Origin of the sequence: Psychrobacillus sp. NPDC096389 (genome assembly GCF_044762855.1) — a bacterium.
Classification (GTDB): Bacteria; Bacillota; Bacilli; order Bacillales_A; family Planococcaceae; genus Psychrobacillus.
In genome coordinates this window covers 57,672-115,342 of sequence record NZ_JBIWFB010000002.1, presented here as the reverse complement: position 1 = coordinate 115,342, position 57,671 = coordinate 57,672, and the positions used below count along the sequence as shown (strand labels likewise).

Genomic DNA, 57,671 nt, shown 5'->3' with positions numbered 1-57,671 from the left:
TCTTGATGGAAGACTAGATGAAGTTACTGCAATGATAGGAACTCCAGGTCTAAATTTAGCGATCATTTTAGCCGTATGCCCACTCTCAGTTGGAGCTATCACCGCTTTTACTTTTAAGTTAATTGCGGTATGTGCAACAGCTTGTCCAATAGCGTCGGTTAAATTTACTTCACGAGCTTTACTTAATTTGGATACATGTGCACGATAATCAATTGCATTTTCTGTTCTCTTTGCAATTTTATCCATCGTTTGAACGGCTTCTACCGGATAAGAACCGGCTGCTGTTTCACCTGATAGCATAATAGCATCTGTTCCATCTAAAATGGCATTTGCAACATCACTTGCTTCTGCACGAGTTGGTCTTGGGTTACGTTGCATAGAATCTAGCATTTGGGTAGCTGTAATAACAGGTTTTCCTGCTTCATTACATTTTTGAATAAGGCTTTTTTGTACTAAAGGAACTTCCTCAGCCGGAATTTCAACACCAAGATCTCCCCTAGCAACCATTAAACCATCTGAAACTTGAATAATTTCATCAATATTATCCACGCCTTCTTGGTTTTCAATTTTTGGGATGATTTGAATATGGGAACCATTATTCTTTTCAAGCAACTCTCTAATTTCTAGTACATCTTTTGATCTTCTCACAAAAGAAGCCGCAATAAAATCTACATCTTGGTCAATTCCAAATAGAATATCATTTGCATCCTTCTCTGTAATTCCTGGCAATTGTACAGAAACTCCAGGCACATTTACACCTTTATTATTTTTTAGCGTACCTGCATTTTGTACATATGTGGAAATTATGCCATCTGTTGTATTAATATTTGTTACGATTAACTCGATCAAACCGTCATCAAGTAAAATAATAGAACCTTCTTGGACATCTTCTATTAATTTTTCATACGAAATAGAAAAGCGTTTGTTGTTACCTAAAACTTCTGTCATGGAAATATCAATTGTTTGACCAGTCTCCAGCTCAATCGCGTCATTTTCCATTTTGTGTGTGCGAATTTCAGGTCCTTTTGTATCTAATAAAATACCTACTATTTTCCCTACTTTTTTGGATACTTCTCTAATTGTTTTAATCCTAGCAGCATGTTCCTCATGGCTTCCGTGTGAAAAGTTTAATCTAGCTACGTTCATCCCAGCATCGATTAACTTTATTAACATTTCCTCTGATTCACTTGCAGGTCCAATTGTACAAACTATTTTCGTTTTTCTCATTGTCCAAGTCCTTTCTATGTAAAAGAATGATTTGTTTGTCTTAAATAGATAATTCTTTCGATAATTGATACATCTTTTGATCGAATTGTTCGCTCTTCTCAAATGCTTCATTCATATCATAGTCTACCACTTGATGATTCCGTATGCCAACTGCTCGTCCTCCAGAGCCAGCTATTAATACCTCTACAGCTCTTGCACCGAACATACTTGCAAGTACTCTGTCACGGCCTGTTGGAGATCCACCACGCTGAATATGACCTAAAACCGATACGCGCGTTTCAATATTTGCGTGTTCCATAAGTTTTGCAGCAAATTCAGAGCCACTCATGACTCCTTCCGCAACGATAATAATACTATGTTTTTTGCCTCGAGAAGTACCGCTTTTTAAACGCTCCACAACATCTTCCATATTCATTTGTATTTCTGGAATAATAATTGTCTCTGCTCCACCTGCTAAACCAGCCCACAAAGCTAGATCGCCTGCATCTCTCCCCATTACTTCCACTATAAAGGTTCGGTCATGGGAAGTTGCAGTATCTCTAATTTTATCGATGCTGTCGATTACCGTATTAAGTGCTGTATCAAATCCAAGCGTATAATCGGTTCCTGGAATATCATTATCAATCGTTCCTGGGATTCCTACGCATGGAAAGCCGCGTTTTGTTAAGGTCATCGAACCACGGTAAGAACCATCACCACCGATAATAACAAGACCCTCGATCCCGTGTGCTTTTAATTGCTCTATTGCTTTTAGTTGACCTTCTTCTGTTCGAAACTCAGGGCATCTCGCAGAAAAAAGCTTCGTTCCACCTCTTTGAATAATATCTCCAACGGAACCTAAATCTAAAACCTCCATGTTCCCATCGATTAAGCCTTGATAGCCATGAAAGATTCCTACTACTTCGAGTCCCTCGTAAATTGCTTTTCTTACTACAGCACGTATTGCAGCATTCATCCCCGGAGCGTCACCGCCACTTGTTAATACACCTATACGCTTCACAATGGTTCCTCCAAACTTTTAAATTTAATCACTTTTGTTAATTATTATGTAGTTCTTCTGACTAATGTTTGCCTTAAAATGAAAGTGCGATCAGCCGTTTTCTTTTTTTATCGGTCTTACTATAGGGATAATGCGTCGCAGAGAGTTGTATTAGGTAACCGCTGTGATTTTCGCTGCAGGGCGGACGCTTTCCGTGGGGTGAGTGATGAGCCTTCACCGCCGCTTAGGCGTACGTTGTGAAGTCTCATCTTACTCACTTGATCCCTTCGGAGTCGCCGCCCTGCAGCGAAAATCAATGGTAAATACTAACTTATTAAGGTATAACATTAACAATAAATGGTTGAATGAGACAATATCCGATGTGAACGCGACAATCTGGTTTAGCGGATATAACAAGCAAATTCAGCTGATACCTTACGACGCGTTATCCCTATACACCGAATAACAACATAAAACAATCAGACGTAATCTTGTTTCCCTGTTCTAAGGCAGTTAATCAACAAAAGTGATATTTAATAATTTCATCTTATCATGAATAGGCTCAAAAAAAATGCGTCACTATAGACGCATTTTTTTATTCGTTGAATTCACCAATATGTTTAAACTTATTATAACGGTTATCTATTAACTCTTCAGCAGAAAGCTTGGAAAGCTCACGAAGAGAGTTGAGAAGAACATCTTTCATATACGATGCCTGTGCCTCTGAATCTCTATGGGCACCGCCGTATACTTCGCGAATCACACCATCAATAATATTCATCTTTTTCAAATCTGGTGCAGTTATTTTCATCGCTTCTGCTGCTTGCTTGGCAAGTGATGCGTCTTTCCATAAAATAGATGCTGCTCCTTCTGGAGAAATAACGGAGTATGTAGAGTTTTCCAGCATATGAATATGATTGGCAACTCCAAGTGCAAGTGCACCCCCACTTCCTCCTTCTCCAATGACAACACTAATAACCGGCACTTTTAAACCGGCCATTTCTACTAAATTTCTCGCGATTGCTTCACTTTGACCTCGTTCTTCGGCCGCTTTACCCGGATAAGCACCTTTTGTATCGATAAAACAAATGATCGGACGATTGAATTTTTCCGCTTGCTTCATTAAACGTAATGCTTTTCGATACCCTTCTGGATGTGGCATCCCGAAATTACGTTTAATATTTTCCTTCGTATCCACTCCACGCTGATGACCGATAATTGTAAGAGGTTTACCATCAAACAATGCAATTCCACCTATAATTGCTGCGTCGTCGCCATACAGACGATCTCCATGCAGCTCGATGAAATCTGTAAATAATAATTGAATATAATCTCTTGTCGTAGGTCGATTTGGATGACGAGCAACTTGTACTCGATCCCATGGTTCCATATTTTCATAAATCTCTTGTTCTAATCTTTGTAATCTTTTTTCTAAATTTTTAATTTCTACAGTCATATCCACTTCTGCATTTACTGTATACTCTTTTAACTCTTCAATTTTTGCTTTTAACTGAACAACTGGTTCTTCAAACGGCATTGTTTTTACCATGTAGAAACCTCCTTACTCATATGCATATGGACAAGTGTCGCTACTTTATCACGCATATCTTTTCGATGAATAACTGCATCTAGTTGACCATGATCCATTAAAAACTCCGCAGTTTGGAAATTCTCCGGAAGTTTTTCGCGAACTGTTTGTTCAATTACTCGTCGACCTGCAAATCCGATCAATGCTTTAGGCTCTGCAATATTAATGTCTCCAACAGATGCAAAACTAGCAGATACGCCTCCTGTAGTCGGATGCGTTAAAATAGAAATATATAAATTGCCTTGATCGCTATGTCTTCTTAAAGCTACAGAAGTTTTCGCCATTTGCATTAACGATAAAACACCTTCTTGCATTCTCGCGCCACCACTAGCAGTGAAAATAATAAAGGGAACTTTAAGTTGCGTTGCTTTTTCAATAGCTCTCGTAATTTTCTCTCCAACAACAGAGCCCATAGACCCCATTCTAAAATGCGAATCCATAATGGCTACTACTACTTTTTGGCCATCTAATTGACCAACGCCAGTAAGTACTGCTTCGTTTATTCCAGTTTTCTTTGCATCCGATTTAATTTTTTCTGTATAGCTAGGAAAATTTAATGGATTTACAGTTTCTAAATGGTCATCGATCGATTCAAATGTGTTTTCGTCTAAAAAGATTTCTACTCGTTCATGCGCAGTCATCTTCATATGATGATCACAAGTTGGGCAGACTTTTAAATTTTTCATTAAATCTTTTGTGAAAACATTTTTTCTGCATTCCGGACATTTCATCATAATTCCTTCTGGCACATCATTTTTCGCTTTTTCAGTTGGAATTGTCGCATATTTCTTTTTTTGATTTTTTCTAAATATATCTCGAATCATTTTATTTCTCCCCTATTCATTAACAATTTCCATTCATTATAATAGGATATTGCTTGTTGCTCATTCCCAACTTTTAAATTTTTCAAAAGTAGTTTCCATACTTCTTTCTCTTTTACATTCATCAAACTGCGATAAGGTTCTCCTGCAAACTGTTTCAATAAAAACCAGATTTTCAAAGCAAGTCTATTATTAGATATAATAATTATTTCTCGGATAATGTCTTCCCGAAGCATTTCTTCTTGCAATTTATCTAAGAAAGCGTCCCAAATCGATTGTTTTTGGAATTGTTCGGTCACGCATATTGTCCGAACAGCCTCTTTTTCTAAAGCATGCATAGTAGTATGCACGTCTTTTTTGGATCTCGCATCCTGTAATATAAAAGTAGATAATAATTCCACTAACTGGTGTTTACGAAAATCAGAAAGAAAAGTTCCTTCTCCCCGTCTAGTTTCTATTATTCCAAGCAATTCTAAACTTCTAAGTGCTTCTCTTACAGTTGAACGACCAACTTGCAAACGCTCAGCAAGTTCTCTTTCGGACGGTAATTTCCCACCAACTGGAATGTTTTCATCATGAATGAGTTGTCTCAGTTGCTTCACTATTTCTAAAAACATTTTTCTCGAGTTATTATTTGGATTCATCCAATCCTCACTCTTCCATTAATTACAAAGTGGTCTGACCACTCATAGTTAATAGCATACAAAAAAATGAGTAAAACGTAAAGAAAAAACTGTACTACATACGTACAGTTTATAGTGAAACTAGTTTTCCTATTATTTGAGTTCGACCATTTCTTCGCTCCGATTTACCTTCTACTACAATAATGGCAAGTTCTTCTAATAGGGAATTATACTTTGCGTAATCGTCTGGAAAAAGCGTCACAGAGATACTTCCTGTTTCATCTTGAATGGTCACAAAGGCCATCGATTCTCCCTTTTTCGTTCGTATCTTTTTGATGTCTTGTATTAATCCGACTACTGTTACTTTTCCATCTCTTGCTACTTGTAATACATCCCAAATATTATTTACTTGCTGTTGCATAGTCTTTTTCTTAGAAACTGTCGGGTGTTCTGAAAAGTATTGACCTAGCACTTCTTTTTCAAATTGCAGTTTTATCATTAATGGCAACTCTTCAGTTCTGATATATTTTGATTTCCCAAAATGAGTCGCATTACCTTCAAATAGGTCGGTATCTTCTGTAGGACTAACAAGTTCCGCATATTTCACCGCTGCATCCAATGTTGCAAGCAGAGTAGATCGCTCTTCTTGAAAATCATCCAATGCCCCTGCTTTGATAAGCGGCTCTATATTTTTCCTAGTAAAATAAACAGCGGATAAATCAGCAGCTAGATCAAAAAGGTCATCCCACTTTCTTGTTCCATTTCTTCTTAGTTGCAATAACTTCTGAGTAAATGCATGCGAAACGCCTTTAATGGCTTGCAAACCGAATCTCACACCATTATCCTCCACTGCAAAAAGGGAATGGCTATTAAAAATAGAAGGCGGCAATATCGGAATGCCTTTTTGCTTCATCTCCATCACGAGTTGATTGATCTTATCTTGATTGCCAATTGCTGTGCTAAGCAAAGCACAATAAAAAGCTACAGGAAAATGAGCTTTTAAAAAAGCCATTTGATAAGAAATGACACTGTATGCTACGGCATGGCTTTTTGGAAAACCATAATCCGCAAAGCGAACGATCAGATCATATACAGAAGAAGCAGCTTGTTCGGAATGACCTAATTGTATTGCCTTTTGTACAAAATGGGTCCTTTCCTTTTGCAATATATCCCGATTTTTCTTACTTACTGCCCTACGAAGTAAATCTGCTTCTCCAAAAGTAAAGCCTGCCATTTGTGAGGCAATTTGCATGATTTGTTCTTGATAGACGATTATGCCATACGTTTCTTGTAGTATCGGTTGTAATACAGGATGTTCGAATGCTACCGGTAATTGACCTAACTTTCGCTTGGCATAGAGTGGGATACTATCCATTGGACCAGGTCTGTATAGCGCATTTACTGCTACAATATCCTCGAATTTAGTCGGTTGAATTTGTTTTAGCGCCTGTCGCATACCTGCAGATTCTAGCTGAAAGACACCCGTTGTATCTCCATGCTGTAAAAGCTGAAAAGTAAGCTTATCATCCATAGGAATCGTATCGAGTGAAAAGGAACGCGATTTATTTTTATGAATAATCTTTAAAATACGTTCAATGATTGTTAAGTTTCTAAGTCCTAGAAAATCCATTTTTAACAAGCCAACCTGCTCTACTTCTTTCATCGGCCACTGCGTTAAAAACAAATCATCATGCCCCATTTGAATTGGCACTACATCTACTAAAGGAATAGGAGATAAGACAACGCCAGCAGCATGCGTAGAAGCATTTCGAGGCAATCCTTCTAAGGCAAGTGCGACCTCAAACCATTTTTTTCTTATTTCTTCCGTTTGTATAAACTCACGTAACTTTTGAGATTGTTCATACGCCTCTTTCAACGTAATGCCGTTTTTGTTCGGGATAAAAGAAGAAATAGCTTCTAACGTAGAAGATTCAAAACCAAAGATTCTAGCAACTTCCCTCGCTGCTGCTTTTGCGGATAATGTACCAAATGTAATTATTTGTGAAACATAGTTTTTTCCGTATTTTTCGGCAACATAACGGATAACTTCCATTCTTCTAGAATCAGCAAAGTCAATGTCAATATCCGGCATCGTAATACGTTCTGGATTTAAAAATCGCTCGAATAAAAGACCGTACTGTAAAGGGTCCACATCTGTAATAAATAGAGAATAGGCAACAAGTGAACTTGCAGATGATCCTCGTCCTGGACCAGTTAAAATACCCGCCCTTTTAGCAAATTTCATAAAATCTTGCACGATCAGAAAATAGTCTTCGTAATTCATTTCATTAATAATTTGAAGTTCATAATAAAGACGTTCTTTATATTGTTGCGTCACTTCGGCCAAACGACCATGTAAACCTTCTTCACAAAGCGCTCGCAAATAATCTTTGGCATTTTGCTGCTCAGGCAGAGGAAACTTCGGCATAATATGCGCCTGTTTGTCGAATTGGACCTGACATCTTTCTAACATTTTCTTCGTGTTTTCCAGCCATTGCGGAACGTCTGAAAACCAGTCATCCCACTCTTTTTCTGCTAACACATGATACGAATCGTCCGTAGGTTTTAAACGATTACGATCCGTCATTTTTAATGATTGATCCATTGCGTTCAAAACTTCATATGCAAAAGCATCTTCTTTTTGGACATAGCGACTCTGATGAAAAACAGTGATTGGTATAGAGAATTGCTTCGATGTTTCTATTATTTCTTCTTCTGTATTTTGCTTTACGCCATTTGTTCGTTCTATCCCAATAGACAAATCAGTATTTCGGAATAGGTCATAAAGCTCCATAAATGCTGCTCGTGTAAACTCTTTATCTCCTTTATACACAGCAATAATGCCTTCTTTATATGCGTGAAGCCATTTTTTAGGAAGTTCGGTAAGTTCTCTCGTTTCTAAGCTACTCGAAATTTTCAACAGATTTTCGTAGCCTTTATCATTTTCTGCATAAAGAACAAGTGGAACACATTTTTCATCTAATTGGACATGTATCGTCAGTCCGATTACCGGATGAATATGATGTTTTTTCATTTCATGCCAAAAAGGCATTATGCCATACAAAGTACTATTTGTAATGGCAACTGCCTTTGCATGATTGCTTTTTAGCTTTTCAATAAGTGGCTCCAATTGAATTGTACTTTTCAGCATATCCGCTGATGTCACAATTTGTGGATATACTGTTTCCATATAACACACCTCAATTTACAGCTTTTTTAAATCTTCAATTACTAAGTCAGCTTCTTCCCAAGTTTGTACAGAAGCACCTGATGCAAGCGGATGACCACCGCCACCATATTTTTTCGCTAGCGTGTTAATAACCGGGCCTTTCGAGCGCAAGCGAACCCGAATCGTATCCGTATCTTCTATGAAAAATACCCAGCATTTCATCCCTTTCACATCTGCTAGCACACTAACTAACAAAGAAGCTTCCGAATCAGATACATTGTATTGCTTTAACAATTCCCGTGTTAGTTTCATAGATCCCACGCCATTGTCATCCATTTCAAAATTTGCATAGATATATCCTTTTAACTGGAGCAGGTTGCTTTCTACTTCATACATGCCATTAAATAATTCTGTACGATCGAAATCATAAGAAATTAATTGACCAGCAAATTTCATCGTTTGCTCGGTCGTACTCTGGAACATGAATCGACCAGTATCTCCTACTATACCTGCATAAAGTAGTCTTGCAACAGTCGCATTCATTTTCCAGTTTTTATAGTCTTTTCCTTCTACAAATAATTCACAGATCAATTCACTTACAGAACTAGCATTTGTATCGACCCAAAGTAAATCACCATATGCATCGTCATTTGGATGATGATCAATTTTTATTAGAAAGCTTCCTAGTTTATAGCGTTCATCATCAATTCTTTCCGTATTCGCAGTATCTGTAACAATGATTAATGCATCCGTAAAATCCTCATCTGTCACTATGTCTGGGCGAGCAAGAAAATCTAATGTCAGTTCATGTGTTCCTGTTGCCAGTACTTTTTTGTTTGGATAATTTAGAACGATTAACTCTTTCAGTCCAATTTGAGATCCGTATGCATCTGGATCTGGCCGTACATGTCGGTGAATAATTATTTTGTCAAAGCGTTCGATTGTGTCGATGATTTGTCTTTTCATTTTATTTCTCCTTAGATAGTCAAGTTTACCATTCGCATTTTTTGAAATTTACTATTACAATGATAGAAGGTTATGATGGAAGTTTCACTTTATTGGAGGTTCATAATGATTCTTAATGGTATATTAATATGTGCAATTGTTGTCTCATTTGTTTGGTATTTCTATTTTAAAACGAAGCAGTTACGGACACATTTACCAATCCGTAAAAAATGGTTTGCCGCAAAAGCATCTGTATGCCTCGGTGCATTCGTGTTATTCTTTGGTGCTAACTTTTTATATATCTACCAATCCTCTGTGACTTACGCTGTTTCTGGATTGTTTATCTTACTTGGTGGTTATTTTATGTATCATAATTATAAAGCGAGCAAACATTACGGGCAGTTCGTACAAGAAGAACTAACGTTAAATCAATAAGTATTAGAATGATGCAGCCAAAAAAGCTGCATCATTTTTTATCCCGCATTAACGGGCAGTAAGACTCCCACTTCAAGATTTAAGAAAAGCGAAAAGATAAGTGTGAGATCAACTGCCCGTAAAAGCCCGATGAAATGGATCGCAGACTAAGTACGCAACATCGTGTTGCAACGTCTGCGTGACCTACATCGTGTAGGCCTCAACTAACAATCAGTGGGGGATGAAGCGGACTAAAAGCGCGACGTCCATGTCGCAACGTCAGCACTAACACGTCCTGTGCGTCGAACCCCCCCACTGATTGAAGTTTCACTTTATCTCTCAAGCAGTTGATATGTGAGCATTGCTTTTCCAACTAATTGTTTTTCATTAAAAACTTCTATATCTATTTTTGCCACTTTTCTACTCATTTCTAAAACTCGAGCATGGACACGGAGAATACTTTCCAATTGGATTGGCTTCGTATAATAAATGGTCATGTTTTCCACAACACTTTCTCCCCGTTTACGAATCTTCAATGTTTGAGACCCTGTTTCTGTTACTAATATGGTAAAAGCACCATAAGACATCGCACCAAAATGATCAGTCATTTGAGGGGTTACTTCAAATTCAAAAATAAACTCCTCGGAAGAGATTGCTTTTATTTGCTGTTTCACGATATCATCAATTGTTTCACCATTCTGTGGCTGCCTAGACGCTGCTTGCAAAGCTTTTAATACGTCCTGTCTGCTAATAACCCCTTCCAGATTATTATTATCACCTACAACTGGTAACAAATCGATTCCTTCCCAAATCATCCGATGACTGGCCGATGCTACACTTGTTTTCATCGTAATCGATATCGGTGTTTTCGTCATCACTTTTTCGATAAGTTCATGATTCTCTTTCCCAATAACATCTCTAGCAGTAACGATTCCAACTAATTTATTCGATTTATCTACTACCGGGAAACCGCCATGTGTGGTAACATCATTCAATTCCCGGTAGTTCTTCACAAGATCGGTCGTACGAAGATACGCTGTCTTCTCCAAAGAAATATAAATATCCTCAATAAGAAGCACATCTTTCTTGATTAATTGGTCATCAATTGCACGGTTGATCATCGTGGCAACAGTAAATGAATCATAGCTTGTGGAGATAACAGGCATTTCCAGCTCATCTGCAAGTTTTTTAGTAGGTTCTGGGACATCAAAGCCTCCCGTCACAAGTATAGCTGCTCCTGCTTGTAATGCAGTCTCATGAACTTTTAAACGATTTCCAACGATAAGTAAATTGCCAGGTTCCACATAACGCATCATATCTTCTAATTGCATGGCGCCAATTACAAATTTATTCAACGTTTTATATAGACCAATTTTCCCACCTAACACTTGTCCATCTACAATATTTACAACTTCTGCAAATGTTAGCCGTTCAAAATGTTCTTTTTTCTTCAGTTCGATTCGTATCGTTCCAACTCGTTCAATCGTGCTAACTAACCTTCTTGTTTCTGCTTCTTTTATGGCACGATAGGCAGTTCCTTCACTTACTGTTAAATCTTTTGCAATTTGCCTAACCGATATTTTATCTCCAACTGGTAGTTTTTCTATATAAGCTAAAATTTGTTCGTGTTTTGTTGTCATGTAGTCACATCCAAACGATTGTTATACGTTTATTGTACCACATTTCCCTTTTTTTCTAATCACGTGGAAGTTGTACACTTTCCCCTGCATGCAATACTTGTACTTCTGCTGTCGTTACAAGTTCTTTAAAGTTGTTTGGATCTTGTTTGATCGGTGGGAATGTATCGTAATGAATCGGTACGACAATTTTCGGTTTTATTAACTCCGTAGCGTAGGCAGCATCCTCTGGACCCATCGTAAAATTATCTCCGATAGGTAAAAATGCAACATCGATATTATTTCTTTCTCCGATTAGCTTCATATCACCGAACAATGCAGTATCCCCTGCATGATATATCGTTTTACCTTCTGCTGTGAATAATATTCCAGCAGGCATTCCAGTGTATACCCATTGACCAGCTTCGGTAGTATAAGAAGAACTATGGAAGGCTTGCGTAAATTTCACTGTTCCAAATTCAAATTCTCTTGCTCCCCCTAACCCCATTGCATGCACTTTCACACCTTGAGTTTCTATATATTCGGCAAGTTCAAATGGGGCGATTACTAAAGCATCGCTTCTTTTGGCAATCTCTACTGTGTCTCCTACATGATCATTATGTCCATGTGTCAATAAAATGACATCGGCTGATACTTCCGAAGCAATTAAATCTGTTTGTCCATTTCCATTTATAAAAGGGTCTATTAATATCGTATGTGAATTTGTTTGGATTTTTACTACGGAATGTCCGTGATAGCTTATTTGCATCTGGTCATCTCTCCTTCAAATTTAATATTATCCTCCTATTATTCATTCTACGAAAGATGCGCTAATTCCTTTATTCTGCTATTCTTAAATTATTAATTTAAAAGAGGTGTCTGTATGAATCAAGTCCAAAAAATTCAAAACTTTTTACAAACGAACAACCTGGAAGCAGCATTTATCACTACTCCAGACAATGTATTTTACTTTACCGGTTTTAGAAGCAATCCGCATGAACGCTTACTCGGTGTCGTTATTTTTAAAGAAGCGGAGCCTTTTATCATTTGCCCACAAATGGAAATTCCAGATGCAAAAGCTGCTGGCTGGAAAGGCCAAATTGTAGGTCATCAAGATACACAAAATGCATGGGATATTGTCGTACAAACGATAAAAGAAAAAGTTGGCGATATAACAACGCTAGCAGTAGAAAAAGCCCACTTAACCGTAGAGAGACTAGAAGCTCTAGAGGAAAGAATTCCATCCCTACAAGTTTCCAGAATCGATGAAAAAATTAACGATCTTCGCGTTATTAAATCCGAAGAAGAATTAGTAAATATGCGTAAAGCAGCTGAACTTGCAGATTATGCGATTGAAGTTGGATGTAAAGAGATTGCGGAAGGAAAAACGGAGCTCGAAATTTTAAACGCAATCGAACTAGCGGTAAAAGAAAAAGGCGCATCTCAAATGTCGTTCGATACAATGGTGCTAAGTGGACCAAAAACTGCTTCTCCACATGGAACTCCTGGAGAACGTAAAATCCAAAAAGGTGATTTTATCTTATTCGATCTAGGTGTCGTTTATAATGGCTATTGTTCTGATATTACACGCACAGTGGCTTTTGGTGAACCATCACCTGATAAACGAGAAATTTATGAAACAGTTCGACGTGCAGAAGAAGCTGCTGTAGAAGCCGTAAAACCTGGGATTACTGCAATGGAACTAGATAAAATAGCACGTGATGTCATTACGGATGCAGGATACGGAGAGTACTTTACGCATCGATTAGGTCATGGACTAGGAATTTCTGTACATGAGTTCCCATCTATTACAGGTGTCAATGAGATGAAATTGGAAACTGGCATGGTATTCACGATTGAGCCAGGTATTTATCACCCTGAAATAACGGGTGTTCGCATTGAAGATGATGTGGTGGTGACAGCGGACGGCGTCGAAGTTTTGACAAAATTCCCGAAAGAACTACAAATACTTTAATCAATAGAAAGCACTCTGCAAAGGGTGCTTTTTATTTACCCCAAAAATAACCTAGAAATGCAAGACTTAATCCTCCTGCGTATGTAATCACAAAATACATTACCCATTTACGTGGATATTTTTGAAGTATGAATAGTTCTTTGTGGAGGGTAGAAAAAGTTGTAAAAGCTCCAAGAAACCCAGTACCTATAAGTAATACATAAATATCCTTTAAGGCAATGCTTAAAATGAATCCAAGAAGAAATGCTCCAACTAGATTAGCTGTAAGCGTTCCAAGAGGCAAACGATCTGCTACAGTTTTGTTCCATTTTTGAGAAAGATAATATCTTGCGATCGCCCCAAAAAATCCGCCAACTCCTACTACTAGAATATAATAGATATTCATTCGCTCACCTCTTTTTTCCAACCTAAATTACTCATCAAAATTCCACCAACAATACTTACAACTATATACAACAAAGCCATCGATATTTTTCCATGCTCAAATAATTTAACAGTTTCTACACTTAAAGCCGAAAAAGTAGTAAAAGCCCCTAAAAAACCTGTCCCAATTACCGTCTTTAACTGACTAGACAAAAAGAAAACTCTAGAAGTTAAATAAGCTAAAGCATAACAACCAACTAAGTTAATGAGTAATGTGGCAAATGGAAAAATGGAATCTGAAAGAAAGACAGTCCCTACTAAATAACGCGAAATAGCACCTAGAAATCCCGCTAAACCAATATAAAAATAAATCAATTACATCACTCCAACATGTTCCAAAATTAGAAATCACCCAAATCATATAGAGTTGGGTGATAACTTGTCCTACTATTAATTCAAAAGTGTAGCAGCGTCTACGTAAGGTAAGCCTTGTGCTTCTGCAACTGCTTTAAATGTTACATGACCTGCTAATGTATTTAGCCCTTTTTGTAATGCTAAATTATCTAAGCAAGCTTGTTTATATCCTTTATTAGCAATTTGAAGTGCATAAGGAACAGTCGCATTGATAAGTGCCATTGTAGACGTTCTAGGAACTGCTCCAGGCATATTTGCAACAGCATAATGCACAACACCATGCTTTTCATAAGTTGGATTATCATGTGTCGTAATACGGTCAGAAGTTTCGAAAATTCCACCTTGGTCAATAGCAATATCGATCACTACAGAGCCTGGAGACATGGATTTAATCATTTCTTCTGACACAAGTTTTGGTGCTTTTGCTCCCGGTATAAGAACAGCTCCAATAACTAAATCTGCTTCTTTTACCGCTTCTCCGATATTATAAGGATTAGATATTAAAGTTTGTACTTGGCTACCAAATAAATCTTCTAGTTGACGTAGACGATCCGGATTTAGATCAATAATCGTCACTTGCGCTCCCATACCTAAGGCAACTCTAGCAGCGTTCGTACCAGCAATACCACCGCCTACTACTGCTACCTTCGCCCGAGGAACACCTGGCACCCCACCAAGTAGAATCCCTTTACCACCATTAATTTGTTCTAAATATTGGGCACCAATCTGGGTTGCCATACGTCCAGCTACTTCACTCATCGGTGATAATAGTGGAAGTGTATTATTAGGAAGCTGAACAGTTTCATATGCAATAGCAGTTACTTTCTTTTCTAGAAGTACTCTTGTCAAATCATCTTCTGGTGCTAAATGTAAATAAGTGAAAAGAATAGATTCTTCTCGTATTAGATCAAATTCTGCATGTGTTGGTTCTTTAACCTTCATCACCATTTCCTGATTCCATGCTTCTTTTGCCGTTTGAACGATTGTTGCTCCAGCATCAATATAGTCTTGGTCAGTGAAGCTAGAACCTAACCCTGCTCCAGTTTCAATGTATACCTCATGATTAAAATGGGTTAAACTCACTACTCCAGCAGGTGTCATTGCGACACGGTTTTCATTATTTTTCGTTTCTTTCGGAATTCCAATACGCATTTCTATATCCCCCTATGTAATATGAAATTGTTGGATGAATGATTCGTCTAGCTACGTAAATCACTTTCGAACAATTCCATTTTAGCACTTCTCTATGTATAATGCTTCAATATTTTAAATAATATAAGCGCTCTGTGCAAATTCTGAAATTAAAACTTTCAAAAGACAAAAAATAAGTACAAATGCTTTGGATAAGAAAAGCAGATATACTTACTATTAAAAGAGCTCGCGAAAATGCAATTTCCCTTGCACATACTCTACCTTATTATGAGCTACTTATTTATTTTTTGTATAAATACACCTTTGCATCTGTGATACTAAATAAGCGAGTGACACTTTATAAAATAGTAAACAGTAAACAAGTAGAGAGGCGATTAGCAGCCAAAATTGCATCTTTGGCTGCTTTTAAATGAATAAAAAAGTTGCTATTGCTCTCGTTCTCAAAAGCTTTAGCACTATAATTACCCATACCTTTAGAGTACGACGAACGATTTCCACACGATTACTTAAAAAATGTGTGGGGATGCGACTTTGTCGCATCACTACGCATCAAGAAGGTCTCGGTAATGGCGTAGAAACTCGTTCAGTTCAAAGCACTCGAAAAGAACCAATACATAGAGCGACTAGTGTAATATTACAATTTAGTGAACACTATCAGTTAATCATCACATGTATAAAAATAATTAATGTAGATAAGCAGGAATATGTCAATAAATAGCGAAATATATATATATTAAGATAAAGGAGGTATTTATCATGACATTAAAATATAAACAAATTCTAGTGGCAGTAGATGGATCGAAAGAGGCGGAATACGCTTTTAAAAAGTCCGCATCCATCGCTGCAAGAAACAATGCAACATTAAATTTGGTTAATATCATTGATACAAGATCATTTGCTGCTATTGAAGCATATGACCGCTCCATCGCTGAAAGAGCTCAATCATTTGCAGAGGAATTACTAGAAGGTTATAAAACTGAGGCGCAAGCGGCCGGTGTCCAACATGTAAATATCATTGTCGATTATGGATCGCCTAAAACAATGATTTCTAAAGACCTTGCTAAAAAAGTCCACGCAGATTTGATTATTTGTGGCGCAACTGGTCTTAATGCAATGGAAAGATTTTTAATCGGAAGTGTTTCGGAATATATCGTACGCTCCGCATCTTGCGACGTATTAGTTGTCCGCACAGAAGATATTCCTGACTGAAAAAAGGATAACCAAACAATTCCATTATTCATAAATAGGTAGAGGGTAGCCCTATATTAGGGCTACCCTCTTATTTTGAATTTTCTTCTTGCCATATATCTACTTTTTGGAAAAATAACTCCATTGCTTCTTTATTGGTCATGTTTGGAACTTTCGCAAGCAACACTTCACGAGGTGCCTTTAACTCATCGCTTCTCTTTTGTAAAACTAGCAGACTCTTCTCTTGCCCTTTTGTTTTAAAAATAGAAACTGGGAATTGGATGACCGCTTGAATCCATCCGTTTTCTTTAATAAATTTATGCAGCTGCGGCGCTTGTTTAGATTCAAAAATAGTATTCGGCACTAAAAAATATAAATATCCGCCTGGTTTTACATGCTTCATTGATTGTTCGATGAATAAATGATGCGCATAAGACATTTCCTCTTTACTATGCAAAAAATAGTCTTGTGCTGTATCTTCATCTGGATAATAGCCAACCGGTAAATCACTTACTACGATATCCACAGGGTCGATTAATAATGGTTTTAAGGCGTCTTGTCGAAACAGTTGTATATCATGTGTAAGCAATTCTCCAGTTTGAGCTGCTAATTGGATTAATAACTCATCTATTTCCACACCGTAAGCATGGTTTTCAAAAGGTAATGCATTCATTACTGTATAAAGTAAATTTCCCGTTCCAAATGCAGGATCCAAGACGGACAATTCTTTTTTGTCTTTTGCCATAACTTGTACAAAATAACTCACTAGAAGTCCAATGGCATCTGGTGTCATTTGGTGATTCACTTGAGAACTTGCTTTCATTCCTTTTAAAATTGCCAATTGAATAGCTTTTCGTATTTGTTCTTTCGTTGGGTTAGTTATAGTAGGTACTTTTTTCTCTTCTAACCATAATTCTAATGCGTACACTACCCCTTCTAAATAGGTAGCTGATTGTTGTTCTTCTATAAATGTGCTTTCTTGATCAATAAACGTAAATATTTGTTCTACATTCGTGTGCATATATACATCCCTCAAATGAAAACCCACTAAACTAGAATTAGCTGAGTGGGTTTTCTTATTATTTATTAGTTTGTTGCTTCTTTTACTGCTTCTAATGCTTTGTCGTAGTCTGGATGATCCGTTCCTTCGCTAACATATTCAGCATAAGTAACTACATCATTTTTGTCCACTACGAATACAGAACGAGCTAGTAAACGTAATTCCTTTATACCAACACCGAATGCTTCTGCGAACGAAAAATCACGGTGATCGGAAAGCGTTTGAATAGCATCTGCAGCGTTTGCCCCGCACCAACGTGCTTGAGCGAATGGTAAGTCAGCAGAAATTGTTAAGATGACAACGTCTTCTCCTAAACTAGCAGCAGCTTGATTGAATTTGTTTGTTTGAGTTGAACAAACACCAGTATCTAGTGATGGGACTACACTGATCAAACGTACTTTACCAGCAGAATCTTGTAGCGTTACTGGGGATAAATCATTTGCTAACACCGTAAAGTTAGGTGCTTTTTCTCCTACTACTACTTCTTGACCAACTAAAGTGACCGGATTGTTTTTAAATGTTACTTGTGCCATAAATATGTAGCCTCCTTTTTCATTACATTCATCTTACTAGAATATGTTCTGTTCTTGCAACTCTTTTGCAACTGCAGAATGTTTATATGCATGTTTTTCATTTTTATCATAAATTGATTCATGAACTACTAACGTATCTGCGATAAAATCGTGAATTGCTTGTTTTTTTGGTGTAAACGCGACTGCTATATATGGAAGATTTAAAGGAATAATAGAGATAAGTCTTCCGATCCATTCTCTAAAAAGAACTGTCCCCCATGTTAGTTTAGTTCCATTTTTTGATATAACACGAATACCGAATATCATTTTCCCAACTGTTTGACTACAAAATTTAGTCATTAAAACAAAATAGACATAGAAAAGAAGCGCAGTAATAAGGCTAAATGGTGCATACCAAACTGGATTATTTAGCTCCCATGAGAAAAGCCGGAACACAGGTTTGATGATCAACATACCGATGGAAGCTAATATAAGGATATCCGCCGTGTAAGCCCAAAATCGAATCCAAAAACCAGCAGCTTTATACTCATATTCCACCGTACGATGAACGACTGCTTGCTCAGTTACTAGTGCTTTTTCTTGCCCATTTTGTTCATCTGGCTGTATAATCTCACTCATCTAAATCCCTCCTTAATTATTTCCAAATAGATACATCATTTTAGGTGCATTATTATCAGCGATTAACTTTCCGATTAGTTTTGTTTCCATATCAACGCCTAATAAAGATTGTGCTTTCATTGCGAATAATGAACCAAAGCTTTGAGAATGACCATATTCAAACACTTCCGCATTTTCTAGGTCATAATCAGTTTTAATCGCCGCAATGACATCTTCTAAAAATCCAAAGTCATCGGCAAGTCCTGCTTCGATCGCTTGTCGGCCATTGACGATTCGACCATCTGCTACTTTTTTCACTTCTGCTTCCGTCATATTTCGACCTTGTTCAATAATATCGACAAATTCTTCATACGAATCATTTAGCATTTCTTGCATCATATTTCTTTCTACATCTGTCATTTCTCTCGTTGGACTCATAATGTCTTTATAAGGTCCTGATTTAATCGTTACAAACTCGACCCCGTATTTTTCAGCTAGTTTTCCATAATTAATACTTTGCATAATGACACCAATAGAACCTGTCATCGTCTCTTTATTGACAAAGATTTTATCCGCTGGTGCTGAAATATAATATCCACCTGATGCTGCCATACTGCCCATTGATACATAAATTGGTTTTTCTGTTTCTTCTTGTATTTCTCTAATCTCTCGGTAAATTTCTGCAGATTCTACAACTCCACCACCAGGAGAATTAACTTGAAGGACAATTGCTTTTACTGAGTCATCCATTTTTACTTGTTCTAATTGCTGTAAAAAGAATTGGTGATTATATCCTTCTGCTGCAAAAAGAGAAGTAGCACTCCCAGTATCTTGTATTACTCCATCAACCGTTAATAATGCGATACGTTCATTCATACTGCCATCTTCTAATACCGTTTCATAAAAATCAGCACTAGAAACAGCCGCAAACTCATCTAACATAGTAGTCCAGTCTTTTGAAAATATACTAGACATCGTATTGACGCCTAAAGAAATAACTAATAATATAGATGCTCCTAAAATAGCAAACCATCGTTTCGTATTCATATACTATTTTCCTCCTTTGGGTATTCTCTTTACTTACGAAAAGAATAGCAAAATGTTTCACAAATCGTTAAAATAAATTCTATTTGCGCTTCCGCACTTCTATAATTTTCGAGGCAGTAAACAATATAAGTGCACACCAAATAAATGAAAAGGACAAAAATTCGATTTTACTAAACTGCTCTTTATAGATAATGACACCGATCAAAAGCATGAGTGTTGGTGCTATGTATTGTATAAACCCAGACATGTACAATGGAATACTTTTTGTTCCTTTAGCAAATAAGATAAGTGGAACTGCAGTTGCAACACCTGTCAATACAAGTAATATTACCGTCAGTACATCCGTTGAAAAAAATACAGCTTTCCCGGTCGCAACTATGTATGCAAAATATATAAGTGCTACTGGTAGGACAAAGAGAGTTTCAATCGTTAACCCTCTAAGTGCATCCACTTTTAACGTCTTTTTTATTAAGCCATAAAAAGCAAATGAAATCGCCAATGAAAACGAAATCCATGGTACTTGACCATAAGAAATAGATAAAATCAGTACGCCGACAGCTGCAATTATTACTGCTAATACTTGTGCTCTAGATAACTTCTCTTTTAAGAAAATTATTCCGAGTACTACGGAAAGTAATGGATTAATGTAATAACCTAAACTCGTTTGAACTATGTATCCTGCATTTACAGCGAAAATGAATATAAACCAATTACCAGATATTAAATAAGAAGCAATCACTAGACTCCAGAACGCTTTCTGATTTTTCCATAATTCTTTTATATCCATCACGAGCTGTTTATAATTACGACTTATCACTACAAGTAACAAAGTAAATACGAATGACCAAATAATACGACCTGCTAATATTTCATCACTTGAAACATGACCAAGCAGCTTCCAAAAAATTGGCATAAATCCCCACAAAACATAGGCAGCAGCGACTATTATTATTCCTTGTTTTTCTTCTTTTTGCACTTCCCCATCTCCTTATTTTTTCCACACGAAAATAATAGATTCATTATATTGCTTTAACCAGTTAAAGTAAACAAGAAAAACACGGAGAACATTTATCCCCGCGTTTTCATCTATTATCTTATTTGTTTTTGTTGTTCTTTTTGTCTTAACTCGATTCTTCTAATTTTTCCAGAAGTTGTTTTCGGTAATTCTTTTACAAACTCTATTTCTCTAGGATACTTATATGGAGCAGTGATCGTTTTCACATGATTTTGCAGTTCCTTTACCAATTCAGGGGAACCTTCGTTAGAGGAATCTAGCAATACTACGAAAGCTTTTACAATCGTCCCACGAACTTCATCTGGACTACCAACGACAGCACATTCCTGAACTGCTGGATGTTTAGTTAAAGCATCTTCTACTTCAAAAGGTCCAATAGTATAACCGGAACTAATAATAATGTCATCACTTCTACCCTCAAACCAAAAATAACCATCCTCGTCTTTTTTCGCTTGGTCTCCCGTTATATAGTAATTTCCTCTAAATTGCATCGCCGTACGCTCAGGGTCTTTTAAATATTCTTTGAAAAGTGCTGGAGTTTCTATATGCACTGCTATATCCCCAACTTCACCAGGAGCACAAATTTCTCCAAGATCATTGACAATCTCTACTGTATTCCCTGGAGTTGGTTTCCCCATAGAACCAGGTCTTGCTTCCATTCCTTTCATCGTTCCAACGAGCAACGTATTTTCAGTTTGGCCATAACCATCTCGAACTTCCAAGTTAAAGTTTTTCTCAAAAATCTCAATAACTTCTCTATTTAGTGGTTCTCCTGCAGATACTGCACTATTAAGCGAAGAAAGATCATAATTTGTTAAGCCCTCTACTTTTGCCATAATTCTATACTCAGTTGGCGTACAGCAAAGCACATTTACTTTTTTCTCTTGAATATTTTTCAAATACGTATTCGGCTCAAATTTCCCATTATATACATACCCAACTGCACCACTTCCAAGTACCGCTAGAAACGGGCTCCAAATCCATTTTTGCCAGCCAGGGCTTGCTGTTGCCCACACGATATCGCCTTCTTGAATACTCAGCCAGTTTGGACCAGATGTACGTAAATGTGCGAATGCCCATGCATGAGTATGAACTACTCCTTTTGGATTTCCAGTTGTTCCACTTGTATACGATAAGAATGCCATATCGTCTTTTAATGTATCTACAAGTTGGAATACATCACTTTCTTCAGACATTTCTTCAGTTAAGGACTTCCAACTATCTTTGCCTTTTCCGATCACAAATAATAGTTGGTCGTCTAAGTTTGATACTTCATTAAATTGGTCCAGAAATGGTTCATATGCAATAATCGCTTTTGCACCGCTATGAACCAGTCGATACTCAATATCTTTTGCCCGTAACATTTCAGAACTTGGAATAACAACTAATCCTGCTTTTAGTGCTGCTACATATACTTCATACGCTTCTATTAATCGAGGTACCATTATAAGAACAATGTCCCCTTTTTTAAGACCGTTGCGTGTGAATGCATTAGCAATTTGGTTGGATCGCTGCATTAATTGTTTATATGTACTCTTTTTAGTTTCTCCATTTTCAGATTCCCAAATGAGCGCTAATTTTTCTTCGTCTCTACTATATTTTTCAAACTCACTTACTAAGTTATAATGAGCTGGTGCTATTAAATCTTGTTTATTCAATACGATTCCTCCTCTACACTATTACTTAATTATAAAGGAATTTTTTAGATTGTTAAATATAAAATTAATTTTCTGAATACTGATGTGTGAAGACTCATCGCTCACTTGGCAGAAAGCCTCCATCCTGTAACGAAAATCATAGTGATAATTCCCGACGCATATCCCCTATATTTTACATTTCGCACAACAATAAACCGGTAGCCTGGGCTACCGGTTTATCTGTTTTATTATTTACTAAAACCGTTCATTTGTGATTGAGCTTGTTGCACTAATCGCTTTGTAATTTCTCCGCCTACGGATCCGTTGGCACGCGATGATGCGTCTGCTCCTAATTGTACTCCAAACTCTTGAGCAATTTCATATTTCATTTGATCAATTGCTTGTCTTACACCAGGAACTAAAAGTTGATTTGAGTTGTTACTGTTGTTGTTTGTCATGTCTCTCACCTCCTTGTGAAATTAGAATGGTCGTTTTTTCGAATTTCATGCACGAAGGATGAGAGGTATATTTTGTTAATTTTTAAAGCAGGTTTTCAAAGTCGTTTTTCTTTGCAGTTGGGAACGAGAGAACTTCTCTATTTTCCACTGCTTCTTTTATTAATTCATCATAATCCTTAAAGCTTTCGTAGTATTCCACTTTCTCCAGCTTAGGTTTGGTTTTAGGACAAGAAGGAGTGAATATCGTACAGCAATCTTCATAAGGTAAAATGGACGTCTCATAAGTTCCTATTTCCCGGGCAATATCTATAATATCTAATTTGTCCATGGAGATGAGTGGTCTGAAAACTGGTGTGGATGTCACTGCATTAATGGCAGTCAAGCTTTCGAGCGTTTGGCTAGCAACTTGCCCCAAACTTTCACCAGTTACAATACCTAATGCTCCAATTTCTTCTCGAACTAAATCTGCAATTTTCAGCATCATTCTTCTTGTTGTTGTCATAGATACATTTTCTGGAATTTGCGCAGCAATACTTTGCTGGATTTCAGTGAATGGAATGACATGGAGTCTTACAGTTGCTCCAAAATGACTTAATTGGTTTGCAAGATCCATTACTTTTTCTTTCGAACGCTCACTTGTAAACGGCGGGCTATGAAAATGAATAGCATCTAATCGAACTCCACGTTTCAAAAGCATATAACCTGCAACTGGGCTATCGATCCCACCAGACAGCATTAAAAGTGAACGACCATTTGAACCTAGTGGCATACCGCCAGCGCCAGGGATTACTTGGGCCATCATATAAACAGCGTCCGCCAGTACTTCAATACGTAAGTCTATTTCTGGTTTTTTTAATTGTACTTTTAAGGATGGATATTGTCTTAATACATGACTTGCTACGGTAGTCTGCAATTCATATGTATCAAGTGGGAATCTTTTATCTGAACGCTTCACTGTTACACGGAATGTTTTATTTTCACTATCTAAACTTTCCATTATTTGAAGCGCAGTTGCTTGAATATCTTCTACTTGCTGTGAACAAGAAGCGACAGGGCTAAATGACTGGATACCAAATATTTTTGGTAGACGCTTTATTAAAGCCTCGATTTCCGAGTCATCTGATGAAGTTAAAAACATTCGATCTCTTTCTGCATGCACTTTTATATTTGGCAGATCAACAAAAGAAAACTTTATGTTGTTTCGAAGATGTGATATAAACTGTTTTCTATTTCTTCCTTTTGTTGATAGTTCACCGTATCTTACTAATATTTTTTCCCATTTCATAAAAACTAATCTCCTTTAATGACTTTCATTACATTTGTAAATATTTTTTTGAACTGATTTATTTCTTCTTGAGTATTTATTGCGCTAAAACTAAGTCGAATAACTCCTTTAATATAGTCATCCTGTATATGCATAGCTTTTAATACATGGCTTGTTGTAGTTTGTCTGGATGAGCAAGCACTACTTGTAGAAACTATAACATTTTTTTGCTGTAAAGCATTAATAAGAACTTCTCCTTTTATTTTTCGGACAGAAAAAGAGACGATATGTGATGCCCTATTTGTAGGTGAAATCAGTTTAATCGACGGAAAAGATGTTAAAAAAGGAATAAGATTTTCTGTTATCTCTTTCATTGTTTTTGCATTTTCTTGCAAATTATCATGTGCCAATCTAACAGCTTTTGCAGTAGAAACTGCCAAAGGAACTGGTGTTGTCCCACTTCGAATACCTGATTCTTGACCGCCACCAAATAGCATTGGTTCTACTTCCATAAATTGTTTTAACGCTAAAAGACCTGAACCTTTTAAGCCATGAATTTTATGAGAAGAAATGGTTATTGCATCCACATCCAATGCACCAAAATGTACTGGTAACTTTCCAAAACTTTGCACTGCATCCATGTGTATTACTGCACGGCTATTCTGTCTTACATAGGCGGAAATTTCTTGGATTGGTTGAATTGCTCCTGTTTCGTTGTTAACATGCATGACACTTACCAAAATTGTATCGGTACGTAAAAGTTTTTTTACAGCGTCTATTACAATTATGCCATCTGAATTTACTGGAATCCATTCTACCTCAAATCCATTTTTCATTAGTTGCTTTGCTGCTTCCAATATGGAAGGATGTTCAATTTCTGAAACAAGTACATGTCTCCCACGAGTCTTATATTTATTTGCTAATCCAAAAATAGCTAAATTATTGGATTCTGTGCCACCGGATGTAAAATATATTTTATTAGGTGAAGTATGCAAAATTTCTGCTACTTGTTTTCTAGCTGATTGTAATAGTTCGTTTGTTTGATGACCAAATTCATGAATGGAAGCTGGATTTGCCCAAAATTTTTCGTTCACCGCTACAAAGGTTTTCATCACTTCTGGATGTACTTTCGTTGTAGCACTGTTATCAAAATAAATCACTTGATATTCCTCTCCTTTTCGGAAAAAAACCACCGTCACTTTTATAGTGAGGTGGTTCACGTTTTTATACAAAAACCTTTTGTCGTTTTGGACTGAATTTGTCCGACTTCCTAATTATGTACGCCAGGCCTCTTCTTTGACTAATACTTCGATTTTCTTCAATGCGCCTGGTTCTACTTCCTCTACAGCTGTTGCAGCATCTTCTAGCGCTTTTGCATATCTAAGTTGTCTGAAGGCTTCTTCTGCTTCTAACAAACGCGCATGTATATTAGGGTGGCTTGTACGATAACGATTTCCATATTGAATAATCTTTTCTGTAAGCAATACATTTTCTAACATTTCTTTTGCCCGTTTATGCACTTCTTCCATGCACGCTTCTGCCTTTTCTAAATAATTATCTACTAACGTCATATTTAGGGGCACTTCTTGAAGACTTTGCATCGCTACATAAATATGTTCTTCTGCTTCTTCCAACCGGACATCCATATCTTCCGGAATACCTGGTATATTCGCTTTTTGTAGCATACGATCGGTGTCATGTAAAATATGTTTTAATTCATCTAGTTTTTCGCGAGCTTTATTTTCATCAATTCGGAGATTTTTTAATCGGTTCGCAAAACGATCTTGTTCTTCATACAAACGATCCAATTCTTCCGCGATTTCGTTTAGCTCTTCCTGTAAGCTAGAGTATGCAGATCGTTCTTCTTCTACACGGGCAGAAAGAAGATCGAATTTCTTAGCTAATTCTTCCAATTCCTTTAAACAGCTTTGTGGTATTTCGGCCTCTTTTTCTGGTAAACGGTAGCTTTGTTGGACATAAGCCGCTTCTTCGCTTACTGCGCGAGTAACAGTTGTTACTTCTCTTAGACGGCTAGCTGTATGGTCTTTATGTTTGTCCACGTATTTTTTAGCAAGTACTTCTTTTTCTAATAAATCATAGAACGTTTCCAATTCATCTTTTATTTCATCTACTCTTACGATTGATTTCTCCACTTCAAGGTCTACAACCGCTACCTTTAAATCGATTAACTCTGCTTCTATTTCTGTTAATTTATTTGACATTTCAAGATGCTGTAAGTAATAAGAACTTTCTTCCATTTCTTTCTGACCATTTCGTAATTCATGGATTGTAGCAGGTATTTTATTTTGTATTTCTGTAAGAACGGTAGGAATATCATGCAATTTAGGAAAGAACTTTTTTCCTTTATCCTGCAAAGTAATAACAATTTCCCGAGCACTTAAATAATTTCCTGTCTCGGTTAACTCGTCAAATTCCTCAAAGTCTGGGATAAATGATTCTAGTTCGGCTTCTAATGCTGGGACTGTTTCTCCGAACGAATATTGATGAGCTAGCAACGTCTTCCTAGCGGCACGATGCTGTTCTTTTAGTTGTTCCATTTCTATTCTGTTTTTCTCTTCACTGCCGATTAACTCTTCTAGTTCTTTTAATATTCCAGACATTTTTTCGTCACAACTAGAAATTAATGTTTGAATCTCTTTTTCAATTTTAGAAGCTTTAGGAAAAATAAATTTGTCTATACTTTCTTCTGCATCAAATAAAAGAACATCGATTTTCGGCATTAGAACATCCATTACTTCCGTCCATGTATTTCGCCATCTTTCAAACATCTCTTCTGTTTGACCGTTCATGTTCAGTTGTTTTACTTTTGTCATTTCCTCTAAAATTGGTTTATTTTGAATTTGATGTTTTTCATGCTCTAAACGTTCAATCTCCGAATTATGTTTTCTTCTTATTATAAACGCAAAAACTGCAATTACTAAAAGTATAATGACTGCTGGGATGATATACTTCATCGTAAGCCCCCTGTTCCAAAATCAAAAAATTCTAATTCAAATGTTACTATATATATTACCATGCTTTTTATGTTATTGTTTCATAAAACAGTATAAAAGCAATGAATTATTTAAAATAAAGTTATTTCAACGATAAGGAGGCAGATTTTATTGAAAAAGGATGGTCATATTCATACACCTTATTGCCCACACGGAACGCCTGATTCCTTCCATTTATATATTGAAAAAGCAATTCAAAATGGATTTCATGAAATTACATTTACCGAACATGCTCCATTACCTACCAATTTTAATGATCCAACACCTGACAAAGACAGTGGGATGAACTTCAAACAACTCGAAGCTTACCTCTCCGATTTAAAGCAGTTGAAAAAGCAATATGAAAAAGATATTGTTATATCAACGGGATTGGAAATAGACTTTATCTCGGGGTTTGAACGAGAGACCGCTACCTTTTTAAATACATACGGTATGTACTTGGATGATTCCATTTTATCGGTACATTTTTTGTCTTTTCAAAACACCTACACATGTATCGACTATTCTAAATCTACTTATTTAAAATTTATAGAACTTGTAGGTAGTCCAATGGCTGTGTATAAATTGTATTATAAAACATTGATGGATTCAATAACGAGTCATTTAGGAATTTATAAACCGAAACGGATTGGTCATATTACCCTTGTACATAAATTTCAACACGCCTTCCCGGAAATCGTTGATGACCATGATGAAATAGTAGCAATTTTAATAGAAATTAAAAATCAACAGCTTCAATTAGATGTAAATAGTGCCGGTCTTGCAAAACCCTATTGTTTAGAAAGCTACCCAGCACCTTCTTATATACAATTAGCAAAACAATTAGACATACCTTTAGTATTTGGATCTGATGCGCACCAAGCAAAAGATTTGCATCAATATTATGATGACTTACAAGTATATTTGTAGAATGGAGACAAAAATATGTTCACAAAATCAACTTATTCAGAAGATTTATCAGCAAATTATTCAATGCTATCAAAACAATTAGATGCACTTTTAACAGGGGAAAGTAATGCAATCGCCAATTATAGCAATGCTTCTGCTTTATTAAATCAGTTTTTTGATCAAATTAACTGGGTTGGATTTTATTTGATGGAAGATGGTGAATTGGTTTTAGGACCGTTTCAAGGATTACCAGCTTGTGTAAGAATTCCCGTTGGTAAAGGGGTTTGTGGCACTGCAGCTCAGAACTTAGAAACAGTTATCGTTCCTGATGTACATGCTTTTCCAGGGCATATAGCATGTGACGCAGCTTCCCAATCGGAAATCGTGGTTCCTATCGTGAAAGAAGGAGTATTAGTTGGAGTTCTCGATATCGATAGCCCGATAAAAGAACGTTTTTCAGAACAAGATGCAATTGGCTTAGAACAATTTGTTCAAGTGCTTACTAAACATATTTAAGCAAAACAGAGGGAGCATCGACTCCCTCTGTTTTATAGTTTGGCAAATGCTTGCTTTAAATCTTCTATTAGATCCGTAGAATTTTCAAGGCCAACAGAAAGTCGGAGCAATCCGTCTGTTATCCCCATTTCCAGTCTTTCTTTTTCCGGTACAACCGAATGTGTCATCGTTGCTGGATGCTGGATTAACGTTTCTGCATCCCCTAAACTAACTGCAATTTTGATGAGCTTTAATTCATTCATAAACTTTTGAGCTTGCTTCAGTCCACCTGTCACGGTAAATGAGATAAGCCCGCCCCCACCTGTCATTTGCTTCTTTGCAATCTCATATTGAGGATTGTTCATATCAAAGGGATAGTAAATATTTTCTACTGGAGCAACTGTTTTTAAATAAGTCACAAGTTCCTCTGCATTTTTTGTATGCCGTTCCATCCGTACATGCATCGTTTTTATTCCTCTTATTAATAACCATGCATCAAACGGTGAAATAATGCCTCCGAAATCTTTTTGAACGGACAGTCGAATACTTTCTATTTCTTCTTTATTCCTTCCAACTAAGATTCCCGCAATAACATCTCCATGTCCATTAATATACTTTGTCGCGCTATGCAATACAAAATCGACTCCTAGTTTTAATGGGTTTTGTAGATAAGGAGATGAAAAGGTATTATCCACTACTACACGAATACGATGTTTCTTTGCAATCCTCGTGATTAATTCAATATCAACAATCTCCATTGTTGGATTAATAGGAGTTTCAATGTAAATACAAACAGTATTCGGTTTTATGGCGGCCTCAATTGCCTCCTCCGTATTCATTATGTCTAAATCATGCGCAACATTATATTTTTCTTTTAATATATTAAGGAGGCCGAATGTACAACCATATATCCCCCGGGTACAGAGGATATGATCACCTGACTTAGTTAAATGGACTAATATCGCACTAACAGCAGCCATCCCAGAACCGAATGCTAATGCACCTTCTCCATATTCTATTGCGGCCATTCGCTCTTCCAATACGCGAACAGTCGGATTCCCTAAACGAGAGTAAACCCCGCCAGTCTCTTCCCCGGCAAATCTTCTTGCTCCCTGCTCTGCCGTTTCAAATGCAAATGTAGAGGTTTGATATAAAGGTACTGCTAGGCTATCCTGATGAGTTGCTGTGTGATAGCCTGTATGAATATATGCTGTTTCCTTTTGTAATTTTTCATCATTCATCTATTTAACACCCCTTTTGTAAACGCTTACATTTAGTTTACACTGAATTGACAAAAATGAAAAGGCATCTCTTTACGAAAGATGAGATACCTCCATAACACTTAATTGATTTTTTCCTTTGTTTTTTGCCTCGTACAAAGCAATATCCGCTAGATGAAAAAGATGTTGAAAATCGATGTTATCATGTTGTTGCCAACTAGAAACGCCGATCGAAACTGTCACACTTGGACTCGTTTGCAATTGGATAGATTGCAATAATTGTTTGCATATTTCTATACCTTCTTCGAGTGTTTTTTGAGCATAATATACTGCTAGCTCTTCCCCACCCCATCTTGCTCCAATTCCTTTTTCTCCAACTTTGTTCTGGATAATGGAAGCAATTTGTTTTAATATCTCATCTCCAACTTGATGTCCATACGTATCGTTCACTTTTTTAAAATCATCAATGTCGATTAACACGAATACCCCGCGATTATTTATTGCCATAGAATTTTCCACATATTTATCTAAATATTTTCGCGCAAATAAATTTGTTAAATGATCACGATTCACCATTTCTTGCAATTTATTTCGCAGTGTAGAGTTACTTATAGCAAGTGATGAATGTTGTATAAGTGATTGCATTAATTTAAAGCTATCAAACGAAAAAAAATAAGGTTCTTTATGAAGCACTATACTAAAACCTGTAATCGTATTTTGCTCTTTTAATGGGACTGCAACGAGAGAGCGATACGCATATTGTAATGCTGTTTTTCGGTTAAAGTCGGCAACAAACAAAGAGTCTTTCACTTTGTTAAAATGCTTAGCAACAAATTGAATATACAATTGCCCTTCATCTGTATGAAAGTACTCATTACTCGCTGAGGAAATTTTGTATTCATCTTCTTCCATAAACACAAAACCTACTTGCTTTGGATGGAAAGATTTCATTAATTGATCTTTTAAGAAGATTAACATCTCTTCCATTGAAATATTCGTATTTAACTTATGGGATGTCTCGTTTATCAACTGTAAATCGGAAACTAATCTATGCGACTGAATATACAGCTTTGCGTTTTCTAGTGCATTTCCAGTTGTTTCGGCTAGTGAAGTAGCAAATTCTTTTTGTCGACTAGAGAAATGATAATCATCTGGGGCAGAAAGTTGCAATATACCATAAATTCCTTGTTTCCCTTTAATCGGTACATTTATTAATTGTACACTTAAATCTTGTATAAGCTCTGTTGTAATTTCGCCCGAAACATATGCATCTACTGTGGTCGGTCTTTCTGAAGTATAATCAAATAACTTATAAGGAATAGAAGTTTTTCTATCTTGGTCATTGGATAGTATTAATGTAGGTACTAATTGTGGAAATGCATTATTTATCGCAAACAATGTTCCATTTAATATCTCTCCTGAATCCAGTGTGGAATTAAATGTTCTTGTTACTCTAAACAAATTACGATATTGGTTTTCCTGTTGTATTAAAACAATCGATTGTTTTATTGTTTTCACTAGATTATTGATCGTACAAATAAATTCGTCTATACATCCACTTTCAGAGAACTCTTGCCATTTCATCGTTGAATCCATCACAAGTAATCCAATTGGTTGATTCTCACAATCCTTAAGTAAAATTTTAACCAATTTGTTCATGTTCATTTCCGTATCCCAAAAAGGAGTTTCGGTGAAATCTTTTTCATCAAAATAGGCTTTTATATCCACCCATTTAATCATATGTAATTTTTCCGTGTTCATATGATTTTCTCTTAATGGTCTAAGTGTATCTATGTCAAAAACCAAATAATGAGCCATTTTAACGCTGAAAAATTCTGACAATATAGATTTTAAGTCATTAAACCATTTCATAGTTGTTGTTCCATTTACAAGTAAGTTTTCATTATATACATCTAAAATGCGGCTTTTTACAAGTGCCATTATTACATCATTTTTCATGCGTACACCTCTCAGTTTTCTAAGAGCTAATTTGATACTTTTCTCACACTTTCATTATAATTCAATTTGACTATATTCCTTTAGATTTGTCAATTGTTTCTTGTGATTTATATCTATCCGTCTCTCCAAAAATGAATTTTATTGACTTTGTTTGTATAAAAGGATACAATCTAATTTGTGTAAAATAAATGCAGCAGTTGTATGGCCTAGATTGCTCATTTTGTTCCTCTATAAAAAGATGGTGTATCCCGTAACCCTCGGCTGCTAGGGCGATGGTACATGAAAACAAAATGTCTGCTAGTCTGAATACATCTGGTCTTATTTTACAACAAAATAAAACCAATATAAAGGAGGAGACATATATGTCTCGTTATACAGGTCCATCATGGAAACTATCACGTCGTCTTGGTATTTCACTAAGCGGTACTGGTAAAGAATTAGAAAAACGCCCTTACGCACCAGGACAACACGGTCCTAACCAACGTAAAAAATTAACAGAATACGGTATGCAATTACAAGAAAAACAAAAACTTCGTCACACTTACGGTGTTAACGAACGTCAATTCCGTACTCTTTTTGACAAAGCTGGTAAAATGCAAGGTAAACATGGTGAAAACTTCATGATCCTTCTTGAAACTCGCCTTGATAACGTTGTATACCGTCTAGGTCTTGCTCGTACACGTCGTGGAGCTCGTCAATTAGTTAACCACGGTCACGTTTTAGTTGATGGTAAACGTGTAGATATTCCATCATTCAGCGTAAAACCAGGTCAAGAAATTTCTCTTCGTGAAAAATCTCAAAACCTAGACGTTGTAAACGAATCAATCGAAGTAAACAACTTCGTTCCAGAATACTTAACATTTGACGCTGATAACAAGGTTGGTACTTTCGTTCGCCTACCAGAGCGTAGCGAATTATCTGCTGAAATTAACGAAGCTCTAATCGTTGAGTTCTACTCTCGTTAATCTAGAGTCAGTATTAAAAGCCCTCAAAATCTTGATAACACAAGGTTTTGGGGCTTTTTTTATTCTATTGGTTACTCGTATTAAAGTCTAAGCATAAATCATCTTATAAGACAATGCATTTTAAGGAATCTACTGTGATCTTCCTTGCATGTTGGAAAAATCAATGGAAATAGCTAACTTATCAGGGTTTACTATCAATAAAAGATGGTTGAACGAGACAATATCCACTATGAACGTGAAAATCTCTCCTCTCCTAACACCCCAAAATACCTCTCAAAAGGGTCAACCCAGACTAGCAGATGCTAGTCTGGTGAGTTCGGCGAGCTTTAATACATATTATTCCTATAATATACCGACATCATAGTCGTCTTACTCCAAGTAAAGAATTATTTTAAGAATTAGTTGCTTTTATCATCAATTTAGATGCTCTCATGTTAATTTAGTTGCTTTCGGTCTGAAACTAGTTGCTCTCAATAGCTGTTTGATTGTCCTTAGCCATTCTTTGGAATTTTGCACGACATTGTGAGATACTGCAGGAACATTAGCGACGTAATGGCTCGTCGCTCACCCGGTGGAAATGAAGCTTCTAGAGATATGTTGCTTTAACTAATTTTCTTAGGCTTCTAAATTTCTGCAAACAAAAAAGCGCCAGTCTAATTGAATAGAAAAACGCTTTCTTTAGGTCTATTCTTTTTTCATTCCTTCGATTAAATCCAATAACCGTTGTTTCGTCTCGTTTGTTTCTTCTTTTAGTATTTTAAAATCATATCCTGATTTATCCTCATTCTTATGAACTTCTACTAAATCTCCTATTTTTGCCTCTATCGTAAACTTCTCTTTCAAAATAACTAACTTGTTAGCTTTGTTATTCTTTTCAAATAGAATGACAAAAAAATCGTCGAAACGATCTAATATGTATTTTTTTGTAGCCATTACTCCCAGCCCCTCGATCCAAATAATTAACATAATAAAGTGAAATAAAAAAAACTAAAATGATTGAAAATTTCTCTTCTATTATCATTCTATACTATTTAACGCTCATTTTTCATCCTATTTCATATAAAATTTAAAATTTCTTAGTAAATTCATGATTATTTCACCATTCGACGTAAATACTAAGAACTGAAATGATGAAAAATCGGAGGATACACATATGAAAAATAATAATACCCATACGTCAACAAATAAAAAAATGAAAAATACACATGTTAGTACAAACTTCAATGAACCCGAGAAATTAACCAACCATGAAAAGAAAAAACTGCAAGTAAAAGATGGACAGAACAATCATCATGTAGATGAACGAGGTGGATTTTAAGTCTTGTCCCTTCTGTTAAAAAGCTACTTCCCTATATTTATTGGGAAGTAGCTTTCATTTTATCCCCCATTAGCGGCAATTCAAGACTACTACTTCAAGATTTAAGAAAAGTGAAATGATAAGCGGGAGATTCACTGCTGGCATGCGCCAGATGAAATAATCGCAGACTAAGTACGCAACATCGTGTGGGCCACAACTAACAATCAGTGGGGATGAAGCTCCCCACTGATTGATGTTTCATTTTATACAAATTTAATCATTTTATAATTTTTCTTACCTCTACGTACAATCATAAACTCATCTTCTAGTCGGTCTGCACTTCCTACTACATATGCAACATCCGTTACTTTTTCACCATTTATAGAAATTGCACCGTTTGTTACATCTTCACGAGCCTGCCTTTTCGAAGGAGATACGCTTGCTTCTACGATAAAGTCTACAATAGCTTTTTCTTCTTTGGACATTTCTACCGATGGCACATCTTTAAAAGCATCTTTCATCTCATCAGCAGTTAGCTCTTTCAGGTTTCCACTGAACAACGCGCGAGATATACGAACTGCTTGCTCTAAAGCTTCTTCTCCGTGAATCAGGCGAGTCATTTCTTCCGCTAATGTTGTCTGTGCTTTACGTAAATGCGGTTCATTTTCAACTGACTCAGCTAATGCTTCAATTTCACTGCGATCTAAGAACGTAAATATTTTCATGTATTTAATAACATCTGCATCTGCAGTGTTGATCCAAAATTGGTAAAACTCATATGGAGAAGTCTTTTTCGCATCTAACCATACGGCACCTGATGCTGATTTACCGAATTTTGTTCCATCAGCTTTTGTTACTAATGGAATTGTAATCCCGAAAGCTTTTGTTTCTTCTTCATGCGTCTTGCGAATCACTTCTAGACCAGTTGTTATATTCCCCCATTGATCCGATCCGCCGACTTGCACTTTACAGTTATACGTATTGAATAAATGATTGAAGTCGATACCTTGAATTAATGTGTACGCAAATTCTGTAAAAGAAAGACCAGAATCTAAACGAGAAGCAATGGAATCTTTCCCTAACATGTAGTTAATGTTGATAAGCTTACCGAAATCACGTAAAAACTCGATAACGGACATTGGTCCAATCCAGTCGTGATTATTAACCATTTGGGCACCATTGTCGGTATTAAAATCGAAAATCCGCTCCATTTGAGTTTTAATCCCTTTTACATTTTTATCAATTTGCTCAGTTGTTTGTAGTACCCGTTCCTCAGAACGACCAGATGGATCTCCAACCATTCCTGTTGCCCCACCTACTAGTAAAATCGGACGGTGGCCATGTAATTGAAAACGTCTTAAAGTTAGTAATGGAACGATATGTCCAATATGCATACTATCTGCAGTTGGGTCCACCCCACAGTATAAAGAAATCTTTTCTTTATTCAATAAATCCTTTAATCCTTCTGCATCTGTTTGCTGATAAATGAGTCCTCTCCAAGATAAATCTTCTAGTAATGCATTTGTCATTTCAATCTCCTCCTTAAAATAAAAAAGTCCCCACATGAAATAAATCATGCAGGGACGCTTGAGTCTACTAGCGCGGTACCACCCAGCTTGAAGGTATTTAACCTTCCGCTTCAATCACAGTATCGTCGTGAAAACGTCTAACTCCAAGCCTGTAATTCATCCATTGTACACTGACTAGCTTTCACCAACCGCTAGCTCTCTATACAGTATGCACAACAACTACTCCGGACTTTTCTTCGTTAAAAATCAAATTCGCCTTGGCGTATTTGCGTCTAGATTTTGTATTGAGCAAGCTCAATTAACTCCTTTCAAAATCTATGACATCCGCCGGAGGCTTTTCACTTTATTTAGTTGGGGCTTAGACCCCAGCTAAATAAAGTGAAAATATATACCTATTTTACCTAATCTAAAACGTATGTCAATAACTATCGTATACAGATAGTTGGTTATGGTATAATAATTCTTGATTTGGGGGTCGAATAATCAATGAAAAAATGGATGGAGAAAATCCAATTCTATACAGAGAGAATGAATAAGTGGCAGTCTACTAAATGGGCAAAAGGTTTACGAATTTCTTCTGGTGTTATATGGAACTTATGCTTATTATTCCTCGTAATATTTCTTGCGCTTGGAGTATTTGCTGCTTCTGTTGGTGCCGGTTATTTCGCATCACTTGTAAAAGAAGAGCCACTTCGAGCTAAAGAAGAGATGAGAGCGAACGTTTTTAATTATGAAGAAACGTCTGAAATCTATTTTGCAGAAAATGTGTATTTAGGAAAACTAAGAACCGATTTGGAACGTACGGAAACAAAACTGGCTTCCGTTTCCCCATATGTCATTGACGCGGTACTTGCGACAGAAGATGAATATTTTGAAGTACATAATGGGATCGTACCGAAAGCAATATTTCGCGGTCTACTTCAAGACTTTACAAATTCCGACACACAAACTGGTGGATCCACTTTAACGCAACAATTAATAAAAAATCAGATTTTAACAAATGAAGTATCATATGAACGAAAAGCAAAAGAAATTCTCTTAGCAATGCGCTTAGAACATTTCATGACAAAAGAGGAAGTATTAGAAGCCTACTTAAATATTATCCCTTACGGACGAAATGCAAACGGCAGAAATATTGCAGGAATTGAAACAGCTGCAAACGGTATTTTTAATGTAAAAGCAAAAGATCTTACATTGCCACAAGCTGCTTATATCGCTGGGATACCACAAGCACCATTTGCCTACACTCCATTTAGACAAGGTGGAGAAAAAAAGGAAGGTGAGGCATTAAAACCTGGTATTGAGCGTATGAAGACAGTATTATATCGTATGAAAGAAACTGGTTATATTTCAAAAGAAGAATATGATTCTGCTGTAAATTATGATATAACACAAGACTTTAGAGAGCCTGAAGTTGTAGCTGAAGATAAATATCCTTGGTTAACTCATGAAGTAGAAAACCGTGTAAAGGAAATTTTAAGAGGACAACTTGCTAGTGCAGATGGAATTGATCCTGAAAGACTAGCAGTAGAACCGAAGTTATTTGAGAAATATGATATTGTAGCTGAACGCTCTATTCGAACAGGTGGATATCGAATTCATACTACGATTAATAAAGAAATGTTCGAGGCAATGTTAAAAGTAAAAGATGAATTCGAGTATTATGGACATACGTACACAAAAGAAGTGAAAGATCCAAATACCGGGGAAATCATTACAAAAGATTTCCCCGTTCAAGTTGGAAGTATGCTGATCGAAAATGGTACTGGAAAAATATTAACCTTCCTTGGTGGACGAGATTATAATTTAGAACAATACAATCATGCAACACAGGCTGTTCGTCCAATTGGTTCAACGATGAAGCCCCTACTAGTATATGCACCTGCAATCGAATATGGGGTCATCGGTGCTGGAAGTCCAGTAGTGGATATTAAGCTGGATAATTTAAAAGGAACAACTTGGGCTAAATCACCAGCTAACTATACAATTGCACAAGAAAAAGGGATTATTTCCGCACGAAGTTCACTAATGACTTCTCAAAACCTATCAACCATTCGATTATATGATTTGATCATGGATCGAAAACCGACGGACTTTTTAATGAAAATGGGATTTAAACATATTGAAGAGAATGAGTATGCAAACCATGCACTTTCTATCGGTGGGATGACGAATGGTGCTACCGTGGAAGAAAATACAAATGCATTTGCTACCTTTGCAAACAACGGTCAATTTATCGATGCTTATATGGTCGAAAAGATTGAAGATGTGGAAGGTAATATTATTTATGAACACGAAACCGAACCGGTACAAGTTTTCAGTCCTGCAACTGCTTATATCATTACTGATATGATGCGTGATGTATTATCTGGTGGTACTGCAAAATTAGCGAACTCACGACTAAAATTCCAATCTGATTTCGCAGCTAAAACTGGGACAACTCAAAATCATAATGACTCTTGGCTCGTTGGATACAATCCAAATGTCTCATTAGGAGTGTGGCTTGGTTACGATGATAATACAAAATCGTTATTTTATATGAATAACCGTTATAATCATCCAAGTGTGCGAGTGAATATGCTATGGTCCAATATGATGAATGCTATGTATGACGTATCGCCAGAACTAGTCGATGCACCGAATGCTTTCCCAGTTCCCGAAGGTGTCGTTACGAGATCTTTCTGTGGTATTTCTGGACTAGCTCCTTCCGATGCATGTGCAAAAGCTGGATTAGTCAAATCTGATTTATTTAACGCTGCTGCCATGTTACCAACTGGAGCGGATGATAGTTTAATCTCCTCTTCTTATGTGGTGATAAATGGTAATAGATACCGTGCCTTAGATTCTACGCCTAGTGAATTTGTCGTTCAAGGTGGCTATGGAGTAAACGAAGACTTCATTACACGAATGCTCGGTAGATTTGGTGGAAATGCAAGCAAGCTTTTCCCAGAGGATTCTAGTTTCGGTGGCAATGTAGTGTCCGAAGAAGTATTTAAAGCAGATGGTAGTCCTCCTTCTGCAGTAAATGCCACGATTTCTGGAAAAACAATAACATGGGCAAAATCAGCATCGTCTGATGTCGTTGGTTACCGTGTATTCCAAGTTGTCGATGGTCAACGAGTACTTGTCGCAACTAAAGCTGAGGCGGAGTCACCTAGCTATACGATAAGCGGTCCCGGACAATATATTATTGTATCTGTAGACATCACTGGTTTACAATCAGGTGCTTCCAATATTGTGTCGCTAGAAGCCGAGCAAACAGAAACGCCAGTTGAACCTGTCACGCCGCCAACTGCTCCAGAAAATGGTGAGGATGACATAATAGATGATGAAATTGTAACTCCTCCTTCAGGTGAAGAACCTTCAGAAGAAGAAGATACAACATCAGCAAGAAGATAAAAGCAAAAGCCAGAGCATCCTTATTCAAGATGCTCTGGCTTTTTAATTAGTCTTCCATTGTAGATAAGTCGCCAGTTGGTAATTTTAACTCCCAAGCTTTTAAAACACGGCGCATAATTTTACCGCTTCTCGTTTTTGGTAACTTATCTTTGAATTCAATCTCTCTTGGAGCTGCATGGGCAGCTAACCCTTTTTTCACGAATTGCTGAATATCTGCAATTAGTTCTTCCGAAGGTTCGTACCCTTCATTCAACGCGACAAACGCTTTTATAATTTCCCCTCGCACCGGATCTGGCTTGCCGATTACTCCCGCTTCTAAAATAGCAGGATGTTCGATCAGCTTACTCTCCACTTCAAATGGGCCTACTCGTTCACCAGAAGTCATGATTACATCATCTACACGTCCTTGGAACCAGAAATACCCTTCATCATCCATATAGGCAGAATCCCCAGAAAAATACCATTCATCATTCATAAAGCTAGACTCATATTTTTCTTTATTATTCCAAATTTGACGCATCATTGATGGCCAACCTTTTTTAATCGCTAAATTCCCCATCGTGTATGGTGGAACGACATTTCCTTGGTTATCAATAATAGCTGCTTCTAATCCAGGAAGTGGTTTTCCCATAGATCCTGGTTTAATCGGTAGACAACCAAAGTTACAAATCATTTGTGCCCCTGTTTCGGTCATCCACCAAGTATCATGAATGCGTAAATGGAACACCTGCATCCCCCATTTTACAACTTCAGGGTTTAAAGGTTCTCCAACAGATAAAATATGTCGAAGAGAAGATAAATCATGTTTCTCCACGATAGCATCTCCAGCTCCCATCAGCATTCGGAAAGCAGTTGGTGCACTATACCATACCGTTACATTGTATGCTTCAATGGCATTATACCAAGCATCTGGTGAAAAACGTCCACCAAGTACAAGGGACGTCGCTCCAGCTAGCCAAGGCCCGAATATCCCGTAAGAAGTACCCGTTACCCAGCCCGGGTCAGCTGTACACCAATATACATCTTCATCACGAATGTCCATAACCCATTTCATCGATTGATATTGTTGTACCATTGCATAATGTACATGCAAAATTCCTTTCGGTTTCCCTGTGGAACCTGAAGTATAATGTAAAATAAGTCCATCTTCTTTATCTACCCACTCAATATCAAAAGCTTCCGAAGCATTATGTAATGCTTTATTGAAGTCGATAAACTTTTCTGTTTGCTCTATGTTATCTCCAACTAAAAATACTGTCTCTAAATTTGGTAATTTATCTAATGGAACTCTTCCTAATAATTCTGGGGTTGTCACAATTGCTTTTGCTTCGCTATCCAACAATCGATCGTATACTGCACCTTCCATGAATGCCTCAAAAAGCGGTCCAACAATAACACCCATTTTCACAGCACCTAAAAGAGAGAAATATAATTCTGGAGATCTAGGCATAAAAATGAATAGACGATCCCCTTTTGTTAAGTTAGAATGCTCTTTGTATACGTTAGCAGCTTTGTTTGTCCAATGCTTCATATCAGCAAACGTATAAGATTCTTTTCTGTCTGCATCTTGATAATGAAGTGCTACTTTGTTTTGCTTATCGGATTCCGCGTGTCTATCAATTGCTTCAAATGCCATATTAACTTTTCCAGTTTCATGCCACGAAAAATTTTTCTCGGCATCTTCCCACTTAAATGTTCTTGCCATTTCTTCATAATCTTTTAACTGATAATCCCCTTGTACTACTGGTAACATCTCTACCACTTTCATTCTTTTCACCCTTTCTATAACTATACAAAAACTCTACACTTCTATTCTACAATACCCGTTCACATTTTTGCCAATCTTTTTATTTTTAAGAATCTTTTGTTTTACGCTTTAAACAACCATCTTCTTTTAAGTGAAATCATGTATAATAGTTTTAGATGCGGTTATTTTTATAGGTGGTGAACTTGTGATACACGAAAAAACGTATAATTCGTTGGAAATAGAAACAAAACACGGTGTAGTTATTGTAGAAGGACCAATTGCTTCAGAGGAAATAGCAAATTTAGCGTTTCATGAAGACTTAGTAGCTTTTCGGACACCTGCTCAGCAGCATAAAGCCATTATTGAAATCGCTAAATTGCCAGAAGGAAGAATTATTATAGTACGGGATCAACAGAACATTGTTGGCTATTGTACTTTTCTCTATCCAGATCCTTTAGAAAGATGGTCGCAAGGGAAGATGGAAAACTTAATAGAATTAGGGGCAATTGAAGTTATTCCAAAATTTCGTGGAACTGGTGTTGGCAAAACACTTTTACGTGTCTCGATGATGGATGATGCGATGGAAGATTATATAACGATTACAACAGAATATTATTGGCATTGGGATTTAAAAGGTACCGGTTTAAATGTTTGGGAGTACCGCAAAGTGATGGAAAAAATGATGCAAGCTGGCGGACTTGAATATTTTGCAACGGATGATCCCGAGATTAGTTCACATCCTGCCAACTGTTTAATGGCCAAAATTGGAAGTCGGATAAACAATGAATCTATTCAACAATTCGATCAGTTACGATTTATGAACCGGTTTATGTACTAGATAGAAAATCTATATTTTTCTTAAGGGGTGTATGTTAATGCTTGTAGAGGAAATTATGAATACTTCAGTACCGGCTTTAACACCAACGCATACGATAAATGATGCGTTACTGATATTAAAAGAAAAACGAATTCGCCATATTCCAATCATTAATGCGGACAAAGAAGTATTAGGTGTTGTTACGGATCGCGATTTAAAAGAAGCAACTCCATCCGCTTTATTGAACAGTAAAAATCCCGAAATATATGAGTTACCATTAGAAAAGATTATGACTAAAAATCCAATCGTAGGTCATCCATTAGATTTTTTAGAAGAAACCGCTACAATTTTTTATGATAATCGAATAGGATGCTTACCTATCGTGTCTCAAGGAAAACTAGTCGGGATGATTACAGAATCTGACTTATTGTATAAATTTATAGAGCTTACTGGCTCTCATCAACCAGGCTCCCAAATTGAAGTTCGCGTCCCAAATAAAACAGGTATATTATTTGAAGTTTCTAAAGTCTTTTATGAACAAAAAGTAAATGTATTGAGCGTACTCGTATATCCTGATAAAACGAATGCCGACTATAAAATCTTAGTTCTTCGTGTAAAAACAATGAATCCACTTAAATTAATCGAAGCAATACGAGCGGAAGGTTTCGAAGTACTATGGCCAAATCACCCGGGAATGATGTTATGAATAATAATGCCGTGTTTGTTTTTTCAGAAGATCAGTTAGACTATAAATTTTCAGATACGCACCCGTTCAACCAAAAGCGCCTAACTTTAACGGTCGATTTATTAAAAGAAATGAATGCCTTATCACCATCGGATATCGTCATACCTCGTGTTGCAACAGATGAAGAATTAAGTTTAGTACATGATCCCCAGTATATTGAAATTGTCAAAAAAGCGAGCTTGGAAACAACTGAAACATCCAAATATGAAAGCTATGGAATCGGTACGGAAGATACCCCCATTTTCCCTCATATGCACGAAGCGAGCGCGAGTCTTGTTGGAGCTACGTTAACGGCCGTAGATTATGTGATGGAAGGGAAATCATTACATGCACTTAACTTAGGTGGAGGTCTCCACCATGGTTTTAAAGGACGAGCCTCAGGATTTTGTATATATAATGATAGTTCCGTAGCTATTAAATATATGCAGCAAAAATATAATGCACGTGTTCTCTATATCGATACAGATGCACATCATGGGGATGGCGTACAATGGAGCTTTTACGATGAGCCAAATGTATGTACGGTCTCGATACATGAAACCGGCAGATATTTATTTCCTGGAACCGGTAATATTACAGAACGAGGAACTGGAGAAGGTTATGGTACTTCTTTTAACTTCCCAATTGACGCTTTTACCGAAGACGAATCTTTTTTAGAAATTTATCGCACAGCGCTTCGGGAAATTGTAGAATCTTTCAAACCTGATGTTATTTTAAGCCAAAATGGTGCGGATGCCCATTATTTTGATCCATTAACCCATTTATACGGAACGATGAATATTTACCGAGAAATCCCTAAACTAGCGCATGAACTTGCACATCAGTATTGTGGTGGAAAATGGATTGCTGTTGGTGGAGGAGGCTACGACATTTGGCGGGTGGTACCACGAGCATGGTCACTGCTTTGGATGGAAATGAATGATGTGAAAACACCAGCAGGTAACTTACCAAAAGCATGGCTCGAGCGCTGGTCCAAAGAATCGCCAGTTCCCTTCATTCCAACATGGATGGATCCAAGTCCATTATACGAACCAATTCCTCGCAAAGCGGAAATAACGGAGAAAAATAAACAAATGCTTGATAAAGCACTTTATGCCCTTCGTAAGCAACAATCATACAAAAATCACCAGTAACCCATTGGCTACTGGTGATTTTTTATTTGACGGAGTCTCTTTCCTCAATTCGATAAGGTAAAACGACAATTTGTTCGTCAATTTTTTCTTTGTTCATAAATTTTGTTAATAAACGCATTGAAACAGCTCCGATATCGTATAAAGGTAAAACGACACTTGTTAGCTGCGGACGTACCATTCTTGCTAATTTAGAGTTTTCAAAGCTAATGACTTCAATATCATTTGGGACATTCAATCCGCTATCTTGAACTCCGTGAATCAATCCGATAGCAATCTCGTCATTGCCTACAAAAAATGCCGTAGGTGGATTTGAAAGTTTGCATAACTCTTCCCATGCAGCATGTCCGTCATCATATGTGTTATCCACACCAACAATCAAATCATCATCGATTTCAATGTTTGCCTCTTTTAATGCTTTTTCATAACCAGATCGCTTATATATCCGGTCAATGGTCGATTCCATATTTCCCGAAACAAAAGCAATACGTGTATGTCCATTTCGGATTAACCGATTTACAGCGTCTACTGCAGCTTCATGATATTCGATATTAACAGAAGGAAACGATTCGGTTGTTTCTACTGTACCGGCTAACACAATCGGAACGCTTGATCTTTCCATTTCAGTTAGCATATCCTTTGTTACTTCATCACTCATCATCACAATGCCATCCACTTGTTTACTAAATAAGGTAGACAGTAGTTGCACTTCTTTATCAGCTTGTTGGTCAGAATTCGTTAAAATAATATTATAACGATACATTGTCGCAATATCTTCTATGCCTCGTACTAGTTCCGCATAAAACACATTAGAAATATCTGGTATAATAACTCCTACAGTTTTTGTTTTCTTACTAGCAAGTCCTCTTGCAACTGCATTTGGTCGATAGTCCAATCGTTCAATAACGGCCAACACTTTTTGACGAGTTGCTGGCTTGACGTTTTGGTTTCCATTAACTACACGTGAAACAGTTGCCATCGACACATTTGCTTCTCTTGCCACATCATAAATGGTAATAGTCAACGCATATCACTCCTTCACATTTATTGTTATTTATATTATATATAAATAATACTTGATATACTCTATAACTTTCAATTAAATAGTAAAACCGACTCTATAGCAAGAGTCGGTTTTGTGAATATTTATTACTTATGCATGCACTTCATGTGTTTTCATGAAGTTTTGTAATGAATTATAGAACTCGTCAAATTGTTGTAAATTCATTTGTTGTGCTGCATCCGATAACGCAACTGCTGGGTCTGGATGAACTTCTGCCATTACTCCATCCGCTCCAATTGCGATAGCAGCCTTAGCTGCTGGTAAAAGAATATCACGACGTCCAGTTGAATGTGTAACGTCTACAAATACTGGCAAATGCGTTTCTTGTTTTAGAATTGGTACTGCTGAAATATCTAATGTGTTTCGCGTAGCACGTTCGTATGTGCGAATACCGCGTTCACATAAAATAATTTGGTCATTTCCTTGAGACATAATATATTCTGCAGCATGGATGAATTCATCTAGTGTAGCCGCTATACCTCGTTTTAATAATACTGGTTTATTAATAGAACCTACTGCTTTTAATAATTCGAAGTTTTGCATATTACGAGCACCAACTTGCACGACATCTACATAGTCAAGTGCTTCGTCTAAATGGCTAGGTGTCACAATTTCAGAAACAACCGCTAAACCGAATTCTTGCGAAATTTGTTTTAGGATTTTTAAACCATCTAAGCCAAGACCTTGGAAATCATAAGGTGATGTACGTGGCTTATATGCTCCTCCACGGATTAATTTTAAGCCTTTTCCTTGGATTGCAGCAGCTACTTCTGCTACTTGCGTGTAAGATTCTACAGCACATGGTCCAAATACGAAAGAAGGAGTTCCTGTACCGATTTTTTCACCGTTTATTTCCACAACTGTATCTTCTGATTTCTTTTTACGGGATACTAATAGTGCTTTCTTTTGGTCATCCACTTGTAATTCTAAAGCCGTTTTAAATATTTCTTTAAAAATATGCTCCACTGTAGATTGTGGAAGTGGACCATTATTATTTTCTTTTAAGTGATCTAACATATGTCTTTCACGAAGAGGATCATATCTATTTACACCTTGCTTTTCTTTCACTCTTCCTATTTCTTTTACAACACCAGCTCTTTCATTGATTAACTGTAAAATTTCTACGTTAATCTCATCTACACGACTACGTAAAGCTTCTAAATCGACATGACTCATAGATATTTCTCCTCTCTTCTTTCCAGCGACACTTTATATCGACTGAAAATTATGATACATTTTTAAGTATAAGTCATATTATAATCAATGTATGTGAAAATGTCACGCATTTTATTTTAGCGATTCAACTCGCTAAAGTAATTGGATAAAAAAGGACGTGGGAAATTGGCAGCTAAGTTATTTGCATTAGATATTGGAACAAGATCTGTAGTAGGAATTATATTAGAAGAGCGCGATGAAAATTTTCATGTTGTTGATATATTAGTTGAAGAACATAAAGAACGAGCAATGGTCGACGGACAAATACATAACGTGCTGAAAGTGTCTGAAGTGATCCAATCGATAAAAAAACAACTAGAGGAAAAACATGGGCCACTTGAAAAAGTTAGTGTAGCTGCTGCAGGACGAGCGTTAAAAACAGAACAAGCAGAGATTAAAATGGATATTAAAAATAGACCTATTTTTTCAGAAGATGATGTAAGTCGACTAGAGCTTACTGCTGTACAACAGGCACAAAACAATTTAGTTCAAAATGATTCTGAAAAAGAATCTAGTCATTATTATTGTGTTGGTTATAGCGTTTTATACTACCGATTAGATGGGGAAGAAATTGGTAGCTTGGTAGATCAACAAGGACAAGAGGCATCTATCGAAGTAATCGCAACTTTTTTGCCAAGAGTAGTTGTTGAATCATTACTTTCCGCTTTAAAAAGAGCCAACTTAGAAATGGAAGCTTTAACATTAGAGCCGATCGCAGCGATTAATGTATTAATCCCTCCTACAATGCGACGTCTAAATGTGGCACTTGTAGACATTGGTGCTGGAACTTCCGATATTGCTATTACGGATTATGGTACAGTTGTTGCATATGGTATGGTGCCAAATGCAGGAGATGAAATTACGGAAGCATTGAGTGATTATTACTTGCTCGATTTCCCACTTGCAGAAGATGCAAAAAGAGCGATTAATACAAATGAATTTATCTCGATACAAGATATTTTAGGATTCGAGCAAAACATTCCAAAAGAAGAAATGATTGCCGCAATCAGGCCGGCAACGTTGGAACTAGCAACATCCATCTCAAATGAAATTCTTAGGTTGAATAATAATCGACCAACAAAAGCCGTCATGCTCGTTGGCGGTGGAAGCTTAACCCCAACGCTAACGACGATTTTAGCAGAAAAACTAAATTTACCGGCGAATCGAGTGGCAGTCCGAGGAATTGACGCAATCCAAAACTTAACAAAAGAAGCACATATTCCTGTATCTCCAGAACTGGTTACACCGATTGGAATTGCCATTGCGGCAAAACGTGCACCTATACAATATATGTCCGTAGAGGTAAATAGCCAAGTCGTTCGCCTATTTGAACTAAAAGAAATGACTGTAGGGGATGCACTGCTTGCAGCAAATATTCCTACTCGAAAGCTATTTGGCAAGCCAGGAGCAGCACTTTCAGTGGAAGTTAATGGACAAACAATACATATCCCAGGAGAACACGGCAAACCAGCTGAAATTATGTTAAATGGACAGAAAACAACTACAAAAGCAACGATTAAAAACAAAGATATTATTGAACTACTAGAAGGAGAAAATGGAAAAGAGGGCTCCGCTTCTTTGCGAGATCTAATTGATGATGCTTCTGTCAAAATGATTACTTTTCAAGGTGTTTTCTATACAGTCGAACCGACCGTTCAAGTTAATGGTGTGACGATTGCACTTGATACCCCATTAAAAGAAAGAGACAAAATTACGGTTGATACACCCCAAACTGTGGAACAAGTATTACATGCCATTGGAAAAGAACACTATATAGCACAGTTGAATCCATATTCGATCACGATAGACGATAAAAATCATTATATGCCGGCTTTATCGTCGAAAATATTGTTAAATGGAAATAACGTAAAGCTCTCCTACCCAGTTCAAGACAATGATATTTTAGAGATAAGCAGCATGAGCCCTCCAACTCTACAACAACTTGCAGATCAATTGGAGAAAAAATTGCTAGAGCGCATCATTCTTACTTTCCAAGGGAAACCAATAGAGCTTATGAGGGAATGTGCTGTTGTTTTAAACGGAGAAAGAGAGTTATCCCCTTCGGATCAAATTCCAAGTGGAACAATTCTGCAATGGAAACAGGTAAATCATAGTCCATGGATTTTCCAAGATGTTTTCCGATTTACAGATTGGAATATGCCAGAAGGCGCCGGTTCTTTTCAAATCATTCGAAATGGACACCCTTCTCGATTTGACGAAGAAATCTTCGGTGGCGACCAATTAGAAATCATATTTAAATAAGAAAACACGAAACGGCTCTAATTTATCAAATAGGACCCATGAATAGAGTAACGCACATATTAGAGATAATGTGTCGTAAAGCCCTATTAGGTGGCCGCTAAGATTTTCGCTGCAATCGTACGCTTTCCGCCGGGTAAGCGATGAGCCATCCCCGCCGCTTAGGCGTACGTTGGGATGTCTCATTTTGCTCACTTATCCGGCTGGAGTCGACGCTTGCAGCGAAAATCAATGGAAATTACTTGCTTATTCAATATTTGCTTGTAAATAACAAAGCTTACTACATTTTATGGGCCTATTTTATCCAGTAAATGGCTTAGAGCAACCAACCATTCATGGAAAGCAATCAAATCATCACGAGAGCAATCAAATAGACGATGAAAGCAACTAAATTCTTAAATCAGCTCTTTACTTAGATTGAGACAACGATGATTTTACATATTATAGAAGTAATGTGCCTAACATCCCGCCCAACTCGCCTAGCCGTCATCTGCTCTAATGGTTTGTCGTGTTCAGCTGCCATGTTTTCTCTTACGGGTGTACATTGTAATGTTCGGAGTTGTGATTGTCACGCACACTGTGGAAATGGGCTCGTTCAACCATTTATTGTTAATACGAGACCACGATAAGTAAGTTTTTACCATTGATTTTCGCTGCAGGGCGACGACTCCGAAGGGATCAAGTGAGTAAGATGAGACTTCACAACGTACGCGCGTAGGCGCGGCGGTGAAGGCTCATCACTCGCCCCACGGAAAGCGTCCGTCCTGCAGCGAAAATCACAGCGGCCGCTAAGACACATTATCCCTATATTACGTACAAGATAAAAATTGCCATACCATTAAGTTACTTGAAAAAAGTTATCCATATATCTAAATTTTTGTAGTTTCCCAAGCAATAAGAAAACACGAAACGGCTCAATACCGTTTCGTGTTTTCTTATTTATTCGAGTCATTAGTACCTACTACCGCTTCTTTAATTGCTTCTGCAACCGCAGTAGTATCTTCTTGCTCTGCTGCTACCTCTTCTGTTGTATGTGAAATAGTTTCCATAAAATCCATTGGTTCTTCGCCTTCATATGAAGCAGTACCATCGTCTAAGGGAGAAGTTGGTTTCCCTTTAATTGACTTCACTTTGTCTACTAATTGACCTGATTGCTCTTGTAATTGCTTCGATATTTGGGTTGTTTTTTCCTTTGCGGTCGAAGAAAAATCCATTGTTTTTTCTTTTAATTGACCAGCTTGAGTAGTCAGATTTCCTCGAAGCTCTGAACCTGTTTTAGGTGCTAGTAATAATGCAGTAGCAGCACCGATAATCCCACCGATGAATACTCCAAGCATAAAATCTTTCCCGCTTACTTCTTCCTCACGGTATACATTATCTCTCGGTTCATTGTAATAAGGAACTGGTGGATAACTTGGGGCAGCTTGTCTATCGTAAGATGCTTGGTTTGCATAGTATTCATGATTATAGGTTGCTTCATTATAATTTGGCTTTTTTGGTTCGTAATTGCTCATTTAAATTCCTCCAATTATAGGTTTGTTTTTTTATTTTGTTCGTAAGAGTAATAACCCGCTTCTTCTAATGCTTTTTTCTCTTTCCATTTATCTCGGATGCCTAACACTACATTACTCCACTGGACAACTTGCGCTATTTTCTCTTCATTATTTGAAACGGTAGATGTCACAGAAGATGTTAGACGCTGTATCGAATGGTTAAAGCCATTGACAGAAGTTCCGACATTTTTTACAGCATCGACGACAGTATTTAGTTTTTCCGATTTTTCTTGTATATCTTCTGCCAATTCATTTGTTTTATGAAGAAGTTCTGCGGTTTCTTTTGTTACATTTTGTAGATTTGTATCAAGTCCTTCTAATGTGCCAGCAACATGGTTTAAAGTCTTTTTAACTGAAAACAATGTGACAGCCAGACTTATACAAAGTACTAAAAATGCAACTGCAGCTATAATAGCAGCTATGTATAAAAGATTTTCCATTTTGTATTCTCCCCTTATCTTCGTTATCTTATAACATTTTTACCCTAAAAGAATAAAATTAAACTTCTATCTCTATTACTATACTACGTTTCTTTCAAATATCCTTTAAAAAAATGCTTAATCACAGAAGGATTAAGCATTTTTTTCATTTATTTAATTTTTCTTCAAAAGCTTTTTGATATTTCTGTACATCTCCAGCTCCCATGAATAAATAAAGCGCTTCTTCATAGACAAGCAATTGATCTACTGTATTTTCCGCTAATATATGACTGTTTTCGATTAAATCAGCAAGTGTTTGAACGGATAATTCTCCAGCATTTTCTCTTGCCGAACCAAATATATCACATAAATAGACTTGATCTGCCAAACTTAAGCTTTCACTAAATTCCCGCAAAAACGTTTTCGTTCTTGTAAATGTATGTGGTTGAAATATCGCTACAATTTTTCGAGTTGGATATTTTTGCTTTGCGGATTGAATTGTCGCTTTAATCTCTGTTGGATGATGCGCATAGTCATCAATAATAATACGATCCCCAATAACAGTCTCTGTAAAGCGTCTTTTCACACCTTCAAACGTTTCTAATCCTTTTTGGATAATATCCGCTGGAACTTCTTCATAATGGCATAAAGAGATCACAGCAAGCGAATTTAAAACAGCATGATCGCCAAACAATGGAATTGTAAAACGCTCATAAAACTCATTTCGTACAAACACATCAAAAGAAGTACCTTCCGTTGTTTTCTCTATATTTCGGGCTGCGAAATCATTATGCTCTCCAAAACCATAGTAGACAACTGGGACAGGTGCTTTAATCTTTTGTAAATAGACATCATCACCACAAGCAATAATCCCTTTTTTCACCTGCATCGCCATTGATTGAAATGCTTGGAATACATCCTCAATATCCTGGAAATAATCTGGATGATCAAAATCAATATTTGTCATGATTGCATAATCCGGACTATACGCTAGAAAATGTCTACGATACTCACATGCTTCAAATACAAAATTAGTCGCATCTTTTTCCCCTTTTCCAGTGCCATCACCGATTAAAAAAGAAGTAGGCGAATAACCGCTCAATACATGAGATAACAAGCCGGTAGTAGACGTTTTACCATGTGCTCCAGTTACTGCGATAGAAGTAAACTGACTCATATAGTCGCCTAAAAAATTATGATAACGAATAACTTCCAATCCTAATTCCTTTGCTCTGACAAGTTCAGGATGACTATCAGGAAAAGCATTTCCTGCAATAATCGTCATGCCCTCCTCAATATTTGCTTCATCAAATAACAGCACATTTATATTTCTTTCATGTAAAGGTTTTTCTGTAAAGAAATACTTTTCAATATCAGAACCTTGTACTTCGTTTCCTACATCATGTAGTATTTGTGCCAAAGGGCTCATTCCAGACCCTTTGATACCTGTAAAATGATACTTTGTCATACGTTGTAAACCTCCTGGGGCTATCCCCGCTTAAATACATTATTCAATCTATGTTTTTTGCTATTCTCTTAGACGTACTCTCAATTATATCATTTTTTCATCTATACTTTTAATAAATAAAATTAACTAAATATTTGTTCCAAGCTATCGTTAGTTAGTAATACATCTCTTGCTTTACTACCTTTTTGTTCTGTAATATAACCATTCTCATACATAGCATCGATTAGCCTTGCAGCACGATTATAGCCGATGTGGAATTTACGCTGCAATAAAGAAGTAGATGCGGATCCTTGATCTACTATAAAACGACATGCTTCTTCAAATAACTCATCCTGTTCGGAAGTTTCTGCACGTTGTAGCAATTCCCCTTGTTCGAATATATACTCGGGAACACCTTGACTTCTCGCATACTCAATAACCGCTTCGATTTCATCATCCGTTACAAAGGTACCTTGTATACGTACGGGACTAGACATGCCATTCCCTTGATATAGCATATCTCCTTTTCCTAGTAATCGTTCTGCCCCTTGTTGATCTAGTATGGTACGTGAATCGATTTGAGAAGAAACAGAAAATGCGATACGCGTAGGGATATTTGCTTTAATAAGCCCTGTAATAACATCTACAGACGGACGTTGCGTAGCTAAAACTAAATGAATACCACACGCTCTCGCTTTTTGAGCAATACGACAAATAGCGTCTTCCACTTCTACTGGAGCCATCATCATTAAATCGGCCAATTCATCAATGACAATAACGAGATATGGTAATTTCTGTGCAAATTGTCGCTTTTCAGTAGCTAGTGTATTGTATCGATTAATGTCGCGCACACCAATATGTGCAAATAGTTGATAACGACGTTCCATTTCCTCTACAGCCCATTTGAGTGCTGCAGTTGCAGCTTTAACATCTGTAATAACAGGGCTTACTAAATGCGGTACATGATTAAACGGAGCAAGTTCTACCATTTTAGGATCGATTAATAGTAATTTTACTTCTTCTGGAGTCGCTTTATACAGCAAACTCACTAGTAATGAATTAATAAATACTGATTTACCAGATCCCGTTGCTCCTGCAATTAAACCATGCGGCATTTTTCGTAAATCTAAAGTCACAGGTTTTCCAGTAAGGTCAAGTCCTAGCGCTGCTTCAAGTGGTGATTCCGACTGCGTAAATACTTCTGTATCAAGCACTTCCGATAAACGAACCGCTCGTGAAGTTCTGTTAGGAATTTCAATACCAATCGATCTTTTCCCTGGAATTGGTGCTTGAATACGAATATCTTTTGCAGCAAGCGCTAATTTTAAATCATCTGCTAAATTACGAATTTTACTTACTTTCGTTCCGTGACCTACCGTCAGTTCGAATTGAGTGACAGCTGGACCTTGAACCATTTGAACAATTTCACCTGTTACTTGAAAATGAGATAATGCCTCTACTAATGTATATGCCTGTTCTTCCATCCATTCTTTGTCCTCATCTTTCATTTCTGGAGGAAGTAAATAGCTGAATGATGGTGCCGTGTAATTGGATGGAACAAATTCTTGTTCCAGTTGTTCTTCTTTTTCATTTTGTATTTCTTCAGGTGTTTCGACTTTTTCTACAGGCTTTTGCATCACAGGTTCTTGTATATTATTTATATTTAGTTTATTCAACTTTTGCTTATCTGATTTCAGCATTAGGACATTAAACGGGCGAATATTTTCTTTTTGTACTTCCAGATTTTCCTCTTCTACTTGTTCCAATACAGGTTCTTGCTCCTCCACAACTGTTGCAGCTGTTTCTTCATTTGGAGTTACAGGGATTGGAGTCACAGCAATTGGAGCTTCTGCTATGGCTGGTTCTTCAATGTTCTCCTGCTTTGTTAACTTTGTTTTTTCTATATTATTTTTATCCGATTTCAACATTAGTACATTAAACGGACGAATATTTTCTTTTCGTGCTTCCGGAATTTCTTCTTGTACATTTAACTTTTCTTCGAGCACTTCGAGAATTTCTTCCGGTGCCTCTAACTTTTCTTCAGGTACTTCCAGAATTTCTTCTGTTACCTCTAACTTTTCTTCAGGTACTTCCAGAACTTCTTCCGGTGCCTCTAACTTTTCTTCAGGTACTTCCAGAATTTCTTCCGGTGCCCCTAACTTTTCTTCAAGTATTTCTGACTTTTCCTCTTGGACTTCCGGTTTTTCTTCTTGGACTTCTAACTCTTCTTCAGGTATTTCTGGTTTTTCCTCTTGGACTTCTGACTTTTCTACTTGGACTACATCTAGTGTAGGTACAGAAACCTCGTTCTCCTTATACAACGGTGTAATTCCTTCTTTTGCTATCCGTTCGGAAATGGAAGTGAATGACATTTCCTCTGTGATAGGTTCTGCTATTTTCATTTCTTTTTCAAGCTTGTCTTCAAATGGTGCTTGCGTTTCTCTATTTCTTGAAAAGCCGTAAATCGGTGATGGTACTTCGGTTGGTGTAAATGCACTCTTTTTACTTACAGAAGTTGTAATCCCGTTCGTCTCATTTTTTTCTAGCTGTTGATTTAATTTCTGTTGTTTCCTTTGTTGCCATGTCGCTTGAATTGTATTAGTTGATGTTTGATCAACAGGTAGTCTTTCAACAGAATTTGAGTTTTCTCTACCTTTTGAAAAACCAAATACAGGTGAAGGCACTTCAGTTGGTGTAAATGCTCGCTTTTTTCTAACGATTGTAGGCGTATCCGTATCATCCACGGTTGTTTTTTCTGATCTATGAATAATAGTTGGTTGCTTCCGTTGTTGCCATTTGTCTTGCGTGTACAATGGCTTGTATAATTGCTCTTCTTTTAATGTTTTTTCTGTGTAAGGTTCATGTATGAAGTTGTCTTCATTTGGTTGCTCGTAAACCGTTTCCTTTTTTTCTTCATCTGATATTAATGGAAAGCGAAATGGGGTCCTTGATCGCGTAGTCGAAACTGTTTTCTCTTCTACTTCGATTTCTTCTCGATATTCTTCTTCATTTAATCCAAATAGTTTTTTAAACCAATTCAATTTCATCACTCTTTCTACTAGATACCTTTTATTTTACCAATAAAAATAGTATAAGTCCCCTTATATAATAAAAAAGCACACCATATTGGCATGCTTTTTTGTATTTTGATATAAATTAGCTAATTACAGATAATAAAGACATGTCTTATGATACAAAGTGAAACTTCCATAAGTGGGGGCTTTCTTCATCCCCACTTATGGTTAGTTGAACCAGTCGGGGATTTACAAGCTGTTTATCCCCACTCAGTTCCAACGATTTTCTCTCACAAAATTTGAGGTGGGGATATTACAGCCTGTTAAACCGGGACAAAGGCTGTTCCTATTTCAGCATTTTCATCTAGAACTAATATACCTTTTACTTCAGGAGCGTTTGGTAATGCTAATTCTCTCGCGGAACATAACATCCCACTAGACGCAACTCCGCGTAGTTCTGCATCTTTAATAACCATACCAGAAGGCATAACTGCTCCCACTTTTGCAACAACTACTTTTTGACCTGCATCCACATTAGGAGCACCACATACGATTTGTAAAGTTGTTTCTCCAACATTTACTTGGCAAACTTTTAATTTATCTGCATTTGGGTGTTGCTCTAATGATTCTACATGACCAACAACAAATTTAGGTGATAAATCTACTTCTAATTGGAAGTCTGCACCGTTTGTATTTAAAGCTTGTTGCACTTTTTCAACGAACTCTTCAGTTAGCTCAACATTGCCTTTAGTTTCGATTTTACCGTATTTACTAAAGTTAAAAACATTGATCGCTAATACTTGGTTAGATTGCGCATCTTTTACAAGCGTTACGTCACCTTTTGTTTCCGTCACAACTTTTTCTACTTTTTCAGGTGTTAATTGTACTAATAGTACATCCCCTACGCCAATTTCATTGTAAAAAATATTCATTTGTCTTCGTTCTCCTTCGTTACTCGATTTTTTGCCATGATAAAGATCGGCTCTAAATCGCCATTTTCATATATAAAAGATAATGAAGTAATTGGTACAGTTCCAACTGTGAAGAAGTGCATCGTCATTTGAGCTAAAACATCGTATCCAGTTTCATTTCTTATATCACCAATTATCATAACATCTTGATGGGGTACAGAAACAGTCATATCTCCAACAATTATTTTTTTCATGTCACGAAGTAGCGATTCATTTAACATACGGCTAGCATCATAACCATCGTTATTATTGAAGAAATAAAATGTATTGCCGGAAACTTGATCCTTTTTGTAATTTGTATCTAAATTTCTAACTTGGAATAGCGCTCTTTCACGAATTTCTGTTTCTCTTATATTCCAGGAAGCAAGCATTTTTTCATCGAGTAGACGATAGGTGCTTCCTAAATCTAATGCATAGTAAATACGTGTTTCTGCAGTATGGTCTTTTGTAATAAATTTATTGCCTTCATTTGACTTTAAAGGGAAGGAAGTAGAACGGATAACTGGATAAACAGAAGATGCCGGATCGATTCCCCCCTCCATTTCCTTTTCCATCGCTTGAAATGTTTGATGAATGGTATACACCACTTCTTCGATCGCTTTATCTTTTTTCGTTTCGTATTTGGCCAAAATAGGAGGGATGGAAATATCCATTCCTTTTCCGATTTTTTTATGGTTTAAACGAAGCTTATTCGTTTCTCGATTATAATCATACGTATATATTTCTTCCGATAGTTTTGTCTTTAAAACTCTTATCAGTTCTAATGCTTTCACTTTATATCTTTCCTTTCATGTCGATCAATTACGCTAAAGTACTAATATGGACTAAAAAAGTGAAACGGTCCACTATTAGTGAACCGTTTGAATATGTTACATCGTTTGTAGAAATGATTCGATTTCTTCTTTTGTTTTGCGGTCCTTACTAACAAAGCGGCCTTTTTCCACACCATTTTCGAAAACGATAAAACTAGGAATGCCAAACACATCTAATTCGCCACATAAATCGATAAATTCGTCTCGATTTACAGACACAAATGTAAAGTTTGAAAACTTGTTTTCTACTTCTTCCATAAATGGATCGATGAAATGGCAGTCTGGACACCAATCCGCTGTAAATTTGAAAACTACCTTTTGATCTTGCTTTAACTGTTGGAATTGTTCTACAGAAGTTAAATTTTGCATGTAAATCCTCCTTTAATTGATCGTGATGGATCTCACAATGGTCATCATTTTATCTAAATTTCCTGCAATATTTTGTTGTTTGGAAATCGTTGAGAGCTTTATGCCACCAATACTAGTAATGAGTTCGTATTTTTCTTCACTATTTTCAAGTATTGCCACAAAGCCAAATCGACCATTTTGTTCAAAAGTCTTTTCTTCCACTATATTCAAATTAGTATCAGCCATCATCAAATCATAATATAGTCGACTACTTGGCAATTCGTTGGGATTAAGAAATAATATATAAGAATCTTTCCCTTTTGAAAGAATAATATTTGTTTGATCTAGCTCATCTTCTATGGAAAAACCACTAGGGATAAATAATTTCATATTATTAACTTTTTCATTCGGTTTTTCTGCATCACCTTGAAAAACTAACTTTGCATTTTCTATACCATCTTCCACTTCTTCTTCTATGGAAGAGCATCCAACTAATAAAATGACAGCTAGTGACGCGAAAAAAACTCGCATCCAATTTCGAGTCATTCACTTTCCCCCATTCAAAGCATAACTGCTATATATTTTAACGATGATTTGTAACACATGCAACTACAACAACTTCTTGGAAAGTTCATATTGACCTATCAAAAGAGACATAATATGTTCGAACATCATACTTCTCGTTATAAGCCCGTCCGTAAATACACCAATTGCACCTTCTGCGTGGCGAATCCCTTTCCTATTTGTATAGACGTCCATTACTGGACCAAGTTCCGCACCAGCTCGTAACTTTTCAGCAATCTCGTCTGGCAAAGGAATACCTGCTCCCATTGCAGTAAATACTTCCCCGCTATTTGTCACGAGAGCCCCCCAATTACACATATAGAGGGCACCGTCAATTTCCTGTACGCCTCCTTCTAGTCCAATTCCAAACAAGGTATCTCCTTGCCCTATTAGCTGTTTTGCTCGATTTATCGCCCCTTGTCTCGTTTCTTCATTGCTCAATGGTTGTGCGGATACGAAGGAATCCACTTCCTTGTTTACGAAACTAGCGTCTGGATAATACGGACGACAGATTGTTTCCACAGCTTTTGTTTTTGCCTTATTAGTAGTTCCTATGATTATTTGCATCATTTTATTCTCCTTTTCCGAAAAAAAGATGCCTCGAGGGCATCTTTTTTATACGTTTGCTTTGATCGTTTCTAATGTAGTACGGTCACATGCTTTTACTAGTTTTACTATTAATTCTTTAGCTGCTGCATAATCATCTGTATGGATAA

The 57,671-nt window shown here is 36.8% G+C and carries 51 protein-coding genes and 1 other annotated feature (2 of these 52 cut by a window edge); of the genes, 12 read left to right on the top strand and 39 right to left on the bottom strand.

The window, feature by feature from the left end; translation table 11 throughout:
* The 7 genes from pyk to ACIQ38_RS06790 all read right to left on the bottom strand — a co-directional run.
* A protein-coding gene (gene pyk / locus ACIQ38_RS06820) for a pyruvate kinase (protein WP_402819987.1) crosses the window boundary here: on the bottom strand, window positions 1-1,227 show its 5' portion. Its footprint begins 534 nt before the window's first position; only the first 1,227 of its 1,761 coding nucleotides appear in the window; the start codon lies at window positions 1,225-1,227; the stop codon falls past the left edge of the window.
* Between the two features lie 40 nt (window positions 1,228-1,267).
* Window positions 1,268-2,227 (bottom strand): 6-phosphofructokinase, encoded by a 960-nt coding sequence (gene pfkA, locus ACIQ38_RS06815; RefSeq protein WP_402819984.1) that lies wholly within the window; start codon window positions 2,225-2,227, stop codon window positions 1,268-1,270.
* Between the two features lie 574 nt (window positions 2,228-2,801).
* Window positions 2,802-3,755 (bottom strand): acetyl-CoA carboxylase carboxyl transferase subunit alpha, encoded by a 954-nt coding sequence (gene accA, locus ACIQ38_RS06810; protein ID WP_402819981.1) that lies wholly within the window; start codon window positions 3,753-3,755, stop codon window positions 2,802-2,804.
* On the bottom strand, window positions 3,749-4,618 hold the full coding sequence (accD, locus tag ACIQ38_RS06805; protein WP_402819978.1) for an acetyl-CoA carboxylase, carboxyltransferase subunit beta: 870 nt from the start codon (window positions 4,616-4,618) through the stop codon (window positions 3,749-3,751). The genes accA and accD overlap by 7 nt, the downstream gene beginning before the upstream one ends.
* A complete protein-coding gene (locus ACIQ38_RS06800) occupies window positions 4,615-5,259 on the bottom strand; it encodes a FadR/GntR family transcriptional regulator (protein ID WP_402819975.1) in 645 nt (214 codons plus the stop codon). Before ACIQ38_RS06800 ends, accD begins: the two co-directional genes overlap by 4 nt.
* 109 nt (window positions 5,260-5,368) lie before the next feature.
* A complete protein-coding gene (gene dnaE / locus ACIQ38_RS06795) occupies window positions 5,369-8,428 on the bottom strand; it encodes a DNA polymerase III subunit alpha (RefSeq protein ID WP_402819972.1) in 3,060 nt (1,019 codons plus the stop codon).
* 15 nt (window positions 8,429-8,443) lie between these two features.
* A complete protein-coding gene (locus tag ACIQ38_RS06790) occupies window positions 8,444-9,373 on the bottom strand; it encodes a DHH family phosphoesterase (protein WP_402819969.1) in 930 nt (309 codons plus the stop codon).
* 105 nt (window positions 9,374-9,478) lie between these two features.
* Here ACIQ38_RS06790 and ACIQ38_RS06785 point away from each other — a divergent pair, with 105 nt between their 5' ends.
* Window positions 9,479-9,787: a YtpI family protein gene (locus ACIQ38_RS06785; RefSeq protein WP_402819966.1), complete on the top strand. Its 309-nt coding sequence runs from the start codon at window positions 9,479-9,481 to the stop codon at window positions 9,785-9,787.
* 311 nt (window positions 9,788-10,098) lie between these two features.
* Here ACIQ38_RS06785 and ACIQ38_RS06780 read toward each other — a convergent pair whose 3' ends face one another.
* Both ACIQ38_RS06780 and ACIQ38_RS06775 read right to left on the bottom strand, forming a co-directional pair.
* Entirely contained in the window at window positions 10,099-11,406 is a 1,308-nt protein-coding gene (locus ACIQ38_RS06780) for a DRTGG domain-containing protein (protein WP_402819963.1), read from the bottom strand.
* A 55-nt stretch (window positions 11,407-11,461) separates the two neighbouring features.
* Window positions 11,462-12,151: a metal-dependent hydrolase gene (locus ACIQ38_RS06775; protein WP_402819960.1), complete on the bottom strand. Its 690-nt coding sequence runs from the start codon at window positions 12,149-12,151 to the stop codon at window positions 11,462-11,464.
* A 114-nt stretch (window positions 12,152-12,265) separates the two neighbouring features.
* Between ACIQ38_RS06775 and ACIQ38_RS06770 the strand changes: the two genes are divergently transcribed.
* Window positions 12,266-13,357, top strand: a complete 1,092-nt coding sequence (locus ACIQ38_RS06770; RefSeq protein ID WP_402819957.1) for a M24 family metallopeptidase — start codon at window positions 12,266-12,268, stop codon at window positions 13,355-13,357.
* 31 nt (window positions 13,358-13,388) lie between these two features.
* Here ACIQ38_RS06770 and crcB (ACIQ38_RS06765) read toward each other — a convergent pair whose 3' ends face one another.
* The 3 genes from crcB (ACIQ38_RS06765) to ald all read right to left on the bottom strand — a co-directional run bounded on the left by crcB (ACIQ38_RS06765) (window position 13,389) and on the right by ald (window position 15,286).
* Window positions 13,389-13,742: a fluoride efflux transporter CrcB gene (gene crcB, locus ACIQ38_RS06765; RefSeq protein WP_402819954.1), complete on the bottom strand. Its 354-nt coding sequence runs from the start codon at window positions 13,740-13,742 to the stop codon at window positions 13,389-13,391.
* Entirely contained in the window at window positions 13,739-14,095 is a 357-nt protein-coding gene (gene crcB, locus ACIQ38_RS06760) for a fluoride efflux transporter CrcB (protein WP_402819951.1), read from the bottom strand. The genes crcB (ACIQ38_RS06765) and crcB (ACIQ38_RS06760) overlap by 4 nt, the downstream gene beginning before the upstream one ends.
* A 75-nt stretch (window positions 14,096-14,170) precedes the next feature.
* Window positions 14,171-15,286: an alanine dehydrogenase gene (ald, locus tag ACIQ38_RS06755; protein ID WP_402819948.1), complete on the bottom strand. Its 1,116-nt coding sequence runs from the start codon at window positions 15,284-15,286 to the stop codon at window positions 14,171-14,173.
* A 756-nt stretch (window positions 15,287-16,042) separates the two neighbouring features.
* Between ald and ACIQ38_RS06750 the strand changes: the two genes are divergently transcribed.
* Complete coding sequence (locus ACIQ38_RS06750; protein ID WP_402819945.1) at window positions 16,043-16,495, top strand: universal stress protein; 453 nt, start codon at window positions 16,043-16,045, stop codon at window positions 16,493-16,495.
* Between the two features lie 70 nt (window positions 16,496-16,565).
* Here the strand turns inward: ACIQ38_RS06750 and ACIQ38_RS06745 are convergent, their stop codons facing one another.
* The 10 genes from ACIQ38_RS06745 to ezrA all read right to left on the bottom strand — a co-directional run bounded on the left by ACIQ38_RS06745 (window position 16,566) and on the right by ezrA (window position 27,060).
* Window positions 16,566-17,495 carry a class I SAM-dependent methyltransferase gene (locus ACIQ38_RS06745; RefSeq protein WP_402819942.1) on the bottom strand — a complete coding sequence of 310 codons (930 nt, stop codon included), beginning with the start codon at window positions 17,493-17,495 and terminating at the stop codon, window positions 16,566-16,568.
* 65 nt (window positions 17,496-17,560) lie between these two features.
* The gene (gene tpx / locus ACIQ38_RS06740) at window positions 17,561-18,067 is read right to left on the bottom strand and encodes a thiol peroxidase (RefSeq protein WP_402819939.1); all 507 of its coding nucleotides are present in this window, start codon (window positions 18,065-18,067) and stop codon (window positions 17,561-17,563) included.
* A 36-nt stretch (window positions 18,068-18,103) separates the two neighbouring features.
* Complete coding sequence (locus ACIQ38_RS06735; RefSeq protein ID WP_402819936.1) at window positions 18,104-18,685, bottom strand: RDD family protein; 582 nt, start codon at window positions 18,683-18,685, stop codon at window positions 18,104-18,106.
* A gap of 12 nt (window positions 18,686-18,697) precedes the next feature.
* Window positions 18,698-19,711, bottom strand: a complete 1,014-nt coding sequence (gene sppA / locus ACIQ38_RS06730) for a signal peptide peptidase SppA (protein WP_402819934.1) — start codon at window positions 19,709-19,711, stop codon at window positions 18,698-18,700.
* Between the two features lie 79 nt (window positions 19,712-19,790).
* Entirely contained in the window at window positions 19,791-20,687 is an 897-nt protein-coding gene (rarD, locus tag ACIQ38_RS06725) for an EamA family transporter RarD (RefSeq protein WP_402819931.1), read from the bottom strand.
* A gap of 113 nt (window positions 20,688-20,800) precedes the next feature.
* Window positions 20,801-22,384: an acyl-CoA synthetase MbcS gene (gene mbcS / locus ACIQ38_RS06720; RefSeq protein WP_402819928.1), complete on the bottom strand. Its 1,584-nt coding sequence runs from the start codon at window positions 22,382-22,384 to the stop codon at window positions 20,801-20,803.
* A 227-nt stretch (window positions 22,385-22,611) separates the two neighbouring features.
* On the bottom strand, window positions 22,612-22,821 hold the full coding sequence (locus ACIQ38_RS06715) for an alpha/beta-type small acid-soluble spore protein (protein WP_402819925.1): 210 nt from the start codon (window positions 22,819-22,821) through the stop codon (window positions 22,612-22,614).
* An 82-nt stretch (window positions 22,822-22,903) separates the two neighbouring features.
* Window positions 22,904-24,106 carry a tRNA uracil 4-sulfurtransferase ThiI gene (gene thiI, locus ACIQ38_RS06710; RefSeq protein WP_402819922.1) on the bottom strand — a complete coding sequence of 401 codons (1,203 nt, stop codon included), beginning with the start codon at window positions 24,104-24,106 and terminating at the stop codon, window positions 22,904-22,906.
* A gap of 5 nt (window positions 24,107-24,111) precedes the next feature.
* On the bottom strand, window positions 24,112-25,245 hold the full coding sequence (locus tag ACIQ38_RS06705; protein WP_402819919.1) for a cysteine desulfurase family protein: 1,134 nt from the start codon (window positions 25,243-25,245) through the stop codon (window positions 24,112-24,114).
* Window positions 25,246-25,359: 114 nt separating this feature from the next.
* Window positions 25,360-27,060, bottom strand: a complete 1,701-nt coding sequence (gene ezrA, locus ACIQ38_RS06700; RefSeq protein ID WP_402819916.1) for a septation ring formation regulator EzrA — start codon at window positions 27,058-27,060, stop codon at window positions 25,360-25,362.
* 150 nt (window positions 27,061-27,210) lie between these two features.
* On the opposite strand from ezrA, the gene hisJ reads away from it, so the two are divergent.
* Both hisJ and ACIQ38_RS06690 read left to right on the top strand, forming a co-directional pair.
* Complete coding sequence (hisJ, locus tag ACIQ38_RS06695; protein WP_402819913.1) at window positions 27,211-28,008, top strand: histidinol-phosphatase HisJ; 798 nt, start codon at window positions 27,211-27,213, stop codon at window positions 28,006-28,008.
* Between the two features lie 15 nt (window positions 28,009-28,023).
* On the top strand, window positions 28,024-28,503 hold the full coding sequence (locus ACIQ38_RS06690; protein WP_402819910.1) for a GAF domain-containing protein: 480 nt from the start codon (window positions 28,024-28,026) through the stop codon (window positions 28,501-28,503).
* A 32-nt stretch (window positions 28,504-28,535) separates the two neighbouring features.
* Here ACIQ38_RS06690 and megL read toward each other — a convergent pair whose 3' ends face one another.
* Both megL and ACIQ38_RS06680 read right to left on the bottom strand, forming a co-directional pair.
* Window positions 28,536-29,723, bottom strand: coding sequence for a methionine gamma-lyase (gene megL / locus ACIQ38_RS06685; protein WP_402819907.1), 1,188 nt, complete (start codon window positions 29,721-29,723; stop codon window positions 28,536-28,538).
* A 72-nt stretch (window positions 29,724-29,795) separates the two neighbouring features.
* A complete protein-coding gene (locus ACIQ38_RS06680; RefSeq protein ID WP_402819904.1) occupies window positions 29,796-31,661 on the bottom strand; it encodes a sensor domain-containing diguanylate cyclase in 1,866 nt (621 codons plus the stop codon).
* A 362-nt stretch (window positions 31,662-32,023) separates the two neighbouring features.
* On the opposite strand from ACIQ38_RS06680, the gene rpsD reads away from it, so the two are divergent.
* Window positions 32,024-32,626 carry a 30S ribosomal protein S4 gene (gene rpsD / locus ACIQ38_RS06675; protein ID WP_402819901.1) on the top strand — a complete coding sequence of 201 codons (603 nt, stop codon included), beginning with the start codon at window positions 32,024-32,026 and terminating at the stop codon, window positions 32,624-32,626.
* 684 nt (window positions 32,627-33,310) lie between these two features.
* Here rpsD and ACIQ38_RS06670 read toward each other — a convergent pair.
* Window positions 33,311-33,559, bottom strand: a complete 249-nt coding sequence (locus tag ACIQ38_RS06670) for a DUF3006 family protein (RefSeq protein ID WP_402819898.1) — start codon at window positions 33,557-33,559, stop codon at window positions 33,311-33,313.
* A 220-nt stretch (window positions 33,560-33,779) separates the two neighbouring features.
* On the opposite strand from ACIQ38_RS06670, the gene ACIQ38_RS06665 reads away from it, so the two are divergent.
* Entirely contained in the window at window positions 33,780-33,944 is a 165-nt protein-coding gene (locus ACIQ38_RS06665; protein ID WP_402819895.1) for a hypothetical protein, read from the top strand.
* Window positions 33,945-34,186: 242 nt separating this feature from the next.
* Here the strand turns inward: ACIQ38_RS06665 and tyrS are convergent, their stop codons facing one another.
* Window positions 34,187-35,452: a tyrosine--tRNA ligase gene (tyrS, locus tag ACIQ38_RS06660; RefSeq protein WP_402819892.1), complete on the bottom strand. Its 1,266-nt coding sequence runs from the start codon at window positions 35,450-35,452 to the stop codon at window positions 34,187-34,189.
* A gap of 47 nt (window positions 35,453-35,499) precedes the next feature.
* Window positions 35,500-35,698 (bottom strand) — a binding site (T-box leader).
* Between the two features lie 240 nt (window positions 35,699-35,938).
* Here tyrS and ACIQ38_RS06655 point away from each other — a divergent pair.
* A complete protein-coding gene (locus ACIQ38_RS06655) occupies window positions 35,939-38,851 on the top strand; it encodes a transglycosylase domain-containing protein (protein ID WP_402819889.1) in 2,913 nt (970 codons plus the stop codon).
* A 46-nt stretch (window positions 38,852-38,897) separates the two neighbouring features.
* Here the strand turns inward: ACIQ38_RS06655 and acsA are convergent, their stop codons facing one another.
* Window positions 38,898-40,619, bottom strand: a complete 1,722-nt coding sequence (gene acsA, locus ACIQ38_RS06650; RefSeq protein WP_402819886.1) for an acetate--CoA ligase — start codon at window positions 40,617-40,619, stop codon at window positions 38,898-38,900.
* A gap of 184 nt (window positions 40,620-40,803) precedes the next feature.
* On the opposite strand from acsA, the gene ACIQ38_RS06645 reads away from it, so the two are divergent.
* The 3 genes from ACIQ38_RS06645 to ACIQ38_RS06635 are packed head-to-tail and all read left to right on the top strand — an operon-like array spanning window position 40,804 to window position 43,293.
* Window positions 40,804-41,436, top strand: a complete 633-nt coding sequence (locus ACIQ38_RS06645; protein WP_402819883.1) for a GNAT family N-acetyltransferase — start codon at window positions 40,804-40,806, stop codon at window positions 41,434-41,436.
* A gap of 37 nt (window positions 41,437-41,473) precedes the next feature.
* Complete coding sequence (locus ACIQ38_RS06640; protein WP_402819880.1) at window positions 41,474-42,121, top strand: acetoin utilization AcuB family protein; 648 nt, start codon at window positions 41,474-41,476, stop codon at window positions 42,119-42,121.
* Window positions 42,091-43,293: an acetoin utilization protein AcuC gene (locus ACIQ38_RS06635; RefSeq protein WP_402819877.1), complete on the top strand. Its 1,203-nt coding sequence runs from the start codon at window positions 42,091-42,093 to the stop codon at window positions 43,291-43,293. The genes ACIQ38_RS06640 and ACIQ38_RS06635 overlap by 31 nt, the downstream gene beginning before the upstream one ends.
* Before the next feature lie 22 nt (window positions 43,294-43,315).
* On the opposite strand, the gene ccpA is transcribed toward ACIQ38_RS06635, so the two are convergent.
* Together ccpA and ACIQ38_RS06625 are read right to left on the bottom strand one after the other, a co-directional pair.
* Window positions 43,316-44,314: a catabolite control protein A gene (gene ccpA, locus ACIQ38_RS06630; protein ID WP_402819874.1), complete on the bottom strand. Its 999-nt coding sequence runs from the start codon at window positions 44,312-44,314 to the stop codon at window positions 43,316-43,318.
* Window positions 44,315-44,443: 129 nt separating this feature from the next.
* Window positions 44,444-45,529 (bottom strand): bifunctional 3-deoxy-7-phosphoheptulonate synthase/chorismate mutase, encoded by a 1,086-nt coding sequence (locus ACIQ38_RS06625; protein ID WP_402819871.1) that lies wholly within the window; start codon window positions 45,527-45,529, stop codon window positions 44,444-44,446.
* 165 nt (window positions 45,530-45,694) lie between these two features.
* On the opposite strand from ACIQ38_RS06625, the gene ACIQ38_RS06620 reads away from it, so the two are divergent.
* On the top strand, window positions 45,695-47,830 hold the full coding sequence (locus tag ACIQ38_RS06620) for a cell division protein FtsA (protein ID WP_402819868.1): 2,136 nt from the start codon (window positions 45,695-45,697) through the stop codon (window positions 47,828-47,830).
* 932 nt (window positions 47,831-48,762) lie between these two features.
* Here the strand turns inward: ACIQ38_RS06620 and ACIQ38_RS06615 are convergent.
* From ACIQ38_RS06615 to ACIQ38_RS06570, 10 genes are all read right to left on the bottom strand, one after another.
* Entirely contained in the window at window positions 48,763-49,341 is a 579-nt protein-coding gene (locus tag ACIQ38_RS06615) for a YtxH domain-containing protein (RefSeq protein ID WP_402819865.1), read from the bottom strand.
* A gap of 14 nt (window positions 49,342-49,355) precedes the next feature.
* Window positions 49,356-49,820: a DUF948 domain-containing protein gene (locus ACIQ38_RS06610; protein WP_402819862.1), complete on the bottom strand. Its 465-nt coding sequence runs from the start codon at window positions 49,818-49,820 to the stop codon at window positions 49,356-49,358.
* A 145-nt stretch (window positions 49,821-49,965) separates the two neighbouring features.
* Complete coding sequence (gene murC / locus ACIQ38_RS06605; RefSeq protein WP_402819859.1) at window positions 49,966-51,267, bottom strand: UDP-N-acetylmuramate--L-alanine ligase; 1,302 nt, start codon at window positions 51,265-51,267, stop codon at window positions 49,966-49,968.
* A gap of 122 nt (window positions 51,268-51,389) precedes the next feature.
* Window positions 51,390-53,618, bottom strand: a complete 2,229-nt coding sequence (locus tag ACIQ38_RS06600; protein WP_483880207.1) for a DNA translocase FtsK — start codon at window positions 53,616-53,618, stop codon at window positions 51,390-51,392.
* A 965-nt stretch (window positions 53,619-54,583) separates the two neighbouring features.
* A complete protein-coding gene (ytpR, locus tag ACIQ38_RS06595) occupies window positions 54,584-55,192 on the bottom strand; it encodes a YtpR family tRNA-binding protein (RefSeq protein WP_402819853.1) in 609 nt (202 codons plus the stop codon).
* On the bottom strand, window positions 55,189-56,004 hold the full coding sequence (locus ACIQ38_RS06590; protein ID WP_402819850.1) for a DUF1444 family protein: 816 nt from the start codon (window positions 56,002-56,004) through the stop codon (window positions 55,189-55,191). The genes ytpR and ACIQ38_RS06590 overlap by 4 nt, the downstream gene beginning before the upstream one ends.
* Window positions 56,005-56,100: 96 nt before the next feature.
* Complete coding sequence (locus ACIQ38_RS06585; RefSeq protein ID WP_402819847.1) at window positions 56,101-56,412, bottom strand: thioredoxin family protein; 312 nt, start codon at window positions 56,410-56,412, stop codon at window positions 56,101-56,103.
* A 12-nt stretch (window positions 56,413-56,424) separates the two neighbouring features.
* On the bottom strand, window positions 56,425-56,937 hold the full coding sequence (locus tag ACIQ38_RS06580) for a hypothetical protein (protein WP_402819844.1): 513 nt from the start codon (window positions 56,935-56,937) through the stop codon (window positions 56,425-56,427).
* Window positions 56,938-57,000: 63 nt separating this feature from the next.
* Complete coding sequence (locus tag ACIQ38_RS06575) at window positions 57,001-57,522, bottom strand: DUF84 family protein (protein WP_402819841.1); 522 nt, start codon at window positions 57,520-57,522, stop codon at window positions 57,001-57,003.
* Between the two features lie 48 nt (window positions 57,523-57,570).
* Window positions 57,571-57,671, bottom strand: partial view of a M42 family metallopeptidase gene (locus ACIQ38_RS06570; protein ID WP_402819838.1) — the 3' end only. Its footprint extends 973 nt past the window's final position; 101 of the gene's 1,074 nt are visible here — the last part of the coding sequence; its start codon lies beyond the right edge, outside the window — the gene reads right to left on this strand; the stop codon is at window positions 57,571-57,573.

What these genes read in the sequence shown, in the direction of transcription:
- ACIQ38_RS06780 (WP_402819963.1), bottom strand. Translation starts at nt 11,406, where the DNA reads ATGACAACAAAACACGAACAAATTTTAGCTTATATAGAAAAACTACCA.
- ACIQ38_RS06585 (WP_402819847.1), bottom strand. Translation starts at nt 56,412, where the DNA reads ATGCAAAATTTAACTTCTGTAGAACAATTCCAACAGTTAAAGCAAGAT.
- rpsD (WP_402819901.1), top strand. Translation starts at nt 32,024, where the DNA reads ATGTCTCGTTATACAGGTCCATCATGGAAACTATCACGTCGTCTTGGT.
- dnaE (WP_402819972.1), bottom strand. Translation starts at nt 8,428, where the DNA reads ATGGAAACAGTATATCCACAAATTGTGACATCAGCGGATATGCTGAAA.
- ACIQ38_RS06690 (WP_402819910.1), top strand. Translation starts at nt 28,024, where the DNA reads ATGTTCACAAAATCAACTTATTCAGAAGATTTATCAGCAAATTATTCA.
- ezrA (WP_402819916.1), bottom strand. Translation starts at nt 27,060, where the DNA reads ATGAAGTATATCATCCCAGCAGTCATTATACTTTTAGTAATTGCAGTT.
- accD (WP_402819978.1), bottom strand. Translation starts at nt 4,618, where the DNA reads ATGATTCGAGATATATTTAGAAAAAATCAAAAAAAGAAATATGCGACA.
- acsA (WP_402819886.1), bottom strand. Translation starts at nt 40,619, where the DNA reads ATGAAAGTGGTAGAGATGTTACCAGTAGTACAAGGGGATTATCAGTTA.
- ACIQ38_RS06735 (WP_402819936.1), bottom strand. Translation starts at nt 18,685, where the DNA reads ATGAGTGAGATTATACAGCCAGATGAACAAAATGGGCAAGAAAAAGCA.
- accA (WP_402819981.1), bottom strand. Translation starts at nt 3,755, where the DNA reads ATGGTAAAAACAATGCCGTTTGAAGAACCAGTTGTTCAGTTAAAAGCA.
- ACIQ38_RS06750 (WP_402819945.1), top strand. Translation starts at nt 16,043, where the DNA reads ATGACATTAAAATATAAACAAATTCTAGTGGCAGTAGATGGATCGAAA.
- ACIQ38_RS06640 (WP_402819880.1), top strand. Translation starts at nt 41,474, where the DNA reads ATGCTTGTAGAGGAAATTATGAATACTTCAGTACCGGCTTTAACACCA.
- ACIQ38_RS06775 (WP_402819960.1), bottom strand. Translation starts at nt 12,151, where the DNA reads ATGCAAATAAGCTATCACGGACATTCCGTAGTAAAAATCCAAACAAAT.
- thiI (WP_402819922.1), bottom strand. Translation starts at nt 24,106, where the DNA reads ATGAAATGGGAAAAAATATTAGTAAGATACGGTGAACTATCAACAAAA.
- tyrS (WP_402819892.1), bottom strand. Translation starts at nt 35,452, where the DNA reads ATGACAAATGCATTACTAGAAGATTTATCTTGGAGAGGACTCATTTAT.
- ACIQ38_RS06635 (WP_402819877.1), top strand. Translation starts at nt 42,091, where the DNA reads ATGGCCAAATCACCCGGGAATGATGTTATGAATAATAATGCCGTGTTT.
- ytpR (WP_402819853.1), bottom strand. Translation starts at nt 55,192, where the DNA reads ATGAATATTTTTTACAATGAAATTGGCGTAGGGGATGTACTATTAGTA.
- ACIQ38_RS06655 (WP_402819889.1), top strand. Translation starts at nt 35,939, where the DNA reads ATGAAAAAATGGATGGAGAAAATCCAATTCTATACAGAGAGAATGAAT.
- ACIQ38_RS06800 (WP_402819975.1), bottom strand. Translation starts at nt 5,259, where the DNA reads ATGAATCCAAATAATAACTCGAGAAAAATGTTTTTAGAAATAGTGAAG.
- ACIQ38_RS06580 (WP_402819844.1), bottom strand. Translation starts at nt 56,937, where the DNA reads ATGACTCGAAATTGGATGCGAGTTTTTTTCGCGTCACTAGCTGTCATT.
- crcB (WP_402819954.1), bottom strand. Translation starts at nt 13,742, where the DNA reads ATGAATATCTATTATATTCTAGTAGTAGGAGTTGGCGGATTTTTTGGG.
- ACIQ38_RS06600 (WP_483880207.1), bottom strand. Translation starts at nt 53,618, where the DNA reads ATGTCATTCACTTCCATTTCCGAACGGATAGCAAAAGAAGGAATTACA.
- ACIQ38_RS06670 (WP_402819898.1), bottom strand. Translation starts at nt 33,559, where the DNA reads ATGGCTACAAAAAAATACATATTAGATCGTTTCGACGATTTTTTTGTC.
- ACIQ38_RS06745 (WP_402819942.1), bottom strand. Translation starts at nt 17,495, where the DNA reads ATGCACACGAATGTAGAACAAATATTTACGTTTATTGATCAAGAAAGC.
- sppA (WP_402819934.1), bottom strand. Translation starts at nt 19,711, where the DNA reads ATGAATACGAAACGATGGTTTGCTATTTTAGGAGCATCTATATTATTA.
- megL (WP_402819907.1), bottom strand. Translation starts at nt 29,723, where the DNA reads ATGAATGATGAAAAATTACAAAAGGAAACAGCATATATTCATACAGGC.
- ACIQ38_RS06615 (WP_402819865.1), bottom strand. Translation starts at nt 49,341, where the DNA reads ATGAGCAATTACGAACCAAAAAAGCCAAATTATAATGAAGCAACCTAT.
- ACIQ38_RS06770 (WP_402819957.1), top strand. Translation starts at nt 12,266, where the DNA reads ATGAATCAAGTCCAAAAAATTCAAAACTTTTTACAAACGAACAACCTG.
- tpx (WP_402819939.1), bottom strand. Translation starts at nt 18,067, where the DNA reads ATGGCACAAGTAACATTTAAAAACAATCCGGTCACTTTAGTTGGTCAA.
- ald (WP_402819948.1), bottom strand. Translation starts at nt 15,286, where the DNA reads ATGCGTATTGGAATTCCGAAAGAAACGAAAAATAATGAAAACCGTGTC.
- ACIQ38_RS06665 (WP_402819895.1), top strand. Translation starts at nt 33,780, where the DNA reads ATGAAAAATAATAATACCCATACGTCAACAAATAAAAAAATGAAAAAT.
- murC (WP_402819859.1), bottom strand. Translation starts at nt 51,267, where the DNA reads ATGACAAAGTATCATTTTACAGGTATCAAAGGGTCTGGAATGAGCCCT.
- ACIQ38_RS06790 (WP_402819969.1), bottom strand. Translation starts at nt 9,373, where the DNA reads ATGAAAAGACAAATCATCGACACAATCGAACGCTTTGACAAAATAATT.
- ACIQ38_RS06610 (WP_402819862.1), bottom strand. Translation starts at nt 49,820, where the DNA reads ATGGAAAATCTTTTATACATAGCTGCTATTATAGCTGCAGTTGCATTT.
- ACIQ38_RS06625 (WP_402819871.1), bottom strand. Translation starts at nt 45,529, where the DNA reads ATGAGTCATGTCGATTTAGAAGCTTTACGTAGTCGTGTAGATGAGATT.
- ACIQ38_RS06715 (WP_402819925.1), bottom strand. Translation starts at nt 22,821, where the DNA reads ATGACAAACAACAACAGTAACAACTCAAATCAACTTTTAGTTCCTGGT.
- ACIQ38_RS06575 (WP_402819841.1), bottom strand. Translation starts at nt 57,522, where the DNA reads ATGCAAATAATCATAGGAACTACTAATAAGGCAAAAACAAAAGCTGTG.
- ACIQ38_RS06785 (WP_402819966.1), top strand. Translation starts at nt 9,479, where the DNA reads ATGATTCTTAATGGTATATTAATATGTGCAATTGTTGTCTCATTTGTT.
- ACIQ38_RS06680 (WP_402819904.1), bottom strand. Translation starts at nt 31,661, where the DNA reads ATGAAAAATGATGTAATAATGGCACTTGTAAAAAGCCGCATTTTAGAT.